Genomic DNA, 57,671 nt, shown 5'->3' on the forward strand with positions numbered 1-57,671 from the left:
ATGGGGACGTGTAGGAGTAGCCTCTTTCTTTGTACAACCTGAAGCGTACTTCACGAGCAAATCTGCAACAATTCACCCTGATCTAGATAATGCAGCGGGAGAGTTATTAAAAGGTGATATCAAATTTACAAACATTGATGTTCCTATTCTAATAGGTAAAAAGTTTAATTTCGGTTTGGTAAATGCTAGATTACAAGCTGGGCCATTATTTTCTTTTGTAATCAATGAAAACAACCCATACGGAAAAAGTATAAACCAAGCAAAGAATGAGGCATTAACGAACTATAAAAAGCAATTTTCTTCTCTAGTATTCGGTACTGGAATTGATGTCTTAATGCTTTCAGTTGATTTACGTTACGAATTAGGCTTAGGAAATATTAGCAAATATGATGGACCTAAGCAAAAGCTAAATTTATGGACAGTAAGTGTTGGTTATAGTATATTTTAAACAACAATAAATTCCAAAAATATAGATTAGGGAACATATCATTACCTTAAAAGGGCGCACGCTAAAAAGTGCGCCCTTTTAATTTAAAATAAGAATAAGCAATAATGCCCTATGCCTAGATCCCTCCATAAGGTAATAGCGTATAGCCTTATAATGCATTGGATATATCAAAACTAAATCACTTTAGAATTGTTGATACAAAAAATGCATCCTATGAAAAAGTATTCTTTACCACACCGTGTACTTCATTTTATAATCGGCGTATCCATGTTGGGGCTATTTATTACTGGCTTCTTAAGAATGAATTGGATGAATCGGAATAATCTAGCCAATATAATTGAATCCCAAGAATCCACAAATCATCTTCAAATCCCCAAAGAATCACTAAACGCAATAGGCCAGCAATTATTAGCACCTATGTGGCAATGGCATATTATTTTCGCCTATTCGATATTACTATTCTTTACTTTGCGGATAGTATATATGATTACTCAAGGTATTCGATTTCCTAATCCTTTCAACCATAGATTGACTTGGAAAGAGAAGTTTCAAGGAATAGTATATATACTTTTTTATGCGTTAGTATTTATCGATATCATAACAGGTTTTTATATGATGTGGGGCGGGGGAACCTACAAATCCTTAGTGGAACCTATTCACAAATACAGTTTATATTGGTTTCCAATATTCTTTGGTTTGCATATCATAGGTATTGTTATTGGAGAGCTCACGAATGAATCAGGTATAGTTTCCAAAATGATTAATGGGAAAGAAAAATAAATACAAATACTTATTCCATAAAAGTTATAATATCTAAGCTAATTTTTTTAACAGATATAAAACTATTTTGCACATAGCTTTGTTATTAAATTACAATATATAGATAATATGTTGTAATTTAATAACAAAGTATAGTAGAAATCTCATTATATAGAGGTTATCTATCTTTCACCTGAATTATAAGCCAGTTCTCAACAACAAGTGAGAGAAAATCTACAGGTAGATATCAATAGTTATCTAGCTAATAATTAGTTTTTCTATAATAAATAATAATTATGCATGAATTAAGCATTGTAAAAAACATATTTGATACGTTAATTGAAAATTATGGCGATAGAATTGTAGAAATAACAAAAATCGAAATTACCGCAGGCTTATTATCAAATGTACAACCCATATTAATAAAAAATTCCTTTGCTGCCTTTATTGAAGAAAATTCAGAATACAAGAATATTGAACTAGAGGTTAAGGTTAACGAAATAGAAGCTTTTTGTGAAAAATGTAACAAAACTTTTATCGTGAAATACCACAAATTTGTTTGTGACAACTGTTCAACACCTTCATCGATTATCGTCAAAGGAACGGAATTATATATTTCTCAAGTTTTTTTTATTGAATAAGTAAAATTTAAAGGATAGATTATTATGACAACGCAAAATCCAAAAAGCGCCGGTAACAGAGTAGGTTCTGTACAGTGTGAAAATACAACATTACATTTACTAAAAGCAAACGATTATGTCGCAAATGCTATTCGTGAGCGCTTAAAAGACATTTGTGTAATTAATATATGCTCTTCTCCAGGATCAGGAAAAACTACCTTGTTGCAAGAAATAGGTAAACGTATTAGCGAGGACCTCAAAATATCTGTATTAGTAGGTGATCCCGAGACAGAACGCGATGCTGTACGTATGCGAGAAGTAGGTATTGATGCCTTACAAATCGTAACAGGTGGCGTTTGCCATATTGAAGCGCAGATGATTTTACAAGCTTTAGATCATATTAACTTAGCGCATGTAGATTTATTAATTATCGAGAATGTAGGTAATCTACTTTGTCCTTCAGCTTTTGATTTGGGAGAAGATTATCGTGTCACATTAATAGCGACAACAGAAGGTGATGATAAACCTAAGAAATATCCGCGTATGTTTTTGACGAGTGAATTGATGTTAATTTCAAAATCTGATTTGTTGCCTTATGTACCATTTTCTATTGAAGCGGTAACAAAAGATGCTAGAGAAGTAAATCCGAACTTAGAAGTGCAAACTATTAGTGCCTTAAATGGTGAGGGAATAGATGAATTTTGCCAATGGCTAAAAGAAAAAGTAGCTTTAAAGAAAGCGGCAGCTATAGAAAACTAATACTTCAAAAAAGCCATAGTCTTTTCAATATAACAGTAAGAGGCTGTCTCAAAAAAGGCAGCCTCTTATTTTTATCAAGCAATATTCACCTTAAAATCTTGAAATACTAAAGAAGCATTTACAATCTGTCCATCTTTAGTTTTCACGCCTTTCAATTCGGAAGTTTTCCCTTTTTCGAGTAGGTTTTTCATTTCCTTTTCGTCTAAGAAAATACCATTCAACGTACGCCATATTTTAAAATCACAACCACGAGCATAATGATCGCATTGCGCCAGCTTATCATAGAGGTGTATATTACCCGGGCCACATTTAGGGCATTTTATTGTCCCTTTTTGTTGGGGTTTTACCTCCTCATGAGCAATAGAAATACGCAATTGTAATAGCTCTTTGGTTATTTTCGCTGTATAGTCTTTAATGTGCTTCATAAAGACATCATACGATACTTTATTGGCACGCATCTCCTCCAACTTCTGCTCCCATTTTCCCGTCAGGGTCACTTTAGCAATAGAACGATCTTTGACTAGATTATACACGGTCAACCCCTTTTCTGTAGGAATTAATTTTTTCTTTTCACGCTTAATATAATCACGTTGAAATAAAGTTTCGATAGTAGCTGCACGTGTCGCAGGGGTTCCTAATCCACAATCCTTCATCGCTTGACGCATCTCCTCATCTTCAATCTCCTTGCCCGATGTTTCCATTGCTTTCAGCAAAGAGGCTTCCGTATGAATAGGCTTAGCTTTTGTAAAGCGCTCTGACAACTCCAAAGAAAGAATCTCTATAACTTCCTCCGCAGACAATTTTGGTAATTGCGCATTCTCGTTGTCTTGATCATCGGTATTCTTATCCTCATCCGGAATTTCGATTTGATCGGATGACAATCGCCATCCATACTGACGGATTACGGTACCTTTGGCGATCAACTCCACTCCTTTTGCATCTATCGTAACCGTCGTTATATCCTTAAGGCATACCTCCGAGAAACTCTCAACCATACGCTTAGCAATCATATTATAAATATTCTGCTGTTCCTTAAGCATAGCTCCAGGTTTCTCATCTGTCACCAATAAGGCATGGTGATCTGTTACTTTCTTTTCATCGACTGATCGTTTATTAAGCTTCGCTCCAATCAAATTTTTGGAGATTGCCGCAATACCTTCATCCGCAGTATCTGCCAAATGTTGAAATAGAGATTCTATTTGTTCAAATACATCCTCACCGATATATCGAGAACCAGTACGTGGATAAGTAATTACTTTTTTCTCGTAAAGCGTCTGCGCAATATTTAAAGTTTGATCTGCCGAATAACCATACTTCTTATTGGCATCCTGTTGCAAAGAAGTCAAATCAAACAATAATGGTGGTTGCTCTTTAGTTTCTTTAGCTTCTACTTTTACCACCTTAACTTCAGCACCAACTGCTAATTTAGCAATTGCTTCTTGCGCCTCTTCCTTTTTTTCTATTTTATCAGAAGTAGCTTTAAAAGAGATATTCGCTTTCTCAAAACCTGCTTGAATTTTATAAAAGGTCTGTGGTTTGAAATCTTTATTCTCTACGTAACGCGAACATATCATGGCTAAAGTAGGCGTCTGAACACGCCCTAATGACAACAAACCGCGGTTGCCTGCCGCTAAAGTAATGGCTTGTGTAGCATTGATCCCTATCAACCAATCCGATTCTGAGCGTGATCGTGCCGACTGATACAAGCTATCATATTCAGCACCATCTTTCAAATTCTCAAAACCTTGTTTGATCGCTTTATCCGTTTGTGAAGAGATCCACAGACGCTTGAAGGGTACTTTAGAGCCCAAATAATAGTAAATATTACGAAAGATTAATTCTCCCTCGCGCCCAGCATCCGTCGCTACAATAATTTCCTCAGCCTGATCCAACAGTCTCTTTATAATATTGACCTGCTTCAATGCCCCAGCATCATCCATCTGCTTGCCATCTTTTCGGATTTTTTTTACTTCCAAAGTAAATTGCGTAGGAATTATAGGCAAATTAGATATAGACCATGTATTGTAGCCATAAGCTTGAGGAGTACACAATTGTACTAGATGGCCAAAAGCATAGGTAAATGCATAACCATTACCTTCGATGTATCCGTCTTTCACATCCTTGGCCCCCATCACACGTGCCAAATCTCTAGCTACCGAAGGTTTTTCCGCTATTACTACTTTCATTTATATAATATTAGAGCTTATACATTAGGTGGAGATAATAAATGCGCGATATAAACATTACATTGCTCTCCCTTCGCTTTAAATGTGTTAAAATAAAATATTTAGAATTGGAGAAATTAGTTTTAACCTCAAATTACCCATCCCTTCTATTAATCTAATGAAGCTATTTCTATTCCTTTGATTTTACGATACAGATCAACAGCATATATATCTGTCATTCCGGATACAAAATCTAAAACCGTTCTTATTTTTGAATAAGCATCTTCTTTATCGGTATGAAACTGAGTCGGAATCAATGCCACAAGCTTCTTGTCAAACATCGTCTTATTTGTTTTCAAATACGCAGGTACAAATTCTTCTAACAATGAATTCATCACACGATAACCTGCTATTTCAATCTGCACAACAGTACGTGCATTATAAATCTCTGCAACAGATATTTTAGAGATTACTTTCATCTGCTTTACAATATCTACATCCAGAGCATCAACCAATGATTTATTGAATGTACCTGCCATTATATCGTCTTGATATTTGACAAAAGCTTCAGCACATCCATTGATCAATGTATTAATCGCTTTTGCTCTCAATAATTCTACTCGGCTTGCTTTTTCACTCAAACTATCTAATCGATTACGCAAATCCTCCCCACCACATAATGGTAATAAAAGATCTTCGACTTCTTTATAAGAAAGGATCTTTAGGTGATGAGCATCTTCCAAATCAATAATATTATAACAGATATCATCTGCAGCTTCTACCAAATAAACTAAAGGATGACGTAAATAACCATTGGGATTCTCGGGATCTTTCTTGATTCCTAATTCTTGCGCAATACGTTCAAAAGATTCCTTTTCCGGCTCAAAGAAGCCATATTTCTTACGGTGCAGAATACCTTTTACATGACCATCAATTGCCGCACATGGGTATTTTACAATAGAAGCCAATGTGGAGTATGTCAAGGCAAATCCTTTATCATCTTTTCCATTAAAAGCATGCGTCAAAATACGTAAAGCATTTGAATTCCCTTCAAAATGTGTTAAATCTGACCATTGCCTATCCGATACCAATTCACGATATTTCATTCCTTTTCCTTCGATAAAGAAAGAAGAAATAGCAGCCTCCCCAGAGTGACCAAATGCAGGATTACCCAAATCATGTGACAGACAAGCTGCCGAAATAATATTGCCTACCTCTTGTAGATAAGGAATATCTTCGTCAATATTAGGATTTTGCTTCTTCATCAAATTATAAAAAAGCCTGCCCAGTGAACGACCTACGGAAGCTACCTCCAAACTGTGTGTCAATCTATTATGTACGAAAACAGCACCTGGCAACGGAAAAACCTGCGTTTTATTCTGTAAGCGACGGAATGGGGAAGAGAATATCAAACGGTCATAATCACGTTGAAATTCGGATCTAGCATCAAATTGTTCATTAGGGATACGGTCTTCATACCCCCATCTCTTTGCAGATAAAAGTTGTTTCCAATTCATTAATATCTAAGGATTTTTGCAAGGCAAATATACAGTTTAAGTCCTGAAATGAAGAGAAGTTAATCCTTGTTTGATTTAAAAAATCCCAACACCAAATTTAATAGACCAATAGTCTGAGCTACTAAAAACACCCAAAATAAGACACGATAAGCGTGATCTTTATCTATTACATTACTGTATTCACTTTTTATTTCGCCGATGGTATTATATCCTTGCGAATCGACTACTTCTTGTAAAGAAAAAATATTATTATCCCATAATATAACATTGATAACCAATAAAAAATATAATAATATATGTGCGATTACTAATGTTGGTGAATATAAAACCTTATAAAAAACAGCGTAAAAAATAGAAAAACAGAATCCTAAGCCTGCAATTAAATAAGCTATCAGCTTAGCTTCGATCAAATTAGAATTCCATGCAGCATTAATTAGAAAATAATGATGCTGATCTACACAAAAATAAGTGTAAACTAATAAAACCAGCGCTACAAGAGCGAACGTAATTGAGCTAGTAGTTTTCATAATGCTTAAAAATAATACTTTCATAACAACTTTTCATCATCTATTAGTTTTTTATTATTTTTATAAAAACTTGCTAATATATATTATGACAATATACCAATTACCAAATATGGATCTGTTCGAAAGTAAAATCGACGGAAAAAATTCTCATTTATTTGTACTTAAAAATCGTGCAGGTATGCAAATTGCACTCACTGACTACGGTGCACGTTTAGTATCAGCCATGGTACCTAATAACAAAGGCGACTTAATCGATGTTGTATTAGGTTTTGACAGTATAGCAAAGTACTTGAATGCGAAGGAAAAATATCACGGTACAACCGTTGGTCGTGTTGGTAATAGAATAGCAAATGGAAAATTCACCTTGAATGAGGTTGAGTATAATCTAGCACAAAATAATGGCCCCAACGCACTTCATGGTGGCCCGCATGGTTTTCACACCAAACTATGGGATAGACAGCGAAGTTCTACGAATAGAATTGATTTTTATTATGTTTCCGCAGATGGTGAAGAAGGTTACCCTGGTGAGGTAAAAGTCAATGTTAGCTACGAATTGACAAATAATAATGAAATAGTCATTAAATATAGAGCTACAACGGACAAAGACAGCATTTTGAATATGACCAATCACGCCTACTTCAATTTGAATGGTGAAGGCAAAGGTGATGTATTAAGTCACTACCTAAAGATTGAGGCGAACGAATATTTACCAATCAATAGCAATCAAATACCACTGGGGCATATTGAACCTGTAGCAGGAACACCTTTTGATTTTACGAGTTCTAAAAAAATTATTACTAATCTAGACCGTACTAATACGCAGATTCAAATTGCAAATGGCTTTGATCACTCTTTTGTTAACAACAATCCAATCAGCAAATCTGTAGCTCAGGTTTATGCTCCTGAAACAGGAATTGAGCTTCAAGTATCTACCGATTTACCGACAATACACTTATATACAGGAAATTATCTATCTGATGACATAGGTAAATCAGGAAACAGATATATCACAAATGGAGGGCTCTGTTTGGAGGCACAACATTATATCGACAGTCCAAATCAAGAATCATTTCCTAGCATAGTACTAAAAGCAGGAGAAGAATATACCGCAACTATTATCTACAAATTTGGCATCATTAAGTAATAAACAAAAGCCGTTACTGGAATAAATTTAAAAAACAGAATTACCATTATAAGCATAATCCTTTAAAATAAGTCCTCAACTATAATATTGAGGACTTATTTTATGATACAAAACAAACATTTATTACTCAGTACAATCATTCTTTATTTGGTATCTTAGTACAATTGATTTTTGATAAAAACAGCACTAAAATATACCTTATGATCAGCAGCACTATTCGTAATATACTACGAATCATACTAGGCCTATTTATGATGCTTGCTGGCATTGGTCATCTTACATTTCAAAGAATAGAATTTCAAGCTCAAGTACCGATGTGGCTGCCGCAACATCCAATATTTGTAGATTTTGTAGTACTGGCATCTGGCGCAATAGAGATAGTATTCGGTCTTAGTTTAATTTTCTTAAAAAAATACAAACCACAAGTTGGAATGGCCTTAGCGCTATTTTTCATCATCATATTCCCAGGTAATATCTCGCAATATATGAATGGCATTGATGCTTTTGGCTTAGATACAGATCAAAAAAGAATGACCCGTTTATTCTTTCAGCCAGTATTAATCATATGGGTACTATGGGCTACTAACTCGTTTAACTATTACTTTAACAAAAAGAAAAATAATGCAAAAAAACATATATGACTTTGACGCAACGCTTCTAAATGGAAAAACAATTAGCCTTAGTGAATTTAGAGGAAAAACAATTATTGTCACAAATACAGCTAGCAAATGTGGTCTTACCCCACAATATGAGGGATTAGAAAATCTTTATCAAACGTACAAAGACAAAGGATTAGTAATTCTAGCTTTCCCATGCAATCAATTTGGAAATCAAGAAAATGGTAATTCCGAAGAAATTCAAGAATTTTGTCAGGTAAACTATGGGGTTAGTTTTTTTATATTCGACAAAATTGAAGTCAATGGTGACAATGCACACCCCCTATTCAAATATCTCAAAGCTGCACTTCCAGGTACTTTTGGAAATAGAATAAAATGGAACTTCACTAAATTTCTAATAGATAAAAATGGAAATCCTATAAAAAGGTTTGCTCCATTTACAAAACCTGAAAAAATAGAGCCATATATTCGAAAAATAATTGAATTATAACAAACTATAAGCTATAGCTGATATAAATACGTATGCAAGAAAACTAAAGTTAATACTATATGGTTCCCGTGAAGCTCCTTTGATGGTACATTGAGCTTTCAACTATGCATACCCTGATCAATAACTAAGATTTTAATCTACATATTTTACAAGACTATTATCGCTTTAAGCGAGGTAACCTAAATATGCAATTTATTTTGATGTCATAAACTTTATGATTTCTGACAATACCAAAATATCTACTAAAAACTCCGGTAGGATCAGCTTTATCAATGCTAGAAACTGGCTTGAAATTTATTTACTATTGTACATATAGTCAGAATTCTTATCCAAGTCACACCTAACATTTTGAGATTGCTTATTGTTTCCTGATTATCTACAACATAGATAATCAGGAAACAGATTGTCTTTAAAAAATTCTCGAGCATTTTGAGCGATCTATCAGAATACTTACAACAATAAGATATTTATAGTTTGTAATATATAAATCACAAACTAAAAATAATAGATCGACCGAAACGATTGATTTAAATTAACTACTTAAGAAAATAGATGCGTATATACACAATACTTAAATAGTGTCATAAATTAATAGCTTTATTTTATACTATAACTATTTTAGAGCATAATTGACTAAACCATAACTGACCTGATCTGACTCAGCATACGTTGTTTTTTCAAAAATTATACCAATGCCTTTTGAAAGCCATGTTTCGTAAGTAATAACAGTTGTATAACTACTAATGCTATTTATTATGGTTTTTTTGGTTTCAGTTTTAATAATGTCTTTATAATTTTTTCCATTAATAGTAACATTATCTACTTTATCCAAAATTTTACCCTCATTTATATGTTTCACTGTTCCAGAGGAAACACCAGTTACATCTAATGTTATCTCATCTTTCCAAACTTGCCCGACATTTAAGTTTAAATTCATTGATATTAATGTACCTGCAGATATTGTAATACCATTATGTGACATTACTCCATGTAAATCATAAAATATTCCATTTTCCTCTCTAAAACCATAAGTAAGATCATCATCTTCAATTCCTATAGGTTTAAATTGAAAATAGGTTTTACCATCATGCACCAAAGTCTTATGAACAAAATAATCCATTTTGTCGGTATTATCTTCCGTGTTAACTAAGTCCCATTGATTACCAATTTTTAAGGGCCAATACGAATTAGAAGATGGACCACCACTGTTTTCATCTGGACTTATATTGTCCGAGTCACTGCATGCAGTAAATACACTAATAAGTAGTAATAAGAAATAACTTGAGTTTATTTTCATAATTTATGTATATGTTGTACTATAAAAACGAATGAATTCTAAAAAGTGCTACTGTATAAGTTAATAATTTTACAATTTAATAACTGCTTCAAAGTAAAGACCACTTAGGTAGGAACTCTAAGGTAATACTAACCAAAAATACTATCGACAACTTTCGACGAAGAGTGAAACAGGGTGAAATTTGGACCTTCTGACGGAAATATTATGTTCACTTTTAGCCCGACCCCAGTTTTATTTTCAAATTTAATACTTCCTCCAATACGTTTAAACAAATCTTTACATAATGAAATCCCTAGCCCCGCTCCTCCTTTGCTATTCTTATTTTTCTTATAGTTCCAGCTAGATTTACTATTTAATTTTTCTAAATAATCTAATGCTAATTCTTCTCCCTCATTCTGAACAAAAAGCTTAACTTTATTATTGTCTGAAGAAAAACCGATTTGTACAGTTCCATTATTCTTGCAGAATTTCACAGCATTACTCAAAACATTTCTTACGACAAATGAAAAAATATCTTTAGACATATAAACTACAAAACTTCGCTCTATATCAATCATTAATACAATTCCTTTACGTTGAATTTCTTCTTTAAACAATGGTGCTATACTCTGAATTTGATCCACTAAACCAAATACTTCTTTATTATCTATATTCTGACGGAGTTGAGAATCTGTCCATAATAAGATTTCATTTATCATCTTGCGAGAAATAGACAATTGACTAGCTAATTCTGCAAAAACCTTTTTCATATCTTCATGAGACATAGAAGCTACATCCCCAAAATCTAACAACATTTCCATTGATGAAATAGGTGCTCTCAAATCATGAGAAGCAATAGAAAGTACCTTGGTTTTAAACTCTTCTGAAGATTTTAATTCTTTATTCTGATTAATAATTTTATCACGCTGTGTTTTCAATTTCGCATTAGCTAAAAGCAATTTTTGTTGTTGTTCTTTTAATGCTTTATTTTTTATTACTAAATAATAAATTAAAACGGCTATAATAACTTTACTTATAATAATTCCTGTGATTAATAACGCAATAAGATTTACACCTTCCATATATTAAAATAATTTCATTTTTTAAAATATTAAATAGTTAATAAAAGCTAAATATGATAACCGTAAGTTCACGAAAAACCGTTTTTATGAACATTGCACGCAATACGGGACAAAAACATAAGATAACCGGTCAATAGCATTTTAAAAGTGGGTCTAATTTCCATAAATTAAAATTTATATCCAACTCCTAATTGGGCAACCCCATTTTTTGAGTAATTATATATTAACTAGATTTACCAACCTTGGTTAGTCTAAAATTATAACGAGTATTAATAAAAAAAACTATGAACGAAGTACATTATATGCCAATTGGCATTTACAAATACTAGATGGAGCAGAAAATCTATCCCATCCATAAGAGCAGGAATTAGATCTGTTGAATCCTTTAGCAGACGCTAATCACTCCAGTAGATTGGGCGCTCAGCATTATAAAAAGAACGAAAAGAAAGGTTTATCCATCAAAATTAAAGGTTAATTTCAAGAAATGTGTATTTTATACACTAAGTAGAAGTTGTTTAAGCAATTAGAAATGTCTTAATTCTACATTAAAGCTAATTATATTTCAATTTCATTATATTTTTATTACTTTTTTTGCATTGATATCCAAGGTATTTTTATGATATTTGCAGTGCATTTATATTAATAAAATTAGAAACATATGTTGCTAAATCGTTCTGAACGTTCATTCCCTCGTGTCATCGTAATTGGTGGTGGTTTTGGTGGTGTCGAAGTTGCACGTAAACTGAAAGATAAGGAAGTAGAAGTAGTTATGATAGACCGTAATAACTTCCATACATTCCAACCATTAATGTACCAAGTTGCTACAGGTACATTAGCAGAGGATTCAATATCTTTCCCTCTACGCAAAATGTTTAAATCGCAATCTAACTTTAGATTCCGTTTGGCTGAAGTATTACGTATTGATAATGAAAAAAAAGAAGTTCATACCTCTGTAGGCACATATGACTATGATTACTTAGTAATTGCTACAGGAGCTACAAGTAATTTCTTTGGAAATCAAGAAGTAGAGAAATATTCTTTGCCAATGAAGAGTATCAAAGAAGCTTTAAATATCCGTAGCTACGTTCTTCAAAATCTAGAAGAAGCAGTATTACATAAAAATATTTCGGAGCGTGAAGCTTACCTTAACTTTGTTGTTGTAGGTGGTGGACCAACAGGTGTTGAGTTATCAGGTGCTATTGCAGAGATCCAATTGCACATGCTTAAGAAAGATTATCCTGAACTTACCGAGCACGAAATGAACGTGTACTTGGTCGAAGGAACTCCAAAGATATTAGGTGCCCTATCTGAAAAATCATCCCGCGATGCGGAACGTTATTTGAAAGAATTAGGTATTAAAGTGATGACCAATACACAAGTGACAGGTTACGACGGTAATACTATCACTTTTAATAATGGCGAAAGCATCCGTACGAAAACCGTAATTTGGGGTGCCGGTGTAAAAGGTCAATACCCTGAAGGTATTCACGCTGATTATATCGAAAGAGGAAATCGTATTCGTACCAATGGACAATGTCAAATCGAAGGTATGGACGGCGTATATGCTATCGGAGACGTGTCTGCTATGATCACAGAAGAAACACCACGTGGCTTACCTGGCGTTGCTCCTGCAGCACAACAACAAGGTAAATACGTAGCTGAGCATATTAGTAATATTCTAGCAAACAAACCTAACGAAGAGAACTTCAAATATTTTGATAAAGGATCAATGGCTACCGTAGGTCGTAACAGAGCAGTCGTAGACATGGGGTCATTACATCTGAAAGGATTCTTTGCTTGGATGACATGGATGTTTGTTCACTTAGTTTCAATTTTTGGATTCCGTAATAAATTAGTAACATTTGTAAACTGGTCTATCAAATTTTTAACTAAAAACTCAGGTATCCGACTTATTGTAAACAGATACAATAGACCACAACCAGAACCAAAAATAAAAGAAGCTAGTTCTGCTGAATAATATAGACCTTTTTTAAAACAAACATAAAACGTAAAATGTCGACAATATTAAATTGTCGGCATTTTTTTATGCCCTCACCTGTAATTGATTCTCCAAAATATGGGGACTTCCGCCTACTGGTGCCAATACTAAAAGTAATATTTAGTATTTTTGGGATAAATAACTTTTTTAATATGGATAATAAAACGATAGCACGTGCCTTCAAACTTTGTGGGCAATTGATGGAATTGCACAACGAGAATCCTTTTCGTAGTAAAGCGATAGCTAGTGCCTCGTTCAAAATAGATAAACTCCCCATTGCGGCAGCTACAGCTACATTTGATCAATTAAGCGAACAACCGGGTATTGGTAAAAGTACAGCAGAAAAAATTCAACAATTCATTCAAACAGGGACCTTCAATGACCTTCAAGAGCTTATTGAAAAGACACCAGCAGGAATCCTAGAGATGCTTAAGATAAAAGGATTGGGTCCTAAAAAAGTACAGATTATTTGGAATGATTTAGCTATTGAATCTGTAGGTGAATTATACTATGCATGCAATGAAAACCGACTTATAGAAGCAAAAGGATTTGGTTTAAAAACACAGGAAGATATTAAAAAATCTATCGAATTCACACTCGACAATCAAGGCTGGTTCTTATATGCTAAAGTAGTACCATTTGCCGAAAATATATACAACAGCTTAGTAAAAGCATTTCCTGAGAATAAAATCTCTTATACTGGAGATTTCAGAAGAAAAATGGAAGTATTGCAACAAGTAGAACTAATCGTCGATACTCCAGTAGATAGAATTGAACAAGCGATACAGTCGCTGAACAATGATATTACCGTTAAGAAGGAAGATAATAAGTTAATATTCACAGATGAAAATTCATGTCATTTCATCATATACAGTAGTAACGAATCTAATTTTGCTAAAGATTTATTGGAAACAACAGGGTCAACGGCACACCTCAATTTAATAAAAGAAATAAACAATGATCTTCCTGCCTTAGCTACAGAAGAAGAAATATACAAAGCTATAGGTTTAAGCTACATAGAGCCCGAAATACGTGAAGGATTGGATGAAATACAATTGGCTAGAGAGAATAAATTACCACAATTGATCACCTTCGAGGATTTGAAAGGTACTTTACACAACCACTCTACCTATTCTGATGGCGTACATTCACTTGCAGAGATGGCACGTTATAGTAAAGAAGAATTAGGTCTTGAATATTTAGGGATCTGTGATCACTCCAAAACTGCAGTATACGCCAATGGCTTGAATATAGATCGATTGACTCAACAATGGGCAGAAATAGATCAGTTAAATGAACAATTGGCACCATTCAAAATATTCAAAGGTATAGAGTCAGATATTCTTTCAGATGGTTCTTTAGATTACTCAGACGATATATTGGCGAAATTTGACTTTGTAGTAGCTTCCGTACACAGCAACCTAAAGATGGATGAGGAGAAGGCTACAGCACGTTTGATCAAAGCAATCGAGAATCCATACACAACTATTCTAGGTCATCCTACAGGTCGATTATTATTAGCACGTGCAGGCTATCCCTTGGACTTCAAAAAGATTATTGACGCCTGTGCCTCAAATAATGTGGTCATAGAAATCAATGCCAATCCACTACGCTTAGATTTAGATTGGAGATGGCACCGCTATGCCTTAGAAAAAGGGGTATTACTTTCAATCAATCCAGATGCACACCGTACCGAAGGACTACATGATATGCACTATGGTGTTTTCGTAGGTCGTAAAGGAGGATTATCGAAAGAAAAATGCTTAAATGCATTATCTTTGAACGAAATCAGCAATTTCTTTCATAAGAAATAATAAATTACATAAAAATATAAGCAAATACCATCTTCAATACATAAAGATGGTATTTGAATTCGTAAAAAACAAAGAACACAGCTATACAATACAGCAAAAATAAAGCACAACAACCAAACAACACTAAATAAGAAATATTTTTACCTATACAGCTACAAAAAACACTTAATTATATACTTTTTATAGTAATAAAAAATAAATTAGGTACATTGTAGCAAATAATATAGGAAATGAAAGTTTTTATATCTAGAAATATACCGCAGCCCGGAATTGATGAACTCATCAAAAATGGCTTAGAAGTTATCATTAATACGGATGACAAAAAACTTAGCCAAGAAGAACTTATCCAAGCTTGTCAACAAGTAGATTTATTATTAAATGTAGGACATGCGGACTTAAATAATCATTTTCTACAATCGTGTAAACATCTCCAAGGTATTGCCCTAGCATCTGTTGGCTATGACCATGTAGATATCAATGCTGCCACAGCATTGGGCATCCCCGTTTCAAATACACCGGAAGTACTCAGTGGTGCCACCGCTGATGTTGCATTCCTATTGATGCTCGCAGTCTCTCGTAAAGCATTTTTTAGGGCTAACGATGTAAGAGAAGGCAAATGGAATGATTTTGAATTTATGCAAGACTTAGGGATTGAGCTCAATGGTAAAACACTAGGAATATATGGATTAGGTCGTATCGGTCTAGATCTAGCGATAAAAGCTAAAGCAGCTTATAATATGAATATTATCTATCACAATAGAAGTCGTAATGAAGTAGCCGAAAATCAAGTTGATGCGCATTATGTATCTTTCGAGGATCTATTGGCACAGTCTGATGTGATATCTTTACATACAAACCTATCGCCAGCTACACAATTCAAATTTGATAAGGAGGCATTCATTAAAATGAAAAAAACCTCTATTATCATCAATACAGCACGAGGGAAAGTCATAAATGAGCTAGATCTAATCGACGCTTTACAAAAGGGTGAGATATGGGGTGCAGGATTGGATGTAACAGATCCTGAACCTATGTCCCTAACCAATCCACTATTACAAATGTCTAATGTGTGTGTATTGCCACATATCGGATCCGCTACAATAGAAACACGCACAAAAATGGCTATCATGGCAGCGAACAACCTATTGGCAGTAGCCAAAGGCAATGCAATGCTACAAATCGTAAATAAAGAGGTTTATCAATAGACTATGTTTGAGTAAATGAAGGAGCTATAACTAATGTATAGCTCCTTTGTACTACTATGCTTTTGGCAACAATCTAAAATTTTTTATTTGAAGGTCTCCAATATGGTCTTCTAACAATTTATAAAGATTACGTTCAAATTTTTCATCTCTATATTCATCAGGTGTCATAATAGGAACACCTGATAGGATAGGATAAATCCTATCACAGGTCTTACAAGACAAATATCCAAAAATGACATCCCCATCGACAGTTTGTTCTATATTTTTCAGTTGTACATCTGATTTATCAAACGGACAACATATTTTAGCTAATGTATTTTTATCCATTATTTAATTTTTTATACATATCATTTATTTGTTGCTGTAATACAGCCTCTCCACTAAGTGCTGAAATCACAGCAATACCTTGATAATCTAGAGATGAAAGGCTATCTATATTGTCCAAGGTAATACCTCCAGCGAGGACAATAGGCATATCCGATATTTGACGAGCTTTATGAATAGTTTCAAAATTCACGATATCACATGACTTACTATGCTTAGAGTCAAACATAGAACAGAAAGATATATAATCAAATTTTTGCGCTACTGCCCATTCTATTGTATGGAGGTCATTGGTACAAGTGATCCCCAACAACTTGTGCTTTAGCCGATATTTAATGGTTTCCCATTCCAATGGAATATCGTCAAAATGAACACCATCGAAATCCAATTCATCCATTATTTCCCATCTATTATTTATAAATAAAGGTGTATTATACTGCTTACATAAGCTTAATACTTCAGCTATAAAATCACATTCATCAATACCATTATCCCAGATTTGAACCGCAAGGATATTATGGTTTAGGGCAATATTGAGTTTATTTATAATCGTTTCTCTATCTAATTGGGGGTCGATAACCAAATAAATCCCCCTTTTAGAAGTATCAAATATATTTTTAGGACAGTCCATCGTTCATCGCTTTATTAAAAACAGCCCAATAAGGATCTTGTTCATGGTTAATCAATTCCGTTTTCAAACCATTGTCATACCAATATAATCCATGATCAAAACTTGTAAACACCCCTATTTCAGTACATCTAATATCGTTAGATTCCATTGCAGCTATAACTTCAACTTTATCTTCAGTATTACAACTTATCAACATCGAACCTGCCCCGATGCTTCGTAAAGGATCCAAATCAAAGACAGCACATACATTATGAATATGTGGCTCTACCACAATATCATTGATGTAAAGCTCTACTCCTACTTTACTAGCGGTACACATTTCATATATGGCGCCTAATATTCCACCTTCTGTCACATCATGCATCGCTGTAATGCTACGTTTTACAGTATTTAATTTACGTACAATATGCGCTTCTTTCAACACGGAAATATTCCACATCTCATCATGGAGTTTTCCTACATCTAATGTAGACAAACGAGCAGCAGTATAATTAGGAAATACCGCTGCTAAGATAGCTGACGAAGAAATCGCCGCGGACTTTGTCATCAATAAAGTTTCTCCTGGAGATACCATAGATGATAATAGCATCGTTTCGGGGGCACCAATAGCCCATAAAGTAATTCCACCAGCTATGGTAGACCTATTACCATGTGCCCATCCGGTATGACCGCCCGTTATCGCAATTCCTATATCCTTAGCAAAGGAATCAATATGAGACCAATATGCTCTGAGCTCTATCTCTGTGATATTATCAGGTAAGTTCAATACGATCTGCCCATATTGTGGGGACAAACTCGTCGTGGCTATATCATTTGCTACCAATTGTATCGAAAGCCATGCCGACACCTTCGCTCCTAATGATGCGATATACGTCAAGGGGTCACTCGCTATAGCCATCGCTAAAGTAGTAGTCAAATCAATAATAGAAGTATCGATGCCATATCTCGGTGCTATAACATTGGCACGGTAATACCCATGTTCATTCGCTATGATATCGTTTATAAATTTTTCTGCTAATTTTCCCATTATTCGACATCATCAAAATGAACATATAAACCAAAGAAATCACCATACGGTATTTTCCATTGTTGAACAGGAAATAATTTGGGTAAGCCCGTACACATCCAGCGTATAGAATAACGTCTTCCTTGGAGGGCTTGATCTATCACCCTGATAAGCGATGAAGGCGTATAAAAACTTGCCGTTATATAAAAGGGATTTTTACCAAACATTTGTTGTACCCTTCGTCTTATATACTTGGGTGAATTTCTATTCATCATACCAAAGGCAAGACCATACTTGGCGACGCGGGCCGCTTCTTGAATCACAAGGCAAGGATCTTTGTAATATTCAAATGTGGTAATAAATGCTACCGCATCAAAAGAGTTATCTTTGAAGGGCATGTTGTGAGAATCCGCCATCACTAGAGGACCATTAAATAAGTCAATAGCTTGGGATAGCATCAAAGGAGAGATATCTGCTCCCGTAGCTTCTATACCAATCTGCGTCCACCAGCGTGTAAACCTACCAGTACCACAGCCAAACTCTAATAATGCTTTTATTCTACCATCAGCATCTAACAACTGTTGCATGACTTTCTTTTGCCATACTTCGGCGCGTTTATAACGCCCTTCATACCATTGCTCATAAGTGTCTGTATGTTCTCTATTAAAGAACCACTCCGCCCTACCTTGCCAATTTTTGTGCTGATCGGGGATCAGCACATCATGTTTGTTAACTAAAACTTCCATACGATATTTGTATTAATAAAAAACTCCATTCGTATGGATAAGCCTTACAGAATGGAGTACAATATTATCGTATCCTGCATCCCTACGTTGGCATTATCCAAATCAGGTGTCGGGTATCATCTCAGCTCCACAATAGTGGGCACCCCGTGCATATTTTTTTAGTATAATTTAATTACTTAAATATAGGCAAAATATATAGAATAAAAAATTACAACAGACTGAATACATGAATGATAAAAAAATATAGATAAAATCTAAGGAACTAAAGCTTTCATTATTGATAATAGTACTGGGATTAGCATTGTTTTATGCCGCTATTCAAAGGAGAAACTATGAATAAAGAAGATCATATTACTGAAAAATACGAAAGCCGATTGAAATGATCAATCGGCTTTCTATATAGTAAAATAAAATTTATCTTAGATACTAGGTACGTTTACGACTTCATTTGTATCTGCTTCGTAATCAATTTGATCGAAATTGAAACCAAATAGATTGAAGAAATCTTTACGGTAACCAGCAATATCAGAAATCTCTTCTAAGTTTTCAGTAGTTGCTTTTTCCCATAATGCCGCTACTTCAGCTTGAACATCAGCACGCATTTCCAAATCGTCGACACGGATACGTCCTTTTTCATCTACTGCAACTTTACCATCAGCAGTGTACAAGCGCTCCGCAAATAAGCGTTGCATTTGCTCGATAGTACCTTCATGAATACCTTTTTCTTTCATCACTTTGTACAAGAATGAAATGTATAAAGGAACCACAGGAATTGCTGATGACGACTGTGTTACCAATGCTTTGTTTACCGAAACATATGAAACACCGTTAAGGTCTTTCAATAAATCGTTCAATGCAGGTACAGTACCTTCTAAATCATCCTTAGCACGACCAATTGTACCATTACGGTAAATAGGGTATGTCAACTCAGGACCTATATAAGAATAAGCTACCGTCTTAACACCTTCGGCTAAAACACCTGCAGCCTTCATCTCTTCGATCCAGAATTTCCAATCTTCACCACCCATTACTGCTACTGTATTAGCAATATCTTCCTCATTTTCGATAGGATTGATGGTAATATCTGAAACTACACCAGAGTGAAAATCTACAGTTTTATCTGTAAATGGAACAGCGATAGGCTTTAATACAGACGCATGCGCAACTCCAGTTTTTGGATGCGTACGTCGTGGTGAAGCCAATGAATATACTACTAAATCTACTTGACCTAAATCTTGTTTGATTAATTCAATTGCTTGTTTTTTGATATCATCAGAAAAAGCATCTCCATTGATACTCTTTGCATATAATCCTGCTGCCTGTGCTTCTTTTTCAAAAGCCGCAGAATTGTACCATCCTGCTGTACCTGGCTTACCTTCTGTAGCTGGTTTTTCAAAAAATACACCTATCGTAGCGGCATCAGAACCGAATGCTGCCGAAATACGAGAAGCTAAACCGAAGCCTGTAGAAGCACCTATTACTAATACTTTTTTAGGGCCATTAGCAATTTTACCTTTTGATTTTACGTATTCAATTTGTTCTTTAACATTTTGAGCCGTTCCTTCAGGATGCGACGTCAAACATATAAAACCTCTTACACGTGGTTGAATAATCATAATATTTTAATTAATATCAGTTTCAAACTTTATTAAGCTACAAATAAACGGAAATTAAAACGAATATGACAGAAAAATAATATAGAAATTTGCAACCTTAAAGCTATTTACTATATCGGCGCAATACTTAACCAAAATATAGAAGTAACCAGCTGTACAAGAAAGGTATCATACTTTATACAAATTCTAATAATGCCAAATCCCTTCTCTAATAGAGTTTATTTGAAACTCTATTACGTAAAAAGAGCCTATTTGTGTATTAATAGGCTCTTTTTACGAAACTGCAAAATATTACTATTTCAAGTGAGAACGCAACATCCATGCTGTTTTCTCAAAACTACCCATCAACTCCACGAAGAAATCTTCAGTAACAGCATCACCGTGTTTTTCGGCCAATTCTACATTTTCGCGCAGCGTAATAATTAAGCTTTCATAATCATTTAACAAGATTTTGATATAGCTTTTACTGTCATTTTTAGCCGGTTTATCCTCGGACAATTGTGTTACCTGTAAAAACTCTTTCAAAGAACCTATCGCATAATGACCGATAGCACGTACTCGCTCCGCTACATCATCAATATTCTCTGCCAATCCATCATAAATCCCTTCAAAGAAAATATGCTGTGCATGAAAATCAGCACCTTCAATATTCCAGTGTGCATTTCGTGCCTTTGTATACAATACATTTAAATCAGCTAATAATTTATTCAACAATTCAGCTACCGCTGCAGTATCTTTTTCTTTAAGCCCAATGTTTACTTTCATGTTTTTCTAAATTTAATATATACTTGATTCGTTCAAAATTGTTATATCCTGATTGTCTAACTTCACGCGTAACGCATCTATAAAAGCATCTATATGAGATGATTTGGTAGCACTTGCTATCGGACCAAAGATAGTATCTTGTAGCAAAAGCCAAGCCAAAGCTATGGCAGAAGAACTCACTTGATGTTTAGATGCTACTTCATGGAGTGCTTTTATAATACGTCGGCCACGCTCATTCCAATATTTATCTTTTATCCCCTTTCCACGTACTGTTTCCTCGAAAGATGCTTCGGATGTATATTTACCACTCAAAAAACCCGATGCCAAGGCGTAATAAGGTATCACAGCTATGTTGCGCTCTTTAGCAAGATCCTGATATAAATGCTCAAATTTGGCCCTATCAAAAAGATTATATTCAGGCTGTAGCGATACATAAGAAGGAAGCTGCTTTTCTACTGCGATATCTAGACTTTCTACAAATCGCTCTGGCGCAATATTTGAAGCACCAATATAACGTACTTTACCTTCATTAATCAAATCCTCGTAGGCACGCAATGTTTCTTCTATGGCTGTTTCCTCTTGGTCATAATGTGTTTGATAAAGATCAATATAATCTGTACGTAATCTCTTCAAAGACAATTCTACTTGTTCTTTGATATAAGAACCCTTAGTATTGAAAACGCTATCATAACCAAAGCGTCCACCTACTTTGGTCATCAATACCACATCATGGCGATTTCCTTTTTTTTGTACCCAATTTCCGATAATGGTTTCGGACTCTCCACCGATATTACCAAGCACCCAATGTGAATAATTATTAGCAGTATCTATAGCATTAAAGCCTTTATCTACAAACTCATCCAATATAGCAAAAGACTGTTTTTCATCTAAAGTCCAACCAAACACATTACCACCAAATATCAATGGAACCATCTGTAAATCTGTTGCAGAAAATTTAATCTTATTCATAGTTATAAGTCTTATTTTGACACATTCTAAATTACTTATTTTTATGTAAAAAAACGATTTCAAAAGGGATATAAATTTCATGTTTAAGTCATATTAACGATCTATAGATAGATTAAATTTATCGATCAAAAAACTGTATTTTTGCACTTTACACGATCAGCATATGCATACGGAAATACCATTTTTACATCAATTCGAAAATGACATCACATCAATTGAAAAACCCGATAAATTTACGTATCCCTTTTGCTATGATCCACATCCATTAAGCATAATTGCTGCAGAGCAGTTACAACAGTATCTCCATACCCAGCAAGACTTCGAGCACAATTTTGGTTTAGAAGAAGGCCAAGAAGGGGTGAAAATAGGCAAGATGTTTGGCGTTCTTGTGGTAGAAGACAATCTTGGAAATCTAGGCTATCTCGCGGCATGTTCGGGCAAGCTAGCAGGTACCTATAAACACAAATACCTTATTCCTCCGATTTTTGATATGCTCGATGAGCATGGCTTCTTCCTTACTGAAGAGCGTACCATCAATCCATTGAACAGAGAGATAGAGAGTCTAATGCAAAATCCGCAGCTGGATATTCTTAAACAAAGGCTAGAAGAAGTAAAAGAAAAAAGCGCACAAGAATTGGCTGCAGCACGACAATTGCACAAAGCCAATAAAGCAGAACGTAAAAAAATACGTACTACCCAAAAAACTCTAGTACCAATAGAGGAATATAAAGTAATTGAAGAGGATCTCATAAAACAGAGCTATAGAGATCAACATGAATACGATGTACTAAGACAGCGTACCAAAGCTGCTATTGCGGAGATCGAAGACTCCTTAGCGCAGTTATTGTCCGAAATAGAAGCGCGTAAAGAATTACGTAAACAGAAGTCTTCAGACTTACAATATCGCCTATTTGACCAATATCATTTTCTAAATGCTCATGGCCAAACACGCTCCGTGTTATCTATATTCGAAGAAGCTATCCAGATGCTTCCTCCTGCGGGTGCTGGCGACTGTGCTGCTCCCAAGCTGCTACAATATGCCTATCAGCATCAATTGAAGCCAATATGTATGGCTGAATTTTGGTGGGGATTTTCTCCTTCTGCCGAAGTTCGTAAACATGGTTACTTCTACCCTGCATGTCGCAGTAAATGCGAACCTATACTGGGACATATGTTACAGGGCTTAGACGTCGATGCCAATCCTATGCTGACAAATCCTGCCGAGAACAAAGCGTTAGAAATTATTTATGACGATGATGCGATCATAGTAGTTAATAAACCAGCAGAATTTCTATCTGTTCCTGGGATCAATGTACAAGACTCCGTACAGAATCGTATTATAGCGATGTACCCCGATATTACTGGGCCTGTCATCATCCATCGCTTAGATATGTCGACATCGGGAATCTTGGTATTAGCAAAAAATAAAGAAGCACACCAATTTATTCAAGATCAATTTATAAAGCACAGTATCCAAAAAAGGTACACAGCACTTCTTGATGCGGTGATTGAAGAAAAAGAAGGAATTATTGACCTTCCATTGCGAGTAGATTTAGAGGACAGACCTCGCCAGGTAGTCTGCTATGAATATGGCAAACCAGCACGCACGAAATATAAAGTAGTAGGTATCGAAGATAATAAAACACGTATTCACTACTATCCGCTTACAGGACGTACCCATCAATTGCGGGTACACTCTGCACATAGCAAAGGTTTGAACACCCCTATTGTAGGAGATGATCTATATGGCAAACGTGCTGACCGTTTGCATCTACATGCTGGCTATATCTCCTTTGTACATCCTTTGAGCAAAGAACAAATTAGTTTTGAGGTAGCTGATCCATTTTAGGAAAAAAAGTGAGATCGGCTAAACCTCGATCCCACTTAAAAACATATAATTAAACATATCATCCATGGTTGAGGTTATCCTCGACCATTTTGTATTCTTAGCCATTAAATTGTGCGAGTAAAAATTTGATCAGATCTGTTGTAGACAGTATGCCCACTAGATTTTCTTTCTCATCAACTATTGGGAGCGCTCTAAATTCACTCTCTACAAAAACTAATGCTGCAGTTTTTATAAAATCAGTGTGATAAAGTGTTTTCACATTTTTTGTCATCACCTGCTCTAGGGTATACATATCGTAGACCATAGATACTACTTTATCCTCCTCTTCATCAGGAACTCCTATTCGCAATAAATCAGAATAACTCAACATACCTATTATCTTATTGCCCGATACAACAGGTATATGTCGAATATTATACTCTTTAAATAACCCTTCGGCTTTTGTCAATGAATCATTGATATTTAATGTAACTACATCTGTAGTCATTATGGTAGAAATCAAAATTCGTTCCTTCATATAGCTTATATCTTTTGTTAACTAAAATTAACATTAATTATTACGTAAAAATATGACAACAATCACGCTAAATACTGCAACAAACAACTTACTGAAAGTCAGAAATATACTATATTATACAAATAGCCTAATGGTCAGTCGCAAGGACACCCTATTTTATTATTAAATAGAAATAAGCTACCTTGAGGCACATATCATCCGGCATAAAAAGCTATGGCTATCGAAGATCAACTAGTAGAGAAAAAGAATGAATTGCAAATGGCAACATATGAAAATTGCATCTTCAAATCATGTAATTTTGAAAGAGCAGATTTCAGCAGCTATAAGTTTATAGATTGTATATTTGACAACTGCAATTTAAGCCTTATTACGCAAGAAAATATTGCTATACAAGATTGTTCTTTTAAGGATTGTAAAATATTAGGATTTCCTTTTTTTAAAGCTAACACCTTCAATCTTAGTTTTTCTTTTGACAATTGTATATTAGACCACAGCTCATTCCAAGGCTTAAAAATCAAAAAAACATCTTTTGTAAATTGTTCTCTCAAGGAAGTTGATTTTGAAAACACAGACTGTAGCCAATCGGTATTTGACAATTGCAATATGGAAAGAGCTTTATTCTATCAAACAAATATGGTTAGCGCTGACTTTAGAACGGCTTACAATTATACTTTAGATCCTGAATTTAATATGCTCAAAGGCGCAAAATTTAGCCTCGACGGAATACCCGGTTTACTGCATAAGTATAAAATAAAAATAACGAATTAATAACCCGGTTTTGAATAAATGACTATCATGACTCTGCCTGTAGTACAACATATGCCCAATGATGGAGCTGACCGCATACAAATAGCGATACGTGACAAAGAGTCTATTATCAAAGCCAATCTAGACCTGTATCAACTGCACAAAGATGACTTGCACATTCTTTTTGTTGCCTACAAAGAAAATAATGAGCTACATCTTTATGCTAAAACTACAACAGAGATTAAATATCGTAATATAAAAATATACCCTATCTGTAAACGCTCTGGCACACTAGGACCCAAAAAAGCCGAAGGAGATCTGCAGGTGCCCGAAGGTTTTTATCATATCGACCGCTTCAATCCCAAGAGCAAGTATTATCTATCCTTAGGAATCAACTACCCCAATGCTGTAGATAAAAACCTTGGCTATACAGGATCAGATATATTTATCCATGGGCAGTGTGAGACGAAAGGATGTCTGCCGATGACTGATGAGCTGATAAAAGAAATATACCTCTACGCATTTTGGGCCAATGCTAACGGACAGCAACAAATACCTGTATATATATTCCCTTTTGCGATGACAAACGCAAATATAGAGATGCATAAAAATCAAGTTGAGGAAAAGACTTTACTTTTTTGGAAAAATATACAAGAGGGCTATGCTCGATTTGAAGCTAATCTATGCGAAATAGACTTTATACCAACGGAGGGCTATTACTCTTACAGATGAAAAAATAATAAATTTTAATGTTGATTTACAGTAAATTTTAAGAAATTTGCATTTCTTAAATAATACATCATAGTGCTGATAAAAAAACATCTCCCTCTACTAAAAAAAATAGGTTACTTCATCATTGGAATAGTTGCTTTTATACTAATTGCAATGGTCTCTATTCCCTATTTTTTTAAAGATCAAATACAAAGTACAATCAAAGAAATCGCGAATAAGAACATCAATGGTGACTTACAGTTTAGCGATATCGATGTAAGCTTTTTCACTCATTTCCCTTCATTGACGACCTCCATTCATGATGTCAAACTAAAAGGATCTGCTCCATTTCAGGATAGCACCTTGATAGATGTAAAGGAGATAAGCTTAGGTATCGATCTATCATCACTCTTTAAAGATAAAATTGTCCTCGACAAGTTTATAATATCTGAAGGTAATATCAATGTATTGGTAGACTCCACGGGTGCCGCCAATTACAATATTTATACCTCTACGGATACAGCACAAGACAATGAGGTAAATGATAATGAAGATAGTAAAATCGCTTTCAAATTATTGAAACTAAAAGATATCAACCTACATTATCAAGATGCTTCTATTCCTCTAAAAATGGAAGCTATCAATCTTGATTATGAAGGTAGAGGAGATCTTACTTCATCGATCTTTGATCTTAAAACTAATGCCAACATTGAGGCATTCACCTTGATCTTTGATAACGAAAAATATGTCGATAGCAAAAGCATACATGCCCAATTGATTACAAAAATCAATACTAATAACTTGTCATTAGTATTTGAGAAAAATGATATTATCATCAATAAACTACCCGTTCGCTTCAAAGGTGCTTTTGCATTCTTAACCAATGGTTATCATTTGGATTTTAAATTGAAATCTCAAGAAAGTACATTGAGTGACTTATTGTCTTTGGTACCTAAAGGCTATGCCGACTGGCTACAAGACACCAAAATAAAGGGTAGCTCAGAAGTATTTATGAACCTCATAGGCGATTATATTGTCGAAGAAAACAAAATGCCCAATCTATCTTTGGGATTGATTATCAACGATGGCTACTTATCCTATAAAGATGCCAAAGTGCCGCTATCCGAACTCAATACTAAGGTAAGAATAGATATTCCACAGCTCAACCCGGACTCCTTGGCGATAGACCTTAAGCAATTTGATTTTAAAGTCGCAGCGGGTTATTTCAAAACCGAAGCAAACATCAAAGGTATTGATCCTATGCAAGTACAAGGCACTGTCAGTAGCGCTCTTGACTTAGGTAGTCTTTACCAAGCTATCAAATGGCCTGACTTCAGCATCGCGGGCCAATTAGAATTGGATGGCCAAGTGGATGGCACCTATTCTACAGATACTTTGACCTATGGTATTCGTAACAAAAAGGAAGTATATATATCTTCAATACCTACTTTTAATATAAAGAATACTTTGACAAATGGATATTTCAAACTCAATACCCTTCCTGCTGCTATAGAGAAAATCGCTTATTCGTTGGAAGCTGTAGCTACAGATAATAAAATCCAAAATGCTAAAATAGCCTTGAAAGATATCGATATCAAAGCTCTCAATAACTATATAAAAGGATATGCTAATATAAAGGATTTCCAAAATATGAGCCTTGATGCTAATGTACAAGCTGATATCAACTTGGCTGATATCAAACAAGTATATCCGCTTGATAGTGTCGATATAGCAGGTAATGTCTTTGTTAATATCATCTCCCAGGGATATATGGATCTGAAGAAGAATATAATCCCCGAAACTAGTGCTACGATAACGATGAAAAATGGTTACTACAAATTGTGGTCCTACCCTATCCCATTGGAACAAATCAATGTAGAAACGTATATCAACAGTAAAACAGGATCATTGAAAGATTTGAGTATTCAGATATTACCTATTTCGTTTACATTAGCTGGAGAGCCTTTCTTTTTGAATGCTGAATTCAAGAACTTCAATGATATAAAATATGCTGTACGCTCCAATGGGAGGCTTAATCTCGCTCCGCTATATAAGATATTCGCTATAGAGGGAATGGATATCGATGGATATGTAAAAACAAATATCGATCTTGCGGGTCTACAAAGTGATGCCATGCAGGGCAGGTACAGCCGTCTGAAAAATAATGGAACCATTGAGATTGGCAATATCAATGTCAATACAGAGCTTCTCCCACAAACGGTACAACTCAAAAGTGGTAAATTTACCTTTCGCCGTGAAAAGCTTAATGTAGATCAATTCCTTATGGAATATGGGGACAATAAAATCAGCATCAAGGGTGCTATCAACAATATCATCAACTACTTGACTGCAAGTACGGAAATACTCAAAGGGAAATTTGATTTGAAAAGTAATTCCCTAAATATAAATGATTTTATGGCTTTTGATGAAGCCTCGCTATCGTCAACAACAGAAGCAACCACTAAAGGGGTGGTTTTACTCCCTGACAATGTAGATATGGAATTTGTAGGACAGGTCAATAACGTCCTATACGACCAGATAAAGTTGAAGAACTTTAAAGGTAACCTCAGGTTAAAATCAGGTCAATTGGCGATGAAAAATACAGGCTTTGAATTGGCGGGAATGAAAACAAATATGGATATCAACTACCGTCCATTGAACCCCAATAAAGCGAAGTTTGATTTCAATGTCAAAGCAGACAACTTCGACATATATCGTGCATACACGGAGATTCCACTCTTCCAAGAGATGGTTACATCAGCCAAAAATATGCGTGGCACCGTATCTTTAGACTACCAATTGGGGGGATTACTAAACGATGAGATGAGCCCCATTATGTCTACTATCCAAGGTAAAGGTACATTGACATTGGATCAGATTGAATTTTACAATTTCAAATTATTAAACACCATTAGCAAAGCTACAGGCAAAGAAAGCCTTCCTAAAGCGGATGTAAAAAAGGTTAAAGTAAATACTTCCATCAAAAATAATGTCATGACGATCGAACGTACAAAGATGAAGATGGCTGGTTTTAGACCACGCTTTGAAGGTCAGGTAACTCTCGATGGCAAGATGAACTTAGGATTTAGACTCGGTCTACCACCTTGGGGGATATTTGGTATCCCAATGCGTATAACAGGGACATCGGAGAATTTCAAGGTCAAACTCGGCAAATACATAGAAGAAGATTTAGATACCGATATGGATGATGAAGATAAAGCGCTTTATGAAGCTTCATTGGCACAAGATACAGTAAAGGTTAATTAGCCTTTACTGTATCTTTATGACACAGCTACTATAAGAACTCTACTCTTTATAGTTCCTTAAAAATCAAATTCTACAAACCACAATAAGAATGCAATAACCAACACTATTGCAACGACAGTCATGCCTGCTTGATATAACCAGTTAGAAATATTTTTTTCCTTTTTTTTATTCATCTTTTTTATTGTTAAGTTGAGGTGACATACAATATCAAAAAACATCGAATGCACTTATCCATACAATAAACCCCTACCATAGCCAAAATGTTTACACAAATTGTATTTTTTTTAAGGAAATAATCACTTGTCTCTACCCTCTGCTAACAAAATTTTTAATCCCTCAGAATTTCAGTATGCTATCCCTCAAATTATCAACAGAATAACTATTTTAACATCGATTACTTGAGTAATAGCTGTATATTAAAAAAGGCATAATCATTTTTTGTACTAATAATAAATACCATTGTCTAACAACTGTTGTATCGCTTTTTCTTCATGTTTCATCAGGGAAAATAACTTAGTTAGCTTCAACGTTGATTTGGCCGAAAAGAAGATGACAGATTTATGCTTTAACACTGCTTCACATATTATTTTTGCCCTGTTTATATGGAAATCAGAAGTGACCACAACTAATATAGTTGGATTTTGGGCATCAATAATTTGTTTTGACATAGCGAAATCCTCCACCGTATTTGCTGACATAGGGGATTCTAAAAACATATCTTCAGGAACACCATTTTTTATTAAGAAATTTCTTGCATAGTAACTATGAGGTTGAGGAGCTCTATTAAATTGTTCTCCAAATCCTCCAGTACAAATAATCTTAAAATCAGGATTTAATTTATAAAAATGAAAGGTAGAAATTAACCTATCTTTTGCCAACATGGATAATTCTCCATTATGACTATTGGATGCCCCCAATACTAGAATAATTCCTTTTATACTTTTCGATTTTATCATTATTGCAAAGATTAGTTAATGTACTGTAGAAAAATTCAACTACAAGGATTAAGAGTTAACATAAAAGTTTCTTATAATTAATACGTAATTAATAAACAATTTAGTATATTATGAAGTTGAATACTGCACAAAAAAATAAGATTAACACTTAAGTATAGTAAACAGAACCGCTATATAGATGATGCCCCTCTTCTATAAAAGAAATATTATTATCACTTTAACAACTCATCTACAACCAATTAGCGTCTAGGCAAAGCAGGAATTGAGATCGCACGCTTTACAATCTCATCCCCAAAGCGATTGCGCATATCATCCATCGCTTGGTATAAGCGTACTGCCTCTTCCGTATCTTCAAAAAGATTGATCTGTAGGGCTCCCTGCACCAAATGACTAAAGCGAACACCTATCAAGCGCACCAACATACGCTTATCATACAACTTAGCAAATAGTTCCTTTGCTTTACGAATCAATACAGCATCCGAGGAAGTGTATGAAATAACCATCTGCTTACTCACAGTATCAAAATTAGCATACCGCAGCTTCACCGTCACACAACCCGTCAGGCGCTTACTTTGGCGCAATTGAAAGGCTAATTTTTCGGTCATCCGTACAATCTCACTATTCAAAAACTGCATATCTATTGTATCTTGCTGAAAAGTTTCCTCCGTTCCGATACTTTTCTGCTCAGAATAAGGGACAATAGGCGAAGGATCTATACCATTGGCTTTGCGCGATAAATCAATACCATTCTTACCGAGTAGATTATGCATCATCGGAACAGGAATTTCACTCAGTACCTTGATCGTGCGTACCCCCATTTGCTGTAAAAGTGAAGATGTCTTTTCACCAATCCCCGGCATACGTTTGATGGGCAAGGGCGCTAAATATAATTTTTCTAAACCATGTGCTACTTCCTTACGACCGTCAGGTTTAGCATCTTCAGTAGCAACTTTACTAATCAATTTATTGGACGCCAAAGCGTAACTAATCGGAAGACCACTTTCTTTGGTAATCTTATCTTTCAGCTCCACCATAAATTGGCTACAGCCAAAAAAACGATCTACGCCCGTCAGATCAACATAGAACTCATCGATACTGGCCTTTTCCATCACAGGCACTGTATCTTTGACTACATCAGTCACCAAACGTGAATAATAACTATAACTATCATAATCGCCACGTACCACAATAGCTTGTGGACATAAGCGCAGGGCCAATTTCATCGGCATCGCACTATGAACCCCAAATTGGCGTGTTTCATAACTACAGGCCGACACGACAGCTCGATCACTCAATCCCCCTACGATCAATGGCTTGCCTATGAAAGCCGTATTTTTTAAGCGCTCTACACTGACAAAGAAAGTATCTAAATCTAAATGGGCTACAAAACGTTTGTCTAATTGCTCCTCCATAGTATTGTTGAAATTAACACTTCAAAAATACTAAAAATTTTAGCAAATAAAATACATTGTGAATAAGTAGCTAAAAAAAATAGGCTATTGCTATAAAGCAAAAAAGCAAGCTTACGCTTGCTTTTTTGCTTTATCTTTCTCGGGAAAACCAGAACTAAATATCTTGTCCCATATAGCTGAACTCACCCCAAAACCTTTTTCAGGATCAGAATAATGATGCAGCATATGATGATCTTTTATTTTCTTAAACCAGCCTGATTTAAAATTAGCATGGTGCATGGCGTAGTGACATTCATCGTAGATCAAGTACCCCAAAAGAAAACCTCCAAAAAAAGAAGCTAACGTAAATTCTCCAAAAAATGGATAGAAAATAAAATAGATAATAGTAGCCATGGGAATACTTGCCGACAAAGGCATTACTAAACGTAATCTATCTTTTGGATAATCATGGTGGACACCATGAAAAATAAAATGAATACGCTTGCCCCATTCACTAGTAGGATGGAAATGAAATACCCAACGGTGTAAAACGTACTCTGCTAATGTCCAAAATACTAAACCGTACAGAAAGTAAAGCGTAACATTCAGTCCAGACATTTCGCCAATAACATACGATTTATACACAAAATAAATTATCACAGGAATCCAAAATATAAGTGGAACAGCATAATGTATTTTCGACAACGATTCCAAAAAGTCACTCTTAAACATTCGAGTTGACTCAGAAGAATTGGAAACATAATTTCTTTTAGCCATAAAAAACAATCTCTTTAGTTATGATAGTTTACTATTTAATATAACACAAATTTAAAGCAGAATGTTTTATCCACAAAGCGTAAAAGTCATTTTAATGTCGATTTTTGACCATATGATAATAAAAGTCAGAAATGAATATTCAAAACAATCGAAAAACAAATTTCACAAATAGAGCAGGAAGATTCGTATAAGGAAAAAGGGGAAATCATGGTACTAACCTATAAAAAACTAAAGCTATCTATAATAGCTTATAAAAACATTTTTTGTACTTTTACCATTCTAAAAGATAGATCTTAGATCGTATTTAGAATCCACAATAAAGGTTTAAATGATTGACGAGACAAACAATTCGGAAGAAAATAATTTAGATAATTTGCCATCGGAAGACACCGATCAAACGAGCAATACGATATCTTTATCAGGACTCTATGAGACATGGTTTTTGGACTATGCTTCATATGTAATATTAGATCGTGCTGTCCCCCACATCAATGATGGTTTCAAACCCGTTCAACGCCGTATCCTTCATTCGCTGAAGGAGATGGATGATGGCAGATTTAATAAAGCTGCAAATGTGATTGGTAATACCATGAAATATCACCCACATGGGGATGCTTCTATTGGTGATGCTATGGTACAATTGGGTCAAAAAGATTTACTAATAGACTGTCAAGGTAACTGGGGGGATCCTGTAACAGGGGATTCTGCTGCAGCTCCTCGTTATATAGAAGGTAGACTTTCAAAATTTGCCAATGACGTTACGTTTAATCCAGATACTACAAAGTGGCAATTGAGCTATGACGGCCGTAATAAAGAACCTATTACATTACCTGTCAAGTTTCCTTTATTACTAGCACAAGGTGCAGAAGGTATTGCCGTAGGTTTGGCCACTAAGATTATGCCACACAACTTTATAGAGCTTATTGACGGCTCTATACAAGTATTGAATGGGGAAAGACCCAATATTTTCCCTGATTTCCCGACAGGTGGATTAGCGGATATCTCTAATTACAATGAAGGACAAAGAGGTGGAAAAATTCGTGTTAGAGCAAAAATCGAAGAACGCGACAAAAAAACCTTAGCCATAACGGAGATTCCTTTTGGCACCACTACGGGTGGACTTATCGAAAGCATTGTATCGGCAAATGATAAGGGTAAAATAAAAATCAAAAAAATAGAAGATAATACTGCAGCAGAAGTGGAAATCATGATCCACCTTGCTCCAGGTATTTCTCCAGATATGACGATAGATGCACTGTATGCATTTACGTCTTGTGAATCTTCTATCTCTCCCAATACATGTGTAATCAAGGATAACAAGCCACTATTCATGAGTGTCAATGATATCTTGATAGAGAACACTAATCAAACTAAAGATCTATTACGCCAAGAATTAGAGATTCGTCTACACGAGCTTTTAGAAAGAATATTTTTTAGTAATCTATTAAAAATATTCATTCAACAAGGAATGTACAAGCACCCAGATTATGAAAACTCTGGCGATTTTGACACTGTAGTAGGCGTATTAAACTCTTTATTTGCTCCTTTTGCAGATCAATTCTACAGACCTATTACACCTGAGGATTACAAAAAACTGATTGACAAGCCTATGAGTAGCATCACGCGCTTTGATATCAAGAAGGCGGATGATTTGATGAAGTCTCTAGAGGATGAGATCAAAGAAGTTAAGAAAAATCTGAAAAACTTGACCGAATTTGCGATCAAATGGTTTGAATACCTAAGAGGGAAATATGCCAAAGGTCGTGAACGCAAAACAGAACTCCGCGTATTCGATAAAGTTGAAGCTACACAAGTAGCCTTAGCGAATGCCAAATTATACGTAAACCGTGAAGAGGGATTTATCGGTATTGGCATGAAGAAAGATGAGTTTGTGAGTGAATGTTCAGATATTGATGATATCATCGTATTCCGTGAGGATGGCAAATATAGTGTGGTCAAAGTACAGGACAAAGTATTCGTCGGAAAAGACATTATTCATATCGCTGTATTCAAAAAAGGCGACGAACGAACAATTTATAATGCTATATATAATGACGGACCCAATGGCAACACTTATGTCAAGCGATTTGCCGTAACAGGTGTCACACGCGACAAAGAATATGATATCACCAAAGGTACGAAAGGGTCCAAATTGTTATATTTCACCGCCAATCCAAATGGCGAAGCAGAAGTGGTACATGTACAATTGAAAGCGAACAGCAAATTGCGCAAGCTTACCTTCGATCTAGATCTTTCCGAAATAGCGATCAAAGGAAAAGGATCTTTAGGTAATATCGTATCTAAGTACCCTGTGAAGAAAGTGACCTTCAAAAGTGCGGGTGTATCTACATTAGCAGGACGCAAGATTTGGTATGATGATGTTTTGAAACGTCTTAATGCTGATGAAAGAGGGAAATTCCTGGGTGAGTTCGATGGCGATGACAAGATATTAATGGTCTTTAATGATGGTACCTACGAATTATCAAACTTTGACTTGAGCAATCACTTTGATGAAAAAATGATACGCATCGAAAAACTGTACCCTGAACATGTATATACAGCAATCCATAAAGATGGTAAGTCGGGTGCGTTTTACGTGAAACGCTTTGTGTTTGATGACATACAAATCGGCAAACGTGTGTCAATCATCAATGATGAACCAGGCTCAAAACTTGTATTACTGACGAATAATCCACATCCCGTAGTTAAGATTGACCAGTTTAAAGGTAAATCTCAAACGCCAGAAACAATACAGCAAGAAACTAACGAACTGATAGATATTAAGAAAATCAAAGCCCAAGGTAATAGATTATCATTCCATAATGTACAAAAGGTATCTGCCTTAACTCAAGAGATTGATTTAGCAGCAAAGCTTACAAAAATAGAAAAAGTAGAAACTACTGAAACAGCAACAGAGGATATCAAGTTGGAAATAACAAATCCAGATGATGTACAATCTTCAGATGATACAGGGCAAATAGGGTTATTTTAAATAATAATAAAGGGCTTGAAATTTTCAAGCCCTTTATTATTATTTTTGATGATAATTTTTCAAAAACTTAGTCAACTTAGGCGCAATTACAGCTGCGCAGAATGGATTTTCAGGATTACGGTTAAAATAATTAACATGATAATCCTCCGCAGGCCAAAATACAACTGCTTCTTCTACTGCTGTCACAATCGGGTCTTCAAAGACCTCTTCTGCTGTTAAATTAGCAATAATATTTTCAGTAGCCAATTTTTGACTGTCATCGTGATAAAATACAACCGAACGATATTGTGTCCCTACATCTTCACCCTGACGATTCAAAGTGGTAGGATTGTGCGTCCTAAAAAAGATACTCAACAATTCTTCGTAGCTAACTTTTTCTTCATCATATTCTATCTGTACGACCTCCACATGATCCGTTTCCCCAGTACATACTTGCTTATAAGTGGGATTTTCTACCTTACCTCCCATATAACCTGGTGCTACAGAACTCACTCCATTAGTGTTTAGAAAAATAATTTCAGTACACCAAAAACACCCTCCACCAAACGTTGCTTTCATATTGAATATATTTGACGATTATTTATTAAAAAATGAAAATTACAAAACAATACTTACAAAAACTGCAATATATTTTAAAAAAAGGCTATTTCATTGCAATTTTATGCAGTAAAAATATTACTTTAGGATCAAATAAGCATATTCATGAAAAGTAATATTAAATATTTTTTCCTATCTGCATTACTATTAACTACTTATGCAAACAAATCCTATTCTCAAATAGATTCATCAGCATACAAACAAATAGTAGATAAAATCAATACTGCCAAAACGATTTACGCACCCGATAAAAGAACAAAGTTCATTGAATTATCTGGCGTAAACATCCCGAAAAATGAATACGAGATTCAAAGTACGGAAAAAAATGCCATAGATTATCTATCCAAAGAATTAAAAAATACGCAGTCGACAATAACATATTCTTTACTTCCAGATTCTACTGTACAAGGAAAAAAAATAGGTGTTATAAACCTTTCTGTAGCCAATATACGCACCAAACCAGGCCATGGTTCAGAAATGGCAACTCAAGCCATATTAGGAACAAAAGTAGATATCTTACAAAAGTCAAAAGGCGAATATCGCGTTCGTACACCTGAAGGATATATCGCATGGGTTCCTACTTCTTCAGTCGCAGCATTCAATGCAGCAGAATTTGAAAAATGGAACAATGCGGACAAAATCATTTATACAACAGAATTTGGTAAATCTTATTCTAAAGCAGATAAAAAAAGCCTACGTGTTTCTGACTTAGTTTATGGTAATATATTGGCTTTAACAAAAGAAACAAAAGGCTTCTATGAAGTAAAATACCCCGACGGTAGGATTGCATTTATTCCTAAAGAAGAAGCTATTTCTTTTGAAAAATGGGTAAATAGCCGAAAATTAACAGAAGAAAATGTATTATCAAGTGCTAAAACAATGCTAGGCTTACCTTATTTGTGGGGTGGTACTTCTGTAAAAGGAGTGGATTGTAGCGGTTTTACAAAAACATCCTATTTTATGAATGGTTACATCATCCCAAGAGATGCATCACAACAGGTTCTTGCGGGGGATAAAGTAGAAATATTAGGTGCAGATGGCAATTTTGACTCTGCTATAGCACTTAAAAATCTAAAACCTGCAGATTTATTGTTTTTTGCAGCTGGAAAAGCGAATAATCCCAATGCACGCGTTACACACGTAGCATTATACCTAGGCAATGGTGAATTTATCCATTCAGCAGGAACAGTACGTATCAATTCAATGTTGAAGGATGCTGCTAATTATGATGATTTTCAAACGAGAACGGTTGTTGCTGCACGCAGATACATCGGCTCTTCGGATACACAAATCCAAAAAATAAAAGATAATTCATATTATAAAAAATAAGTTTACATCATGACTTCAAATCAATGGCAAACTAAAAAACTGGGGAAATTTACCCTACGCTTTAGACCTTACACCTTGGAAATGCGCCACGTATTTACTGTAGCGTCCTTTAGTCGTACAACAACGCCTGTAGTACTTACAGAATTAGAATATGAAGGTATCGTAGGCTACGGCGAAGCGAGTATGCCTCCTTATTTGGGAGAATCTCAGGAGTCAGTGATTAATTTTCTAAACAAAATAGATCTATCTCACTTTAGCTCACCTTTTCAAACACAAGAAATATTAAGTTATGTAGATCTTTTGGCCGAAAAAAATACCGCAGCCAAAGCATCTCTTGACATAGCATTGCACGATTTGTTGGGTAAATTAATGCATCAGCCTTTTTATAAAATATGGGGGCTCAATCCAACACAAATCCCTCCCACCTCCTACACTATCGGTATAGACACGGAGGAGATCGTTCGCAAAAAAGTAGAAGAAGCAGGACAATTCAAAATCCTAAAAGTAAAATTAGGGTTAGATACCGATAAAATGATTATCGACACTATCCGTTCGGTTACAGATGTTCCGCTATGTGCAGACGTAAATCAAGGATGGAAAAATAAAGAACAAGCACTAGAAATGGCGCATTGGTTGAAGGAGAGAAATGTTGTTTTCTTAGAGCAGCCTATGCCAAAAGAAATGATCGACGAAAATGCATGGTTGACCGAACATTCGCCAATCCCAACTATAGCAGATGAAGCTTGTCAACGTCTTGCGGATGTTACCAAACTAAAAGACGTATATACAGGTATCAACATCAAATTGATGAAATGTACAGGTATGCGTGAGGCAAAGCAAATGGCAGAGTTAGCGCGTTCCTTAGAGATGAAAGTCATGCTTGGCTGTATGACAGAGACATCTTGTGCCATCTCTGCAGCAGCGCAGTTAGCACCACTGACTGATTGGGCAGATTTAGATGGAGCATTATTGATCGGTAATGATATTTTCGACGGTATGACCGTAGAAAATGGATCTTGTATTCTTCCTGACAGGCCTGGAATCGGTATAACAAAAACAAATCACACTAAATAAAACCAACTAATTTTAACATACTACATTTATGAAACATCATCTACTAACATCCCTTTGTGTGTTAGCCTGTTCGGGGATGCAGGTTGTAAACGCACAGCAAATATCGGTAGCTGGTAAAGTTACAGACCAAAATGGAGCTCCAATCCAAGGCGTAACAATTACTGTAAAAGGCACAAAAATTGGCACGGCAACCAATGCGAGTGGTCTATTCACTATCAATGCAGATCAAAATGCTACATTATCTATTTCTGCTATTGGCTATGCTGCACAAGAAATAAAAGTTAATGGCCGCAAAACTATTCACATTTCATTGACTCAAGAAGGGGAAGCATTGGATGAAGTAATGGTCGTGGCTTATGGTACCGCTAAGAAAAGTACATTTACAGGCTCGGCGAGTACAGTATCTGCTAAAGATATCAAGGATGTACCTACGACCTCATTTGAAGATGCTTTACGAGGCAAAGTAGCGGGAATGCAAGTGACCTCAACATCAGGTCAAGCGGGCTCATCTCCTGCTATCCGTATCCGTGGTATAGGATCTATGAATGCATCTAACGAACCTTTATATGTTATAGATGGAGTTCCTGTAGTATCAGGTCAGACCTCTCAAATGTCAGGCTATACTTACAACACGAACAATGTAATGAGTACATTAAATCCTAATGACATTGAAAGTGTTACCGTATTGAAAGATGCTGCAGCTTCTTCACTTTATGGTTCCCGTGCTGCCAATGGTGTTGTAATTATTACAACAAAAAAAGGTAAATCTGGAGCTGCAAAAATAAATTTCAGAAGCTCATTAGGATTAAGTCCTTCTTGGGCAACGGATAACTATGAAAAAGCGTCACCTCAAGATCAAATCAATTTATTATATAGCGTGCTATATGATTCTAGAATAGCTGCTGGCCGTACACCAGAACAAGCAAATGAACAAACGTTAATGCGTTTAAATTCTAGAAATTGGACGCCAGGAGGTAGTTACGGCACCCCTACTACATCCTATGGTTTTGGTATACATGGCTACGAATTTTCAACAGAAGGAACATCGATGTTCGAAAACGTAACTATCAAAGGTAAAACTGATGGTGTTGAAAATAGAGATGGCTTATTTTATGATTGGGATAAGGACTTATTCCGTACTGGAAAATATAATTCGAACGATATCTCCATTAGCGGCGCTTCAGAAACCACAAATTACTTTAGTTCTTTAGGTTATACTTCAGACAAAGGACGTATGGTAAAAAATGACTACGAACGCTTTAATGGTCGTGTTAATTTGAATCAAAAAATAGGTAAATTATTAGAATTTGGAGTAAATGTATCATTAGCAAAAACTGACTTATCAGGTATTAACGATACTAGAAATACAAGTACCAACTATTTGCTCCAATCGCGCAATTTGTTTTGGCCTTTCTACTGGCCTACAGATTATAAAACAGGTCAAACATGGACTACGCGTTACAACAGCTATGCCCAAAATATCAACTACTATAATAATGAGTGGGAAAATGGATCTGCTACTAGAAGGATTACAGCTTCGCCTTCATTATTGTTAAAAATACTTCCTGAATTAAACGTGAAGACGGTATTCTCTTTTGACGAAACAAACACAAAAGATGATTTATACTACAGTCCTAATCACTATACAGGCGCTTCAGACAAAGGTATAGCGCATGCAATGGTTACCAATTATCAAAAATTGGTATCCTCTACAACTGCTAATTACAACAAGAGCTTTGGCTTACATAACCTTGGTTTATTAGTGGGATGGGAAGCAGAAAAAAATAATACTGATTTTGTTAGAGCAACAGGTAGAGATTTACCTAACTCCGCATTACATACTGTAAGCACTGCAGGAAAATTAGAATCTCAAGCATATAGCTGGGGCAATTCATTATTATCAGCTTTATCAAGAGCAGAATATAATTTTGATGAGAAGTATTTTGCTTCGGCATCTTTACGTAGAGATGGGGCGTCAAAATTAGGGCCAGATGTAAGATGGGGTAATTTTTGGTCTGTAGGTGCTGCCTGGAACATCGATAAAGAAGAATTTATCAAAAAGATCCCTGCCATTAATTTATTAAGACTACGTGGTTCATACGGAACCAATGGAACACTTCCTAGTGATAACAATGCATGGCGAGGTCTTATTACGTATAGTAATAAATACATGGAACAAGCAGGCGGTGGCTTAGCAAACTCTCCAAATCCAGACCTTACTTGGGAAACGAATTACAATACAACTGTAGCTTTAGAGTATGGTTTATTCAACAATAAAGTATTTGGTACCATCGAATATTACAATAGAGACTCAAAAGATCTAATACAAGATGTACCACAATCAACCGTTACAGGATTTAGTTCAACGGTTAAAAACATTGGACAAATAAATAATAGAGGCGTAGAAATTTTATTAGGTTCTGACATCATAAAAACAAATGATTGGAACTGGACATTAAGTATCAATGCTGCTACAGCGAAATCTAAGGTTGTGGCTTTAAATGATAAAGAAGACATCATTTGGACCGATCCTACTGGCGGTGATGGTCGTACTAGATTTATTTACCGAGAAGGCGAATCTACTTTAGCATTCTATGGCTTAGAATGGGCTGGTGTTGATCCAACAAATGGAAAAAATGTTTGGTATGTCAATGACCCTAAAAATAATCCTAATGGCGATTTTGATTTTAATGGTAAAGCTGCTACTTATGATTATACTAAAGCACAGCGCACAATCATTGGAGACGGAGTAGCTGAATTGTTTGGCGGTATTAATTCCAATTTAGGATATAAAGGGCTTTCACTAGGTCTTAATTTTAATTATAGAATTGGTGGTAAACTTTATGATTCTGCAAACAGAGATGTTGCTGATGATGGATATTACTGGGAACGTATACATTCAGCAAATTTTGCTGAAGAAACATGGACAGCAGAAAACCCTACTGGTACATTACCTATAGTTAGTGGTCGTGATTTGGAGGATGTAAATCAAATCAGTAGTAGACACCTTAATAATGCAAGCTTTATCCGTTTAAAGAATATCTCTCTTTCCTACAATATTCCGAGTAACTACCTAAAAGCTATTAAAGTAAGTAATGCTAGAATATTTTTCAACGGAACTAATTTATTAACATTCAGCAAATTCAAATTAGCTGACCCTGAAGTCAATCAATATAGTACTAGAGGATGGGAAACTCCTCTTGCTAAGACGTATACTTTTGGAATTGATTTTAGTTTTTAACACATAAGATTTAGACAACTATGAAAAATATATTATTAGCTTCTTGTTTATTCGCTGCAACAGCAATGACGAGTTCATGTAGCGACTTTTTAGATGTAAAACCTACTCATGCAGCTGATGTTAATTCATCTATTACTACGACGGCAGATGCACAGGTAATAATGAGAGGATTGATGAGTAAGATAGCGAGTGGTAGCTATTATGGTCGAAACTTTCCACTATATGGAGATATTAAAGGAGGTGATTTTACGATCAATTCTCAAGGCCGAGGGTATGATTATTTATATGTATTCAATCACAGTGCAGAATCCAACAACTACTCTGCAATTTGGACACAAGCATATCATTGTATCGCTCAGATAAATAATTTATTAGAGCAAATTGAAAAAATTAAAGCCAATGGTTCAACGGAAGATTTCAATCAATATATTGGTCAAGCTTTAACTGCACGTGCCTTAATTTATTTTGATTTAGTACGTTTATATGGAGAGCCATATAATGAAAATAAAGCAGCCTTAGGAGTGCCTCTTACTACGGAATTATTACCATATGATGCCACACCTGGTCGTGCTACTGTTGAAGAAGTTTACAAACAGATCATTAAAGATTTGTCAGAGGCCGAGCCACTAATAAATAAACCAGCTAATGCAAGCTCATTAACAGCTACAAATGGTTTCTTAAATTATTATGCTAACAAAGCTATTCAAGCAAGAGTGTATTTATATATGGAAGATTACACCAATGCTTTAGCTGCTGCTGAAACAGTAATCAACTTTAGCCAATATAAATTATACACCAATGATACATGGGTTAGTTCTTGGGCTAAACAGTTTGGTACAGAATCAATTTTTGAATTAGCGATCTATCCCAGTGAGGGTGATTTAGGCAATAGCTCTTTAGGAGCATATTATAGAAGAAGAGGGCATCCTAATAATACTATTGCTGCTGGAAATTTTATGGCTAGTACTGATTTTATAAACTTATTAAACGAAAGTCCTGATGATATCCGCAAAGGAATAATGGCTAATGACGAGATTGGAACTACAAATGTTCCTCGTTTAGGAGCATTATACAAGTATTCAGGAACAACCACTTTAGATGCAAGTGGCGATGGTAAAGGAAATACTACAGCTATAAATATTAAAGTAATTAGACTTTCGGAAATATATTTAATTGCTGCTGAAGCGGCATTCAAAGGGGATAATTTGACAAAAGCTGCTGAATATTTACAAAAAATTCGTCAGCGTTCTCCGAGTTTAGCTCCTGTAACCGCATCCAGTATTACCTTTGATATGATTGTTGCTGAGAGAAGCAAAGAGTTAGTAGGTGAAGGTCATCGTTTCTTTGATATGATGAGATGGAATAAATCTATTACATTCAATGATGAATTAGGTGCAGTATCTACTATTCATAGACAAAAAACAATTGATCGTTCTTTCTTCAAAACGATTTTACCTATACCTGTATCCGAGATCAATGCTAATCCAACGCTAAAAGATCAGCAAAACCCTGGCTACAATTAACAAAAAAGAAAGTAAAATATCTTCACACAACATCCTCCGTCATAAAATATGGCGGAGGATTTGTTTTTTTAGCGAAAAAAACAAGCAAAGTTACATTTACAGCAACAAAACAGAATTAAAACTAAACTATTTAAAAATATATCAACTTTTAGTGTTGCGATTACAAATATTATTATATAATTTTAATAAAAACCTAATCAAAAACTTACTTTATGAATAGAAAAGCAATTACTTTGCTAAGTATTGTTGCTTGTTCGTCATTTCAGCTAGTAAAAGGCCAACAAATAACAGTATCTGGAAAGATAACTGATACCAAAGGTCAAGCACTAAGTGGAGTCACCATAAGCAACCTACAAAACACAAACTCAACACAAACTAGTTCTACAGGACTTTTCTCTATAAATGTCCCTTCCAATTCCACGCTAGTCGTTAGCTTAATGGGTTATAAAAAACAAGAAATCCCACTTAATGGTCGTACTACGCTTCAAATAACTTTGGATGATGATGAAAAAGCTTTGGATGAAGTTGTTGTTACAGCATTGGGCATAAAAAGAAATGAGCGTTCACTGGGTTATGCTGCGCAACGTGTAGACGCAAGTACATTGACTGCCAATAAACAAACTAATGTCGTTAATGCTTTACAAGGGAAAGTAGCTGGTGTAACGATATCAAGTACAGGTGGTGCTCCAGGTCAAGGTGCTAATATTCAAATTCGAGGAATCAACTCCGCTGATCCAAGCCGTGACAATAGTCCATTATTTGTTATTGATGGGGTATTGATGGACAACTCGACTTCCTTGACTGGAAATAGAGCCTCCGAGCGTGGTATCAGTAATAGAGCTGTAGATATTAACCCTGATGATATCGAGTCGATGAATATCTTGAAAGGTGGAGCTGCCACAGCATTATATGGATTACGTGGCGCTAATGGTGTCGTAGTAATAACTACAAAAGCAGGTAAAGCAGGCAAATTAAGAATAAATTATGCTGGCGTAGCGGGTTTTGAGAACGCGAATAAATTCCCCAAACTTCAAGATGTATATACACAGGGCTGGAATAATGAATACGATGCTATTAGTTTTTGGCCAGCATTTGGTCCTACCATTGCTGAAGCACAAGCTATAGATCCTACACATCCAGACAAATTAAAAAACCATTTTAAAGAAGCCTTTGATACAGGCAATCAATTCAAGAATAGTCTAAGCTTCTCAGGAGGAACAGAAGTCGTAAATTTCTTAGCATCAGTATCCCAACTTAATTCCAAGGGGATAATGCCAGGTACGAATTTCAAGAATTACTCCGGAAGAACAAACCTAAATTTCAAAGCTAGTGACAAGCTAAATTTTGGAACTAGTCTTTCGGTAAATAACTCGGGTGGTTCCCGAGGTAGAGCAGCGCGGTACATGGAGCAACTCGTATATTGGTCACACCGCCATGATATAAGACAAGATATATTCAAACCTGACGGAACACCAGGTGGGTATGCAAATGATAATGTCAACCCTATAGCGCAATCCTTAACAAATCAATTTAAAGATGATGTATTGCGATTTATAGGAAGTTTTAATACATCCTATAAACCTTTATCATGGTTGGATTTCAACTATAGAATTGGTTTAGATAGCTATAGAGATAATAGATCCATAAATGCCCCAGGGATGCAGGGCTTACCTGGAGAATATCAACTTAGTAATAATGGTGTTTCTGCAGCACCAGGACTCGGTATCGTAGGTGTTTATGACACTAAATTCACCGCTATTAACAGCACACTTATCGCGAATGCGACCAAAGAATTTAGTAATGGCTTGAGTACAACATTGAGGTTAGGTCATGATTTATACGATCGTAGATCTAATACAGAAAATACAGAGGGTGGTGATTTGACCATTTACAATTGGTACAATCTTAGCAATGCCAAAATCCTTTCTGCAAATTCCCAAGGAGAAAAGTATAGATTGATGGGTATTTTTGGAGAATTAGCATTAAGCTACAAAAATTTCCTTTTTCTAAATATAACAGGTAGAAATGATGTCACATCTTCTTTAATGAAGCCTAACAATTCATTCTTCTACCCTTCAGTGACAGCAGCCTATGTCTTTACAGAAAATATTAAAAACCCAGGCATCCTTTCCTATGGTAAATTACGTGGGTCATTTGCAAAAATTGGTAAAGATGCATTAGCATACTCGACGGTAACAGGCTCTTCCATATACGCTAGACTTCCTGTCGGATATACAGGCTTTACAAGAGCTAGCTTACTTGGAGATCCAGAGTTAAGACCTGAATTCACAGAAGCATATGAAGCGGGCTTTGAATTACGTTTTTTCAATAGTAAACTAGGAATTGATGCAACATTGTATCAATCGACAAGTAAAGACCAAATTATCCAAACACCAGTCTCTTCAAGTACAGGCTATGAAAAAGCAGCTATCAATGCTGGCGACATCAGAAATAGAGGTTTAGAAATAGCCATAGATGCGACTCCCATCAGCAAGAGTACTATTCAATGGAATACCGCCTTTAACTTCAGCTTGAATAGAAATAAAATCTTATCACTATATGAAGGACTAGATGAAATCCTAGTAGCATCAGAATCGGGCTATTTAAGCAGTGATGTACAGATGAAATTAATACCTGGCGAATCGTATGGGGTATTATATGGGCGTGCACTAAGACGCTATTACACAAGTGATGAAATCGCTAAAGGCTTAGACAAAGAAACCACGATCGATCCAAATAGGCCCTTATTAATTGGTGCTAATGGATTCCCTATATTGGATAATGCAGCAAATAAAAAGAAGCTTGGTAATGTACAACCGGATTGGATTGCTGGATGGAACAATACTTTTACCTACAAAGGTATTACACTAAATATACTAATAGATGCCCGGATTGGCCAAGATAGATATAACAAATTAGATAATCACTTAGCATCTTTTGCGTATCCAGATTATACCCTTAACAGAAATGATCATACGGTTTTTTCAGGCGTGTTAGCTGATGGGACAGTCAATACTAAAGAAGTGTGGTTAGGTCAAGGAGTTGACCCTACAACAAACGTCAACTATGGCAATGGCTATTATAGAGATTTGTATAGAGGCGTTTCTGAGTATTTTGTTGAAGACGCTTCTTGGGTTAGATTAAGGTCTCTATCAGTAAACTATAATCTCCCTCAAAAATGGTTCATTAAAAGTAAAGCTATAAAAAATGCAACTATAGGATTTACGGGAAATAATTTGGCCCTATGGACAAAATTTTCAGGTTTAGATCCTGAAAGTTCAACGACAAATAGCGGTTCAAATATTGAAGCCTTTGCAGGCATGACTTATCCAGCAGTAAGAAGTTTCTTATTTAGCATCAATGTTGGATTTTAAAATTATAAACCATGACAATATTAAAATATAAAAAAATAGCCTATATCGCATTACTATTAAGTTGTACACAGGTAAGCTGTACCGATTACTTCGAGGTTACAGATAATCCTTCTTTAGTAACTAATCCTAGTATAAATGGGATGCTTACGACAGCAACGCATAAAGCGGCCATGAATAGTTACAGTGTTTCCTATATTATTTCGAACTATTGCCAATATACGGCAAGCTCGACCCCAGGTAGTGCTACAGATAACTATGAGCCGACAAATCCAGCTAGTACATGGGATGCATTATACTATTCACTATCTGATTTACAGGATTTAATTACAGCAGCAGAAAAAGAAGGGGCAAGTCAACATAAAGGAATCGGTCAAATACTAATGGCTTATCAATTGGGATTGGTAGCTGACTTGTGGGGATCAGCACCATATTCTGAAGCATTTGGTAAAGTGAATACCTTACAACCAAAATACGATACTGAAGAGGAGTTGTACAATGCACAAGCAACACTAATTAATGAAGGGCTTAATAATTTGGCTCTAGCGAGCACATTACCATTTACTGCCAATTCGGACCTAATTCATAAAAACAATATTGCCAACTGGATTAAAACAGGTAATGCACTAAAAGCTAGACTACTAAACAAGATTAGCAAAAAAAGCAACTATGATCCTAATGCTGTATTAGCGGCAATAGATCTATCCTACACTTCGAACAGTGACAATGCTAATATGGCTATTTTTAATGGGATAAACCCTTGGTCGAGCGTAGCTAGAGATAATGAAAATCTATTATTAGATGGCTGGTTGTCTGCAAATTTTATAAATCACTTGAATGGAACAAAGTTTGGAACCGAAGATCCCCGAATTGCTAAAATAACGGAAAAAACAATCAAAGGTGATATCTACATTGGAACGATAAATGGCCAAGGAAATATAGGTTCAAATACAGACAAAGATGAATGTTATATATCTCGAAAATCGCCATTAACAAGTGATAACTCCCCAGTAACTATTATTTCCTTTGCGGAAATAAAAATGATAGAGGCCGAAGCTGCTTTAAAAAGCAACAATAAATCGAGAGCATATCAAGCTTACAAAGATGGTATACTAGCTCACTTCAATCTTTTGGGACTTAGTGCTGATGAAGCTGACACTTATTTTAATAGATCATATGTCAATGTAGGGCAAGCCAATCTCACCGTAAATGATATATTTAGAGAGAAGTTTATCATTACCTATCTAAATGCTGAAGCTTGGAATGATCTTCGCAGAAATGACTATAAAATCAAGGACTTTAATATGCCATTGAATGCCAAACTTCCTAATTTCATTAGAAGATTAGCCTATCCTACTTCTGAAAGATCTGAAAATGGTGCTAACGTACCAGCAGAAGTAGCTTTAGATACACAATTGTGGTGGGACAAGCAATAGTTAAATAGTATATATATACCCATCAACCAAAATCCCCCTCCAATTATTGGAGAGGGATTTCTTATATATTATAATTCTCGTTAGAAGATAGTTTTTGCACTTCCACCGTCCAAAGGGATCGATGTTCCCGTCAAAAAGGAAGCATATTCAGATGCCAAGAAAGACACCAAATATCCATATTCCTTAGGCTCGCCTAATCTTTGTACGGGGATACTTGTTATACGTTGAGACTTTATATCATTCAAAGATACACCTTGTTTGTCCGCTTGCAAGCTCATCAAACTATTTAGCCTATCGGTATCAAAAGAACCCGTCAACACGGTATTTACAGTGATTCCATCTGCTGCAACCGCATTGGATAGTGATTTGGACCATGAGACCAAAGCTGTACGCATGGTATTTGACAACACCAATGTATCCTGTGGCTCTTTGACAGTCATAGAGCTAATATTAATGATACGACCAAATCCTTTTTTCTTCATTGCTATCAAGGCTAAATTACTGGTAAATACGGCATTTTGAAAAAGAAGATTAAAAGCTAATTCATAGTCAGCCTCCACTTTCGTGGTTATATCGCCAGCGATAGGTCCATTGGTATTATTAACCAAAATATCAACCGTATTTGTTTCAAAAAATGAAGATATAATAGCCTTATGCTTATCATAATCATTAAAATCAGTAACGATATACGTATGCAATTGTCCCTGAGATATATCCAATAAATTGATAGCATCTTTCAATTTATCTTCATTGCGCGCCATCAATACAATAGAAGCGCCACATTTGGCCAATTCAATAGCTACAGCAAGACCTATTCCGGCAGAGCTACCTCCTACTAAAGCCTTTTTGCCTTGTAATTTAATTTCCATAAAATAATTATTGTGCGATTAATACGGGTATCTTCACCGCGTGCCTTAATTTATTAACCGTTTCGCCAAATACAATATCCTTTAGTCCGGTATGACCGTGTGATCCGACGATTAATAAATCTACAGATTCACGTTCTACTAAATTCTTTATGGCTTCAACACGGTCATTATATGTCAATTCATAAGATACTTCAAATCCTTTTTCTCGCAAAAAAGAAACATACTTTTCCAATTGTAAAAGGTCATTTCGTGCTTCAAAATCATCTGTAATAGCACCGGTATATTTTACGGTAGCACTTTCTACAACATGTGTCAACAGAAATTGCCCCCCCGTATTTCCTATTCGCAATACTTGATTAATAACTTTTTCATCAGAAGGGGAAAAATCCAATGCAAGCAAGATTTTGGAAAATTTATCTGCTGCATTAAAAGTTAAATCCTCAAAATTAGCATGCACCTCTATTGCTACCGGCTTATGCTTCATCAGCAAAGGATAGAAAACAGTCATCATCAACAATACCAATAATCCTAAACTCATAGTAAGTAAGAAAATCGTTAAAAAGATGTTATCAAACTCTTTAATCCACGTGGTTACTTCTTCATAAACCAACTTAAAGTTGAGCAATGCTATTATTATAGCGATCAGCCAAGAAAGAACAATTACTGTAGGTTTAATCGCAAATTCCCCCATCTTTTGTTTATCACTAACAACATGAATCAATGGAATAACAGCAAAGGCCAATTGCATACTTAGTATCACTTGACTAAATATCAATAGCTCACCTACCTTACTTTCTCCAGCCCACAATATCACTAATATTGCCGGTACTATCGCCAACAACCGTGTAATCAAACGACGTAAAAGAGGACTAATACGTAGACGCAAATATCCCTCCATTACAATTTGCCCTGCCAATGTACCCGTTATAGTAGAACTTTGTCCTGCCAGTATAAGCGCTATTGCAAATAGCTTAGAAGCCCAGGCCGTACCGAGCATTCCACCCAATAGGTGATAAGCATCTTCTAGATCTGCAACTTGATGTAGTCCATTTTTATGGAAAACAGAAGCGGCCAATATCAAAATTGCAGCATTAACAAAAAATGCCATATTTAAGGCGACAGCACTATCTATAAAATTATACTTAATCGCCTTCTTGATGGATTCGCTATCTCGAGGTATCTTTCGCGTCTGTACAAGAGCACTATGCAAATATAGATTGTGCGGCATCACTGTGGCTCCTATTATACCTATAGCGATATATAAAGCGGCACCATTTGGTAATGATGGAATAAACCCTTTGGCCACTTGTACCATATCAGGCTTAGCAAGAAACATCTCTATTAAAAAACAGCCTCCTATAAGAGCAATAGTACCTACGATAAATAGCTCCATTTTGCGCATTCCTAATTTTTGGAGATATAAAAGCAAAAAAGTATCAACGAAGCTGATTAATACCCCCCATATTAAGTCAATACCAAACAAGAGATTCAATCCTATTGCCATCCCTAATACCTCGGCAAGATCACAGGCTGCTATGGCTATTTCGGCAAGAAAATATAGGACATAATTCATCCGCTTAGGATAGGTTTCTCTATTGGCTTGAGCTAAATCACGTCCACGTACAATACCTAATCGGGCAGACAAACTTTGTAATAATAAAGCCATCAGATTGCTCATCAATAATACCCATAACAAGGTATATCCAAATGCCGATCCTCCCGCCAAATCTGTAGCCCAATTACCGGGATCCATATACCCCACAGAAATCAAATAAGCCGGTCCTACAAAGCTAATTATACGTTTGAATCTAGACTTACCTTTGTACACATGAACACTTTCGTGTACATCATCTAATGATTTATGGCTATTATTATGAGGCATTAACAATATATTTTTCTTAGGATTCAAATGTACTAAAAATCAATAGTACAGAAGAAAGCAAATATGAAACCAAGAAAGCTAATTTTTAAAATGGTGTAATTATTGCGATGGAAATTAAATTGAATATAAACTGTTGTTGCATAATTATGAAATATATTAGTTATATTTATTTTACCAATTTAAACGAGAAAAGCTATGCAGACGAAAACTGAATTTTTGATCTGGGATAAAATAGTCAATAGCGCAAAGCAAAAATTTGACTATAATCAATACCTGAGTTTTTTTGAAGACCCAAAGATATATGATCAGCTACTGCTTCATATCATTATTGCGTTTGCTTCAGGAGAGAGCCATGAAGCAATAGCTACCAATCTTCACAACGAGCTACACCATATAGGTTTTACAATGCGTGAGGATGAAGTAGCCGAATTAATCGAAGATAAGCATATCGTTTTTAGTAGTGAAATATATGCGGCATACCTTACTTTTTCTATGATGGAACATGAGCATAGCGAATTTGAAATCTTAGGCTATGTTACCGATCTGCTTGAAAGTCCCAAAGTATATTGATTTATGTAGGTAAAGATATTTTTATTTGTATTTTCACGGTACAAATCGAAATTACATGCTTAATTACATCTATTTTTTAACTTTTTGGCTATGCCAAATTGGTTCTAGTATATTATTTAAATTTGGTGGGCAACATCCAAAATATCATTGGCATACGCTAATTATTGGAAACATAATTCTATTGATAGCGAGTTGGTTTTTGGTTCAACTATTTAAAAATGTATCTCAACCAATCGTCATAGCACTATGCTCTGGGGGTACATTTATTAGTGTGCAATTAGCGATGGCCTTATTTTTTAAAGTTCCGCTATCGTGGGTACAGATATTAGGCGTATTTGTCATCGTCGTAGGGATGGTCCTCGTTACATTTGGGGACAAAAATGCGACTATATAATATGGTCTATTTTCAGGTAAGCACTAATTACACGAAGGACTGTATTAACATATAAATAGCATAATAAATTACTTTATAAAAGTGTAATTAACCTTAAATAGCAAACAATTACACGTTCGCTATTTAAGGTTTGAATATAAACACAAATAGCTCGGATGGACCGAGCTATTTGTGTTTATATCTTTTACAAGATTATCCTTTAATCATGGAGATAAAGTCATCAAATAAGTAACGTGAATCGTGAGGACCTGGAGAAGATTCAGGGTGATATTGTACCGAGAATGCTTTTTTACCTTTCACACGAATACCTTCGATAGATTGATCATTCAGGTTGATATGTGTTACTTCAATAGTTTCAGAATTATCAATATCTTCTTTTATTACACCAAAACCATGGTTCTGAGAAGTAATCTCACAACGATTAGCGATAATATTTTTTACAGGGTGGTTGATACCACGGTGCCCATTAAACATTTTTTGTGTACGAATATCATTCGCTAACGCTAAAATTTGGTGTCCTAAACAAATACCGAACATAGGTTTGTCTGCAGCTAATATTTCTTTTACTGTAGCGATAGCATAATCCATTGCTGATGGATCACCAGGACCATTAGAGATAAAATATCCTTGCGCACCCCAAGCTTCCATTTCTGCAAATGAAGTCTTCGCAGGAAATACTTTAGCGTATACCTCTCTAGCATCAAAATTGCGTAAGATATTTCGCTTAATACCTAAATCTAATACTGCCACACGTACTGGAGCATCTTCATTACCGTAAAAATAAGGCTCTTTCGTAGTTACATTAGATGAAAGTTCTAATCCAGCCATTGAAGGTACTTTTGCTAATTCAGCTTTTAAAGATTCTATATCCAAATTTTCAGAAGAAATAATTGCATTCATAGCACCTTTGTCACGAATATGACGCACCAAAGAACGAGTATCAATATCCGAAATACCAACTAAATTACCTTCTTCAAAATACGTTTGAATAGATTCATCTGCCATCTTACGGCTATAGTTAATATTATAGTTCTTACAAACTAAACCTGCAATTTGAATTTTGTCTGATTCAGCATCATCCTCATCAATACCGTAGTTACCAATATGCGCATTGGTAGTCACCATTATTTGCCCATAGTAAGAAGGATCTGTAAAGATCTCTTGATATCCCGTTGTCCCTGTGTTGAAACAAATCTCACCAGTAGTAGTGCCAATTTTTCCGGCTGCTTTACCTTCAAATACGGTTCCATCTTCTAATACTAAAATCGCGGGTAATTTACTGTAGTTGGTCATTCTATATATTAATATAATAATTTCTTTTCTTTTCCTGGTGAAACAAAATTTCGAACATAAAAAAAGCCCAAAACGGGCCAAATATATCAAATAAATGATATCTCAATAGTTACATTGAATAATGGGTCTTTATAAACCAAGTCGAATGCTTCATTTTTCACAGTGGACAAAGGTATGAATAAATAGTAAAAACTAAAAAGAGAAATGCAAAAAACTTATTCTTATTTACATTTCTCTTACTATTGAAGATTAATCTTCTTCAATTATTTCTTGAACACGCCCAATCTGGCCGTCATCAAGACGTACTTTGATACCTCTATGATGAACTGGTGCCGATGTCAACAGATCTTTAACTATCCCCTCTGTAAGAATACCTGTGCGTTGATCTTTCTTCAAAATGATATTAACCAACATACCTGGTCTTATATCTGCTCTTCTCTTTCCGTCTTTCATTTAAATTATTTTAATAGTATACCCACAGAAATATTAAACTGTTGATGTTGAAATTTTTTGCCTATATCAATACGATTGCCGGCCAACTCTTGGTATCCATATGCTGCCGACACAGTCCAATCAATATTACTAGGGTTTTCATGAAGATAGAAAAATCCACCTTTAAATAAAAAACCCTTATCATATTTGGCCGCTATACTAGGCGCATAGCCCGCATTTGCGAACATACCAATTTTTGAATTGGCATTAAACTCACCAAAAGGTAATCTCCCATCCACGAAAATAGGAAATAATTGACGATCATATCTCGCAATTTCCCCTACTTTAGCATGATAAGGATCATTAGTTTGATAATTCCCTTTTAGCTGTTCAGTACCGACTCCAAGCCCCAAATAAGCACGATCATTATAATTTTTGCCAAAAACAAAACTAGCTGAGTAACCGCTGAAAGCACCTGTATACCCTTCATTAGCAAAACCTATGTTTGCGCCCCCTTGTATTAAGGTGTAAAAAGAAGATTGCGCTTTCGCTCCAAATGAAGCAATCAATAAAGATGACAAAAGAAAAAATTTATTCATTGTTAAGTTAAAAGTATCAGTTTAGAATCTTAAATATCATTTCACGCATCAGATCACCATCGCTCGTATTGGGTCCGGCATTAAGGCCTTTAGATTTGAGATCATACTCCCTTAATACAGTAATAACATCAAATAATTTTCTTCGATTAAAATTTCGTGCTGCTAAATCATACTCTTTCGTAAAAAAAGGATGTACCCCCAGCTCCTTTGCAACAGCAGCAGATGACTTGTCCGTGAGGTAATGATAACGCAATAACTTTGTAAAATATCCTCCCAGAGAACCTACCACTAGCACAAAAGGATTCGCTTTTGGATTGGAGGCAAAGTAATCTACTATTTGAATCGCTTTGACAACATCGCGCTTACCCAATGCAGTGTTTAATTCGAAGATATTGAAGTCCTTGCTGATACCGATATTCTGCTCTATATCATGAACCGTTATTTCGCGATCTTTGGGTACATTAAGCACTAATTTCTGTGCTTCATTGGCTACTTTAGAAAGATCCGTACCCAAATAATCAGCCATTAAAGCAGCTGCTTGTGGATGTATGCGATGACCTGTACGTTGCAATTCATCGACAATCCAGGGAGCTACTTTATTGTCATATAGCTTGTCGGACTCAAAAGCTATCCCTTTTTTTTCTATAGCCTTATAAAGCTTTGTTCTTTTATCAAATTTGCCGTGTTTAAAGGCAAAAACCAAAATCGTCGTAGGCGTTGGGTTCTCGACATATTTGGCTATAAAATCATCATCACCTTTCCATTTTAATCCTTGCGCTTCCTTTACGATGATGACTTGATAATCGCTCATCATAGGATACCGCTTAGCAGCGCTTACTATCGATACAAAATCGACTTCTTTCCCATACATTATCGTCTGGTCAAAACCTTTCTGCGCATCATTGAGCACAGAATTCTCAATACTATTACTGATTAAATCTATATAATACGCTTCCTCGCCATGCAGTAAATACAGCGGTTTGAATTTGCGTTGTTTGATATCACTAAGTATAGTCTGTGCACTCATAATAATGCGAAAATACTCATTTCAAATGGAAAAATAACATCGATACAATCTATATCGCACAGCATCAAAGATAGCTCTTGAAGATTTTTAATTATGCCAGATTTTTTGTATTTTTGCCTATGTTTAGGCCCATACCATTAAACTTACCCCCTGCTCCGCTTAAATTGACGCAGAATCGAGACAAAATGTATGTTTTTGATATTTTAAGGAAGAAAAATCTCATTTTAACTCCTGAAGAATGGGTAAGGCAACATTGGATTCATTGCCTACATGCCCATAAGTCATACCCTATGTCATTAATGAAAACTGAAGGTGGTTTGATTATGAATGACCTGCAAAAACGATCTGATTTATTAATTTACAATAACCATGGCGAAAAAATCCTCTTAGCAGAGTTTAAGGCACCATCAGTAAAAATAACATCAAGCACTTTCGAACAAATAAGTAACTACAACACGGTCCATAAGATACCTTTACTATTAGTTAGCAATGGTATTGATCATTATTATTGTAAAATAAATTTTAATTTAGGAACGTACGAATTTATTTCTGATCTACCTATTTACAATAAGCAGACATAAAAGTTATTTATATTTGAGAAAAACAGTTTATATTAGTCTTAAATTTTAATACAGAAGAAAATTACAACAATGAATATAGATAAAAACGAATTTAGAAAATACGCTATAAAGCACCATAGAATTGGTTCTCAGCATGTAGATGGTTTTATCGCTAGAGCACAAACGTCAATACCTACAAACTTGACACCATACATCGTAGAGGAACGTCAATTGAACGTTGCTCAAATGGATGTATTCTCTCGTTTGATGATGGATCGTATTATTTTCTTAGGGGATGGTATCAATGATCAAGTTGCAAACATCATTCAGGCACAACTATTGTTCCTTCAATCAACAGATGCACAACGTGATATACAGATATATATCAACTCTCCAGGAGGAAGTGTTTATGCAGGATTAGGGATATACGATACCATGCAATATATCACACCAGATGTAGCTACAATCTGTACAGGTATCGCAGCTTCTATGGGTGCTGTATTATTAGTTGCTGGCGCCAAAGGTAAACGTGCAGCATTGAGACACTCACGTGTGATGATTCACCAGCCATCAGGTGGTGCACAAGGTGTAGCTTCAGATATGGAAATTAATCTTCGCGAGATGATGAAATTGAAAGAAGAATTATATACCATTATTTCTGATCACTCGGGTCAAACTTATGATTGGGTAGAAAAATCTTCTGATCGTGACTATTGGATGCGTGCTGCTGAGGCGAAAGAATTTGGGATGATAGATGAGGTATTAGTACCTAAAAAAGAGATTAAATAAGAATGAGTAAAAATAATAAAGATATACAGTGTTCTTTTTGCGGAATCAGTAAAAATGAAGCTTTAATGCTTATTGCTGGTGACGGAGCACATATCTGTGATCGATGTGTAACACAGGCAGGTGAGATTCTTGCTGAAGAAATAAATCAGCGTAAGAATCAATCTTTGCAATCGACGTTACAGCTCATCAGACCTTTGGAGATTAAAGAGCATTTAGATCAATATGTAATTGGTCAAGATGATGCCAAGAAAGTAATTTCTGTAGCTGTTTACAATCACTATAAGCGCTTGAATCAACAAAAAAGTGCTGATGAAACAGAAATTGAAAAGTCAAATTTAATCATCGTTGGTGAAACAGGAACCGGTAAAACACTTTTAGCTAAAACAGTAGCTAAGATTCTGAATGTTCCCTTTTCGATTGTAGATGCTACCGTTCTTACAGAGGCTGGTTACGTAGGTGAAGATGTAGAAAGTATTTTGACACGTCTTCTTCAAGCAGCAGATTATGATGTTGCAGCTGCAGAGCGTGGTATTATCTATATTGATGAGATTGATAAAGTAGCACGTAAAAGTGACAACCCTTCTATTACTAGAGATGTTTCTGGTGAAGGTGTACAACAAGCATTATTGAAAATCCTTGAAGGTACAAATGTAAATGTTCCACCTCAGGGAGGACGTAAACATCCAGATCAAAAAATGATTACGGTCAATACAAGTAACATTTTATTCATCTGCGGTGGTGCATTTGATGGGATCCAAAAGAAAATTGCCAATCGATTGAGAACACAAACTGTGGGTTTCAAAATGTTGGATGAAGAAGAGGATATAGACATGAACAATCTATACAGATATATCACGCCACAAGATTTAAAAAGCTTTGGATTGATCCCTGAATTAATTGGTCGTCTTCCGGTATTATCTTATTTGAATCCTTTGGACAAAGAGACTTTATTAAGTATCTTGACACAGCCACGTAATGCATTGATCAAGCAATACATTA

The 57,671-nt window shown here is 35.4% G+C and carries 49 protein-coding genes and 1 riboswitch (2 of these 50 cut by a window edge); of the genes, 26 read left to right on the top strand and 23 right to left on the bottom strand.

Annotated elements, in window-relative coordinates:
* From IP023_RS07020 to hypB, 4 genes are all read left to right on the top strand, one after another.
* Window positions 1-448 carry the 3' portion of a porin family protein gene (locus IP023_RS07020; protein WP_241789554.1) on the top strand. 164 nt of this gene lie to the left of the window's left edge, so the window shows 448 of its 612 coding nt (coding positions 165-612); its start codon lies beyond the left edge, outside the window; it ends in the stop codon at window positions 446-448.
* A gap of 213 nt (window positions 449-661) precedes the next feature.
* The gene (locus IP023_RS07025; RefSeq protein WP_241789555.1) at window positions 662-1,228 is read left to right on the top strand and encodes a cytochrome b/b6 domain-containing protein; all 567 of its coding nucleotides are present in this window, start codon (window positions 662-664) and stop codon (window positions 1,226-1,228) included.
* A 275-nt stretch (window positions 1,229-1,503) separates the two neighbouring features.
* On the top strand, window positions 1,504-1,848 hold the full coding sequence (locus IP023_RS07030) for a hydrogenase maturation nickel metallochaperone HypA/HybF (protein WP_241789556.1): 345 nt from the start codon (window positions 1,504-1,506) through the stop codon (window positions 1,846-1,848).
* A gap of 24 nt (window positions 1,849-1,872) precedes the next feature.
* Window positions 1,873-2,586: a hydrogenase nickel incorporation protein HypB gene (gene hypB, locus IP023_RS07035; RefSeq protein WP_241789557.1), complete on the top strand. Its 714-nt coding sequence runs from the start codon at window positions 1,873-1,875 to the stop codon at window positions 2,584-2,586.
* Window positions 2,587-2,660: 74 nt separating this feature from the next.
* On the opposite strand, the gene IP023_RS07040 is transcribed toward hypB, so the two are convergent.
* From IP023_RS07040 to IP023_RS07050, 3 genes are all read right to left on the bottom strand, one after another.
* Window positions 2,661-4,772 (bottom strand): type IA DNA topoisomerase, encoded by a 2,112-nt coding sequence (locus tag IP023_RS07040; protein WP_241789558.1) that lies wholly within the window; start codon window positions 4,770-4,772, stop codon window positions 2,661-2,663.
* Between the two features lie 149 nt (window positions 4,773-4,921).
* A complete protein-coding gene (locus IP023_RS07045) occupies window positions 4,922-6,268 on the bottom strand; it encodes a deoxyguanosinetriphosphate triphosphohydrolase (RefSeq protein WP_241789559.1) in 1,347 nt (448 codons plus the stop codon).
* Between the two features lie 59 nt (window positions 6,269-6,327).
* Window positions 6,328-6,795: a hypothetical protein gene (locus IP023_RS07050; protein WP_241789560.1), complete on the bottom strand. Its 468-nt coding sequence runs from the start codon at window positions 6,793-6,795 to the stop codon at window positions 6,328-6,330.
* 85 nt (window positions 6,796-6,880) lie between these two features.
* Between IP023_RS07050 and IP023_RS07055 the strand changes: the two genes are divergently transcribed.
* The 3 genes from IP023_RS07055 to IP023_RS07065 all read left to right on the top strand — a co-directional run bounded on the left by IP023_RS07055 (window position 6,881) and on the right by IP023_RS07065 (window position 9,046).
* Window positions 6,881-7,939, top strand: a complete 1,059-nt coding sequence (locus tag IP023_RS07055) for an aldose epimerase family protein (protein WP_241789561.1) — start codon at window positions 6,881-6,883, stop codon at window positions 7,937-7,939.
* A 200-nt stretch (window positions 7,940-8,139) separates the two neighbouring features.
* Entirely contained in the window at window positions 8,140-8,580 is a 441-nt protein-coding gene (locus IP023_RS07060) for a DoxX family protein (RefSeq protein ID WP_241789562.1), read from the top strand.
* Window positions 8,561-9,046: a glutathione peroxidase gene (locus IP023_RS07065; protein WP_241789563.1), complete on the top strand. Its 486-nt coding sequence runs from the start codon at window positions 8,561-8,563 to the stop codon at window positions 9,044-9,046. Before IP023_RS07060 ends, IP023_RS07065 begins: the two co-directional genes overlap by 20 nt.
* A gap of 613 nt (window positions 9,047-9,659) precedes the next feature.
* On the opposite strand, the gene IP023_RS07070 is transcribed toward IP023_RS07065, so the two are convergent.
* Window positions 9,660-10,343, bottom strand: coding sequence for a hypothetical protein (locus IP023_RS07070; RefSeq protein WP_241789564.1), 684 nt, complete (start codon window positions 10,341-10,343; stop codon window positions 9,660-9,662).
* Window positions 10,344-10,471: 128 nt separating this feature from the next.
* Window positions 10,472-11,404 (bottom strand): sensor histidine kinase, encoded by a 933-nt coding sequence (locus IP023_RS07075; protein WP_241789565.1) that lies wholly within the window; start codon window positions 11,402-11,404, stop codon window positions 10,472-10,474.
* A gap of 658 nt (window positions 11,405-12,062) precedes the next feature.
* Between IP023_RS07075 and IP023_RS07080 the strand changes: the two genes are divergently transcribed.
* The 3 genes from IP023_RS07080 (at window position 12,063) to IP023_RS07090 (ending at window position 16,422) form a co-directional block, all read left to right on the top strand.
* Window positions 12,063-13,382: an NAD(P)/FAD-dependent oxidoreductase gene (locus IP023_RS07080; protein ID WP_241789566.1), complete on the top strand. Its 1,320-nt coding sequence runs from the start codon at window positions 12,063-12,065 to the stop codon at window positions 13,380-13,382.
* Window positions 13,383-13,555: 173 nt separating this feature from the next.
* Complete coding sequence (locus tag IP023_RS07085) at window positions 13,556-15,217, top strand: DNA polymerase/3'-5' exonuclease PolX (RefSeq protein WP_241789567.1); 1,662 nt, start codon at window positions 13,556-13,558, stop codon at window positions 15,215-15,217.
* A 230-nt stretch (window positions 15,218-15,447) separates the two neighbouring features.
* A complete protein-coding gene (locus IP023_RS07090) occupies window positions 15,448-16,422 on the top strand; it encodes a 2-hydroxyacid dehydrogenase (RefSeq protein WP_241789568.1) in 975 nt (324 codons plus the stop codon).
* Window positions 16,423-16,476: 54 nt separating this feature from the next.
* Here IP023_RS07090 and IP023_RS07095 read toward each other — a convergent pair whose 3' ends face one another.
* The 7 genes from IP023_RS07095 to IP023_RS07125 form a co-directional block, all read right to left on the bottom strand.
* The gene (locus tag IP023_RS07095) at window positions 16,477-16,749 is read right to left on the bottom strand and encodes a Trm112 family protein (protein ID WP_241789569.1); all 273 of its coding nucleotides are present in this window, start codon (window positions 16,747-16,749) and stop codon (window positions 16,477-16,479) included.
* The gene (locus IP023_RS07100; protein ID WP_241789570.1) at window positions 16,742-17,377 is read right to left on the bottom strand and encodes a thiamine phosphate synthase; all 636 of its coding nucleotides are present in this window, start codon (window positions 17,375-17,377) and stop codon (window positions 16,742-16,744) included. The genes IP023_RS07095 and IP023_RS07100 overlap by 8 nt, the downstream gene beginning before the upstream one ends.
* A complete protein-coding gene (locus IP023_RS07105; protein ID WP_241789571.1) occupies window positions 17,364-18,404 on the bottom strand; it encodes an AIR synthase-related protein in 1,041 nt (346 codons plus the stop codon). The genes IP023_RS07100 and IP023_RS07105 overlap by 14 nt, the downstream gene beginning before the upstream one ends.
* A complete protein-coding gene (locus tag IP023_RS07110) occupies window positions 18,404-19,129 on the bottom strand; it encodes a class I SAM-dependent methyltransferase (RefSeq protein ID WP_241789572.1) in 726 nt (241 codons plus the stop codon). Before IP023_RS07110 ends, IP023_RS07105 begins: the two co-directional genes overlap by 1 nt.
* A gap of 62 nt (window positions 19,130-19,191) precedes the next feature.
* Window positions 19,192-19,286: riboswitch (TPP riboswitch) on the bottom strand.
* A 262-nt stretch (window positions 19,287-19,548) separates the two neighbouring features.
* Window positions 19,549-20,745, bottom strand: coding sequence for an enoyl-ACP reductase FabV (fabV, locus tag IP023_RS07115; RefSeq protein ID WP_241789573.1), 1,197 nt, complete (start codon window positions 20,743-20,745; stop codon window positions 19,549-19,551).
* Window positions 20,746-21,039: 294 nt separating this feature from the next.
* Window positions 21,040-21,510, bottom strand: coding sequence for a Dps family protein (locus IP023_RS07120; RefSeq protein ID WP_241789574.1), 471 nt, complete (start codon window positions 21,508-21,510; stop codon window positions 21,040-21,042).
* A 12-nt stretch (window positions 21,511-21,522) separates the two neighbouring features.
* Window positions 21,523-22,479 carry an aldo/keto reductase gene (locus IP023_RS07125; protein WP_241789575.1) on the bottom strand — a complete coding sequence of 319 codons (957 nt, stop codon included), beginning with the start codon at window positions 22,477-22,479 and terminating at the stop codon, window positions 21,523-21,525.
* A gap of 163 nt (window positions 22,480-22,642) precedes the next feature.
* Here IP023_RS07125 and IP023_RS07130 point away from each other — a divergent pair, with 163 nt between their 5' ends.
* A complete protein-coding gene (locus IP023_RS07130) occupies window positions 22,643-24,328 on the top strand; it encodes an RluA family pseudouridine synthase (protein ID WP_241789576.1) in 1,686 nt (561 codons plus the stop codon).
* Window positions 24,329-24,425: 97 nt separating this feature from the next.
* On the opposite strand, the gene IP023_RS07135 is transcribed toward IP023_RS07130, so the two are convergent.
* A complete protein-coding gene (locus IP023_RS07135) occupies window positions 24,426-24,845 on the bottom strand; it encodes a CBS domain-containing protein (protein WP_241789577.1) in 420 nt (139 codons plus the stop codon).
* 213 nt (window positions 24,846-25,058) lie between these two features.
* Here IP023_RS07135 and IP023_RS07140 point away from each other — a divergent pair, with 213 nt between their 5' ends.
* The 3 genes from IP023_RS07140 to IP023_RS07150 all read left to right on the top strand — a co-directional run bounded on the left by IP023_RS07140 (window position 25,059) and on the right by IP023_RS07150 (window position 29,570).
* A complete protein-coding gene (locus IP023_RS07140; protein ID WP_241789578.1) occupies window positions 25,059-25,613 on the top strand; it encodes a pentapeptide repeat-containing protein in 555 nt (184 codons plus the stop codon).
* 27 nt (window positions 25,614-25,640) lie between these two features.
* The gene (locus tag IP023_RS07145; RefSeq protein WP_241789579.1) at window positions 25,641-26,324 is read left to right on the top strand and encodes a L,D-transpeptidase family protein; all 684 of its coding nucleotides are present in this window, start codon (window positions 25,641-25,643) and stop codon (window positions 26,322-26,324) included.
* A 153-nt stretch (window positions 26,325-26,477) separates the two neighbouring features.
* A complete protein-coding gene (locus IP023_RS07150; protein WP_241789580.1) occupies window positions 26,478-29,570 on the top strand; it encodes an AsmA family protein in 3,093 nt (1,030 codons plus the stop codon).
* Between the two features lie 443 nt (window positions 29,571-30,013).
* Here the strand turns inward: IP023_RS07150 and IP023_RS07155 are convergent, their stop codons facing one another.
* The 3 genes from IP023_RS07155 to IP023_RS07165 form a co-directional block, all read right to left on the bottom strand.
* Window positions 30,014-30,526 (bottom strand): YdcF family protein, encoded by a 513-nt coding sequence (locus tag IP023_RS07155; RefSeq protein WP_241789581.1) that lies wholly within the window; start codon window positions 30,524-30,526, stop codon window positions 30,014-30,016.
* A 239-nt stretch (window positions 30,527-30,765) separates the two neighbouring features.
* A complete protein-coding gene (gene dinB / locus IP023_RS07160; RefSeq protein ID WP_241789582.1) occupies window positions 30,766-31,938 on the bottom strand; it encodes a DNA polymerase IV in 1,173 nt (390 codons plus the stop codon).
* 111 nt (window positions 31,939-32,049) lie between these two features.
* Window positions 32,050-32,694, bottom strand: coding sequence for a sterol desaturase family protein (locus IP023_RS07165; protein ID WP_241789583.1), 645 nt, complete (start codon window positions 32,692-32,694; stop codon window positions 32,050-32,052).
* Window positions 32,695-33,022: 328 nt separating this feature from the next.
* Between IP023_RS07165 and IP023_RS07170 the strand changes: the two genes are divergently transcribed.
* Window positions 33,023-35,686: a DNA gyrase/topoisomerase IV subunit A gene (locus IP023_RS07170; RefSeq protein WP_241789584.1), complete on the top strand. Its 2,664-nt coding sequence runs from the start codon at window positions 33,023-33,025 to the stop codon at window positions 35,684-35,686.
* Window positions 35,687-35,725: 39 nt separating this feature from the next.
* On the opposite strand, the gene msrA is transcribed toward IP023_RS07170, so the two are convergent.
* The gene (gene msrA / locus IP023_RS07175; protein WP_241789585.1) at window positions 35,726-36,244 is read right to left on the bottom strand and encodes a peptide-methionine (S)-S-oxide reductase MsrA; all 519 of its coding nucleotides are present in this window, start codon (window positions 36,242-36,244) and stop codon (window positions 35,726-35,728) included.
* 144 nt (window positions 36,245-36,388) lie between these two features.
* Here msrA and IP023_RS07180 point away from each other — a divergent pair, with 144 nt between their 5' ends.
* From IP023_RS07180 to IP023_RS07205, 6 genes are all read left to right on the top strand, one after another.
* A complete protein-coding gene (locus IP023_RS07180; protein WP_241789586.1) occupies window positions 36,389-37,612 on the top strand; it encodes a C40 family peptidase in 1,224 nt (407 codons plus the stop codon).
* A gap of 9 nt (window positions 37,613-37,621) precedes the next feature.
* The gene (locus IP023_RS07185; RefSeq protein WP_241789587.1) at window positions 37,622-38,686 is read left to right on the top strand and encodes a dipeptide epimerase; all 1,065 of its coding nucleotides are present in this window, start codon (window positions 37,622-37,624) and stop codon (window positions 38,684-38,686) included.
* 28 nt (window positions 38,687-38,714) lie between these two features.
* Complete coding sequence (locus IP023_RS07190) at window positions 38,715-41,927, top strand: SusC/RagA family TonB-linked outer membrane protein (RefSeq protein WP_241789588.1); 3,213 nt, start codon at window positions 38,715-38,717, stop codon at window positions 41,925-41,927.
* A gap of 20 nt (window positions 41,928-41,947) precedes the next feature.
* Entirely contained in the window at window positions 41,948-43,450 is a 1,503-nt protein-coding gene (locus tag IP023_RS07195) for a RagB/SusD family nutrient uptake outer membrane protein (protein ID WP_241789589.1), read from the top strand.
* Window positions 43,451-43,662: 212 nt separating this feature from the next.
* The gene (locus tag IP023_RS07200; RefSeq protein ID WP_241789590.1) at window positions 43,663-46,824 is read left to right on the top strand and encodes a SusC/RagA family TonB-linked outer membrane protein; all 3,162 of its coding nucleotides are present in this window, start codon (window positions 43,663-43,665) and stop codon (window positions 46,822-46,824) included.
* Between the two features lie 11 nt (window positions 46,825-46,835).
* Complete coding sequence (locus IP023_RS07205) at window positions 46,836-48,257, top strand: SusD/RagB family nutrient-binding outer membrane lipoprotein (RefSeq protein ID WP_241789591.1); 1,422 nt, start codon at window positions 46,836-46,838, stop codon at window positions 48,255-48,257.
* Window positions 48,258-48,337: 80 nt separating this feature from the next.
* Here IP023_RS07205 and IP023_RS07210 read toward each other — a convergent pair whose 3' ends face one another.
* Both IP023_RS07210 and IP023_RS07215 read right to left on the bottom strand, forming a co-directional pair.
* A complete protein-coding gene (locus IP023_RS07210; RefSeq protein WP_241789592.1) occupies window positions 48,338-49,126 on the bottom strand; it encodes an SDR family oxidoreductase in 789 nt (262 codons plus the stop codon).
* A 7-nt stretch (window positions 49,127-49,133) separates the two neighbouring features.
* Window positions 49,134-51,008 carry an Nramp family divalent metal transporter gene (locus IP023_RS07215; RefSeq protein WP_241789593.1) on the bottom strand — a complete coding sequence of 625 codons (1,875 nt, stop codon included), beginning with the start codon at window positions 51,006-51,008 and terminating at the stop codon, window positions 49,134-49,136.
* Between the two features lie 195 nt (window positions 51,009-51,203).
* Here IP023_RS07215 and IP023_RS07220 point away from each other — a divergent pair, with 195 nt between their 5' ends.
* Both IP023_RS07220 and IP023_RS07225 read left to right on the top strand, forming a co-directional pair.
* On the top strand, window positions 51,204-51,578 hold the full coding sequence (locus tag IP023_RS07220; protein WP_241789594.1) for a hypothetical protein: 375 nt from the start codon (window positions 51,204-51,206) through the stop codon (window positions 51,576-51,578).
* 55 nt (window positions 51,579-51,633) lie between these two features.
* The gene (locus tag IP023_RS07225) at window positions 51,634-51,972 is read left to right on the top strand and encodes a hypothetical protein (protein ID WP_241789595.1); all 339 of its coding nucleotides are present in this window, start codon (window positions 51,634-51,636) and stop codon (window positions 51,970-51,972) included.
* A gap of 192 nt (window positions 51,973-52,164) precedes the next feature.
* Here IP023_RS07225 and carA read toward each other — a convergent pair whose 3' ends face one another.
* From carA to holA, 4 genes are all read right to left on the bottom strand, one after another.
* Window positions 52,165-53,265, bottom strand: a complete 1,101-nt coding sequence (gene carA, locus IP023_RS07230) for a glutamine-hydrolyzing carbamoyl-phosphate synthase small subunit (protein WP_241789596.1) — start codon at window positions 53,263-53,265, stop codon at window positions 52,165-52,167.
* Between the two features lie 249 nt (window positions 53,266-53,514).
* Window positions 53,515-53,718 carry a YwbE family protein gene (locus IP023_RS07235; RefSeq protein ID WP_241789597.1) on the bottom strand — a complete coding sequence of 68 codons (204 nt, stop codon included), beginning with the start codon at window positions 53,716-53,718 and terminating at the stop codon, window positions 53,515-53,517.
* A gap of 5 nt (window positions 53,719-53,723) precedes the next feature.
* On the bottom strand, window positions 53,724-54,296 hold the full coding sequence (locus IP023_RS07240) for a hypothetical protein (RefSeq protein WP_241789598.1): 573 nt from the start codon (window positions 54,294-54,296) through the stop codon (window positions 53,724-53,726).
* Window positions 54,297-54,312: 16 nt separating this feature from the next.
* Entirely contained in the window at window positions 54,313-55,323 is a 1,011-nt protein-coding gene (gene holA, locus IP023_RS07245; RefSeq protein ID WP_241789599.1) for a DNA polymerase III subunit delta, read from the bottom strand.
* A gap of 185 nt (window positions 55,324-55,508) precedes the next feature.
* Between holA and IP023_RS07250 the strand changes: the two genes are divergently transcribed.
* The 3 genes from IP023_RS07250 to clpX form a co-directional block, all read left to right on the top strand.
* The gene (locus IP023_RS07250; RefSeq protein ID WP_317224539.1) at window positions 55,509-55,904 is read left to right on the top strand and encodes a type I restriction enzyme HsdR N-terminal domain-containing protein; all 396 of its coding nucleotides are present in this window, start codon (window positions 55,509-55,511) and stop codon (window positions 55,902-55,904) included.
* A gap of 69 nt (window positions 55,905-55,973) precedes the next feature.
* A complete protein-coding gene (clpP, locus tag IP023_RS07255; RefSeq protein ID WP_241789601.1) occupies window positions 55,974-56,672 on the top strand; it encodes an ATP-dependent Clp endopeptidase proteolytic subunit ClpP in 699 nt (232 codons plus the stop codon).
* Between the two features lie 2 nt (window positions 56,673-56,674).
* Window positions 56,675-57,671 carry the 5' portion of an ATP-dependent Clp protease ATP-binding subunit ClpX gene (clpX, locus tag IP023_RS07260; protein WP_241789602.1) on the top strand. The gene runs 251 nt beyond the window's last position, so the window shows 997 of its 1,248 coding nt (coding positions 1-997); its start codon is at window positions 56,675-56,677; its stop codon lies beyond the right edge, outside the window.

Source organism: Sphingobacterium rhinopitheci, assembly GCF_022627575.1.
In the GTDB taxonomy this organism is placed as follows: Bacteria; Bacteroidota; Bacteroidia; order Sphingobacteriales; family Sphingobacteriaceae; genus Sphingobacterium; species Sphingobacterium rhinopitheci.

Excerpts from the sequence above, each read along its gene's own strand:
- IP023_RS07025 (WP_241789555.1), top strand. The coding sequence starts at position 662 with ATGAAAAAGTATTCTTTACCACACCGTGTACTTCATTTTATAATCGGC.
- IP023_RS07030 (WP_241789556.1), top strand. The coding sequence starts at position 1,504 with ATGCATGAATTAAGCATTGTAAAAAACATATTTGATACGTTAATTGAA.
- hypB (WP_241789557.1), top strand. The coding sequence starts at position 1,873 with ATGACAACGCAAAATCCAAAAAGCGCCGGTAACAGAGTAGGTTCTGTA.
- IP023_RS07040 (WP_241789558.1), bottom strand. The coding sequence starts at position 4,772 with ATGAAAGTAGTAATAGCGGAAAAACCTTCGGTAGCTAGAGATTTGGCA.
- IP023_RS07045 (WP_241789559.1), bottom strand. The coding sequence starts at position 6,268 with ATGAATTGGAAACAACTTTTATCTGCAAAGAGATGGGGGTATGAAGAC.
- IP023_RS07050 (WP_241789560.1), bottom strand. The coding sequence starts at position 6,795 with ATGAAAACTACTAGCTCAATTACGTTCGCTCTTGTAGCGCTGGTTTTA.
- IP023_RS07055 (WP_241789561.1), top strand. The coding sequence starts at position 6,881 with ATGACAATATACCAATTACCAAATATGGATCTGTTCGAAAGTAAAATC.
- IP023_RS07060 (WP_241789562.1), top strand. The coding sequence starts at position 8,140 with ATGATCAGCAGCACTATTCGTAATATACTACGAATCATACTAGGCCTA.
- IP023_RS07065 (WP_241789563.1), top strand. The coding sequence starts at position 8,561 with ATGCAAAAAAACATATATGACTTTGACGCAACGCTTCTAAATGGAAAA.
- IP023_RS07070 (WP_241789564.1), bottom strand. The coding sequence starts at position 10,343 with ATGAAAATAAACTCAAGTTATTTCTTATTACTACTTATTAGTGTATTT.
- IP023_RS07075 (WP_241789565.1), bottom strand. The coding sequence starts at position 11,404 with ATGGAAGGTGTAAATCTTATTGCGTTATTAATCACAGGAATTATTATA.
- IP023_RS07080 (WP_241789566.1), top strand. The coding sequence starts at position 12,063 with ATGTTGCTAAATCGTTCTGAACGTTCATTCCCTCGTGTCATCGTAATT.
- IP023_RS07085 (WP_241789567.1), top strand. The coding sequence starts at position 13,556 with ATGGATAATAAAACGATAGCACGTGCCTTCAAACTTTGTGGGCAATTG.
- IP023_RS07090 (WP_241789568.1), top strand. The coding sequence starts at position 15,448 with ATGAAAGTTTTTATATCTAGAAATATACCGCAGCCCGGAATTGATGAA.
- IP023_RS07095 (WP_241789569.1), bottom strand. The coding sequence starts at position 16,749 with ATGGATAAAAATACATTAGCTAAAATATGTTGTCCGTTTGATAAATCA.
- IP023_RS07100 (WP_241789570.1), bottom strand. The coding sequence starts at position 17,377 with ATGGACTGTCCTAAAAATATATTTGATACTTCTAAAAGGGGGATTTAT.
- IP023_RS07105 (WP_241789571.1), bottom strand. The coding sequence starts at position 18,404 with ATGGGAAAATTAGCAGAAAAATTTATAAACGATATCATAGCGAATGAA.
- IP023_RS07110 (WP_241789572.1), bottom strand. The coding sequence starts at position 19,129 with ATGGAAGTTTTAGTTAACAAACATGATGTGCTGATCCCCGATCAGCAC.
- fabV (WP_241789573.1), bottom strand. The coding sequence starts at position 20,745 with ATGATTATTCAACCACGTGTAAGAGGTTTTATATGTTTGACGTCGCAT.
- IP023_RS07120 (WP_241789574.1), bottom strand. The coding sequence starts at position 21,510 with ATGAAAGTAAACATTGGGCTTAAAGAAAAAGATACTGCAGCGGTAGCT.
- IP023_RS07125 (WP_241789575.1), bottom strand. The coding sequence starts at position 22,479 with ATGAATAAGATTAAATTTTCTGCAACAGATTTACAGATGGTTCCATTG.
- IP023_RS07130 (WP_241789576.1), top strand. The coding sequence starts at position 22,643 with ATGCATACGGAAATACCATTTTTACATCAATTCGAAAATGACATCACA.
- IP023_RS07135 (WP_241789577.1), bottom strand. The coding sequence starts at position 24,845 with ATGAAGGAACGAATTTTGATTTCTACCATAATGACTACAGATGTAGTT.
- IP023_RS07140 (WP_241789578.1), top strand. The coding sequence starts at position 25,059 with ATGGCTATCGAAGATCAACTAGTAGAGAAAAAGAATGAATTGCAAATG.
- IP023_RS07145 (WP_241789579.1), top strand. The coding sequence starts at position 25,641 with ATGACTCTGCCTGTAGTACAACATATGCCCAATGATGGAGCTGACCGC.
- IP023_RS07150 (WP_241789580.1), top strand. The coding sequence starts at position 26,478 with ATGGTCTCTATTCCCTATTTTTTTAAAGATCAAATACAAAGTACAATC.
- IP023_RS07155 (WP_241789581.1), bottom strand. The coding sequence starts at position 30,526 with ATGATAAAATCGAAAAGTATAAAAGGAATTATTCTAGTATTGGGGGCA.
- dinB (WP_241789582.1), bottom strand. The coding sequence starts at position 31,938 with ATGGAGGAGCAATTAGACAAACGTTTTGTAGCCCATTTAGATTTAGAT.
- IP023_RS07165 (WP_241789583.1), bottom strand. The coding sequence starts at position 32,694 with ATGGCTAAAAGAAATTATGTTTCCAATTCTTCTGAGTCAACTCGAATG.
- IP023_RS07170 (WP_241789584.1), top strand. The coding sequence starts at position 33,023 with ATGATTGACGAGACAAACAATTCGGAAGAAAATAATTTAGATAATTTG.
- msrA (WP_241789585.1), bottom strand. The coding sequence starts at position 36,244 with ATGAAAGCAACGTTTGGTGGAGGGTGTTTTTGGTGTACTGAAATTATT.
- IP023_RS07180 (WP_241789586.1), top strand. The coding sequence starts at position 36,389 with ATGAAAAGTAATATTAAATATTTTTTCCTATCTGCATTACTATTAACT.
- IP023_RS07185 (WP_241789587.1), top strand. The coding sequence starts at position 37,622 with ATGACTTCAAATCAATGGCAAACTAAAAAACTGGGGAAATTTACCCTA.
- IP023_RS07190 (WP_241789588.1), top strand. The coding sequence starts at position 38,715 with ATGAAACATCATCTACTAACATCCCTTTGTGTGTTAGCCTGTTCGGGG.
- IP023_RS07195 (WP_241789589.1), top strand. The coding sequence starts at position 41,948 with ATGAAAAATATATTATTAGCTTCTTGTTTATTCGCTGCAACAGCAATG.
- IP023_RS07200 (WP_241789590.1), top strand. The coding sequence starts at position 43,663 with ATGAATAGAAAAGCAATTACTTTGCTAAGTATTGTTGCTTGTTCGTCA.
- IP023_RS07205 (WP_241789591.1), top strand. The coding sequence starts at position 46,836 with ATGACAATATTAAAATATAAAAAAATAGCCTATATCGCATTACTATTA.
- IP023_RS07210 (WP_241789592.1), bottom strand. The coding sequence starts at position 49,126 with ATGGAAATTAAATTACAAGGCAAAAAGGCTTTAGTAGGAGGTAGCTCT.
- IP023_RS07215 (WP_241789593.1), bottom strand. The coding sequence starts at position 51,008 with ATGCCTCATAATAATAGCCATAAATCATTAGATGATGTACACGAAAGT.
- IP023_RS07220 (WP_241789594.1), top strand. The coding sequence starts at position 51,204 with ATGCAGACGAAAACTGAATTTTTGATCTGGGATAAAATAGTCAATAGC.
- IP023_RS07225 (WP_241789595.1), top strand. The coding sequence starts at position 51,634 with ATGCTTAATTACATCTATTTTTTAACTTTTTGGCTATGCCAAATTGGT.
- carA (WP_241789596.1), bottom strand. The coding sequence starts at position 53,265 with ATGACCAACTACAGTAAATTACCCGCGATTTTAGTATTAGAAGATGGA.
- IP023_RS07235 (WP_241789597.1), bottom strand. The coding sequence starts at position 53,718 with ATGAAAGACGGAAAGAGAAGAGCAGATATAAGACCAGGTATGTTGGTT.
- IP023_RS07240 (WP_241789598.1), bottom strand. The coding sequence starts at position 54,296 with ATGAATAAATTTTTTCTTTTGTCATCTTTATTGATTGCTTCATTTGGA.
- holA (WP_241789599.1), bottom strand. The coding sequence starts at position 55,323 with ATGAGTGCACAGACTATACTTAGTGATATCAAACAACGCAAATTCAAA.
- IP023_RS07250 (WP_317224539.1), top strand. The coding sequence starts at position 55,509 with ATGTATGTTTTTGATATTTTAAGGAAGAAAAATCTCATTTTAACTCCT.
- clpP (WP_241789601.1), top strand. The coding sequence starts at position 55,974 with ATGAATATAGATAAAAACGAATTTAGAAAATACGCTATAAAGCACCAT.